The organism is Nocardia sp. NPDC003693 (genome assembly GCF_053981095.1).
Genome location: NZ_JBSFNO010000057.1, coordinates 1 through 46,206, shown reverse-complemented (window position 1 = coordinate 46,206; position 46,206 = coordinate 1). Strand labels below are relative to the sequence as shown.

Here is a 46,206-nt window from a genome sequence, read left to right as displayed (position 1 = left end):
GGATGGTCGATCGAACCCATCGGCGTGGACTTGGTGACCTTGCCGCGAGACCCGCGGGTCGATCCACGGGTGGCCGGCCAGCACGTACTTCGGATGCGCGGTCAGGCCGAATTCGGTGCCGCCGGGGCCGTTTCATAGTGCCGTGGTCGTTAGGGCGTGTAGCCCATCGGCATCAGGACCGACTTCTGTTCGCAGTAGGCGTCCAGGCCCTCGGGGCCGTTCTCGCGGCCGATCCCAGAGGTCTTGTAGCCGCCGAAGGGGGAGCAGGGGTCGAAGGCGTACCAGTTGATGCCGTAGGTGCCGGTGCGGACCTGGGCGGCGACCTCGAGGCCGTGGTCGATGTCGGTGGTCCACACCGAGCCGGCGAGGCCGTAGTCGGAGTCGTTCGCGATGGCGATCGCCTCCTGCTCGGTGTCGTAGGGCAGCACCGACAGCACGGGGCCGAAGATCTCCTGCTGCGCGATCGTCATGGTGTTCTCGACGTCCGCGAAGATCGTCGGCTCGACGTACCAGCCGGGGAGGTCGGCGGGGCGGCCGCCGCCGGAGACCAGGCGGGCGCCCTCGTCCTTGCCCTTGGCGATGAAGCCCTCCACGCGGCCGCGCTGCGCCTCGGAGATCAGCGGGCCGAGCTGGGCCGCGGGATCGGTGGGCAGGCCCAGGGGGAACATGCGGGACGACTCGACCAGGGCGTCCAGGATCTCGTCGTAGCGGCTGCGCTGGGCGAGGATGCGAGTTTGGGCCACGCAGGCCTGGCCGCTGTTCATCAGACCCGCGAAGGCCAGCTGCGGCATCGCGCTGATGTCCATGTCGGGCAGCAGGATCGCGGCGGACTTGCCGCCGAGCTCGAGCGAACAGCGCTTGAGTTGACCGCCCGCGACACTGGCGATCTTGCGGCCGACCGCGGAGCTGCCGGTGAAGGTCACCTTGTCCACGGCGGGGTGCGAGACCAGGTACTCCGAGACCTCGGCGTCGGCGGGCAGCACCGAGAGCACGCCCTCGGGCAGCCCGGCCTCGGCGAAGATGTCGGCGAGCAGGTTCGCGGTGAGCGGGGTGAGCGGGGCGGGCTTGAGGACGACGGTGCACCCGGCGAGCAGGGCGGGCGCGAGCTTGTTCACGGCCAGGAACAGCGGCACGTTCCAGGCGATGATGGCGGCGACGACGCCGATCGGCTCGCGCGAGACCTTCGTGGTGCCGAACGCGCCGGTGCGGGACTCGGTCCAGGGGAACGCCTTGCCCAGCCCGGCGTAGTAGTCGAGGGTCGCCTTGGCGGGGAAGTTGTTGAGCGTGCTCGCCGACATGGGCGGCGCGCCGGTCTCGGCGGACAGGGCGGCGGTGAGCTCACCGGCCTTCTGGTCGAGCAGGGCCGAGACGCGCGCGAGCAGTTCGGCGCGTTCCTCGGGCGGGGTGCTGGGCCAGGGGCCGTGGTCGAAGGCGTGCCGGGCGGCGGCGACCGCGGCGTCGACGTCGGCGCGGGTGGGGTTGGGCACGCTGCCGACGGTTTCCAAGGTGGCGGGTGAGACGACCTGGACGGTCTCGGTGCCGGCGGGCGCGGTCCAGCGTCCGCCGATGAACAGGCTCGGGTACTCCATGAGAACACGTTACAGTTTTGCCCAGGGGGTTGTCCGGGGCATCGTCCGGACTACCGCCCAGCGGTCCCGGTGACCGGGACAATTCTGAAAGTCGACTTCTCGGTATTCAATTCGAGGCGACTCGTTCCGGCCGGGAACGTGGTTCGCAATTCGGTTTGCCTATGGGTGGCTTATGCTTCGCATGGCTTTCGTGCCGACGCCCATCTGGTCGGTTGCCAAAAATTAGCCCTTGCTATTTTTGAAGCTGTCTCCGTTCCTAGCTTTTCCAGGCTTTTCCAGTCCGTGACTGGCGACTGGTTCGTTACGCGAAAGGTAGGCGCACGGCATGAACGATGTGGATGTCACCCCCCTGATTCTCCCGGAGTTAGCGGACCTCGCTCCGATCTCGACGAGTACGCCGATGCAGCGGGCCGCGAATCAGTTGCAGAAGGTGCTGCCGCCGGGCTGGCAGGTCGAGGTGGTCGCGGCGCCGTCGCGGTCGGACCGGCGCGCGCAGCCGGCGCTGCGACTGATCGAGGCCGATCTCTAAGACTTCCGAAACATCGTCTCCGCAACCGCTTCCGCATCTTCGAGGCAACCTTCCAGCGACTCGAATTTCCGAAATCCTACCTGCCGGTTCGCTTTTCGCGGAACGCACTATTGCATTCCGCACGCGTAGCGAGCATGCTTTATAGCTATCTTGGATAGCTCGCTCGATACATGAATCAATACCGCGCAGGGGAGATTCGAGTCATGGCGGTGCAAGTGGTCGATCGTTCGCTGATGACCAGCGATCTCACGCCTCACCAGGCGAAAAGCGTCGGCGTAGGTGGTTGGGTGGTGTCATTCCTGCCCGGGCGCACGCTCACCACCGAGCAGGCCACCGCCGCGCTCCAGGCCGCGGAAGCGGTTGCCGCGGTGCATGCTCTGGCCGGACAGGTCGGGCTGACCGTGATGGAGACCATCGGGCTGGCAACCCAGGAGTCACCCTGGGGCGAACCCGACGGGCACGGCGGGCTACGCAGAATCTGGCGTCGCGGCCGATTGGAACGGTGAATCCCGCTCGCTCCGTGCGGTTTTCCCCCTCGATACGGTCTCGGCGCCCGCGTGCTTGGTGGCCACCACCACCAGATTGCTCACCAGCAGTTCCCGAATTACCGGGACGTGCACCAGCCACCAGGCCCATCTCGGGTGATACCGCGGGAACACCGCGAGCACTTCGACATCGTCCGGGGTGCGGTGCGCCCACCGCATACCCTCGCCCGCGCCGACGGCGAACAGGGACTTTCCGAAACGGTTCTTCGGTTCCCGCCCCTGTTTCCGCAGATATCTGCGCGCCGCGAACTCACCGCCCAGGTAATGCCACGGGCCGGTTTCGTGGCCGCCGAACGGGCCGAACCAGATGGTGTACGAAAAGATCATCAGCCCACCGGGTTTGATGACACGCAGCATTTCCTCGGCCATCGTCCACGGCTGCGGCACATGTTCGGCCACATTCGAGGAAATGCAGACATCGACGGCGTCATCGCGGAATGGCAGCGCCATCCCCGAGCCGCGCACCGCGCCCGCCACGCGCAATCCGGCCGCGTGCATTTCCGACGGGTCCGGTTCGACCGGCAGATACCGCGCGCCGGCGCGCCCGAACTCGTCCGCGAAATAACCGGGACCGCCGCCCACGTCGAGTACGACGGCGCCGCGCAGCGAATGCCCGGTCAGATCGCGGTAGAAATCGCTCACCAGCGCGGCCGTATCGACGGCGACGCCACCGTAGAACAGCGCCGGATCGGTCTGTTCGAATCGGAAACTCCCCAGCAGCCGCAGCGACCGGCGCAAGGTCGCCCGGCGAGCGAATCGCGGCCGCCGCCCACCCCACCGCAATCCGGTCTGCTCAGCACGAAGCACGGCGAGCAGTCTCGCACAACCGTCGTATGCGGCACCGCGCTACCTCCCGCTACCGGGGGACATGGGTATGCGGCGATGCTGCCGCGGCTTCCCTGCGGGCGTTGATCGGGACACGAGGAGCCGCCCCAACTGCGCAACACGGACGGCGGCGGAGCACCGCTCGGCGGCGAGTGCTTTCGCGCCGAATCGGGTCGGTGAGTTTGTCCCGGTGGTGCACACGCCCTACCTACCCGCCCGGGCGCCCGATAATCCGGAAGAATTCTCCGGCGACGCGAGATCGGCACATCAGCCTCTTTCGCGCAGTCGCGGGCGTATTCCGGGCGATCGCGAACGGGGAAATCCGCGCCCGGTAGCAGGTCAGGTGACCACTCATGGGTTGCGGAGGGCGCTCGCGCTATATGGTGGAGCCCGTTGTTCATCATCCTTTCGCCATGACTTTGGAGATCTGCCCGTGCGTGAAGTGCTGCTGCTCTGCTGGCGCGACACCGGGCATCCGCAGGGCGGAGGCAGTGAGCGCTATCTCGAGCAGGTCGGCGCGCAATTGGCCGCCCGGGGTGTCAAGGTGACCCTGCGGACGGCCGGATACCCCGGCGCGGCGCGTGCCGAGCGGGTGGACGGCATCGACATCAGTCGCGGTGGCGGGCGGTTCACGGTGTATCCGCGGGCGCTGGCGGCCATCGCGCTGGGCAGGCTCGGCATCGGGCCGCTGCGCGGCGTCCGGCCGGACGCGGTGATCGACACCCAGAACGGCATCCCCTTCTTCGCCCGGGCCGCATCGGCCGCGCCGACCGTGGTGCTGGTGCATCACGGGCATCGTGAGCAGTGGCCGGTGGCGGGCAAACTGGTCGGCCGGATCGGCTGGTGGATCGAATCGCGGCTGTCGCCGCGCGTGCACCGGGAGAACCAGTACCTGACGGTGTCGCTGCCGTCCGCGGAGGAACTGACCGCGCTGGGGGTGGAGGGCGCGCGCATCGCCGTCGTCCGCAACGGCGCCGAACCGGTGCCGGCCACGGTTCCGGCCGGTGACGACGCCACCCGGACCGCGCACCCGAGCATCGTGGTGCTGTCCCGGCTGGTGCCGCACAAGCAGATCGAGGACGCCATGGCGGCGGTCGCCGGGCTGCGGCATCGCATCCCGGACCTGCACCTGGACGTGATCGGCGGCGGCTGGTGGGCGGACAACCTGCGCACCCACGCCGACGAGCTCGGCATCGCCGACGCGGTGACCTTCCACGGGCACGTGGAGGAGGACCGCAAACACGAGCTGCTCGCCCGCGCCTGGGTGCACGTGCTGCCCTCGCGCAAGGAGGGCTGGGGTCTGGCCGTGATCGAGGCCGCCCAGCACGGCGTCCCCACCGTCGGCTACCGCAGCTCGCGCGGCCTGACCGACTCGATCGTGGACGGCGTGACCGGGATGCTGGTCGACGACGCCGCCCACCTCACCCTCGCGGTGGGCGATCTGCTCGATGATCACGAGGCGCGCACCGTCCTGGGCGAGAAGGCCCGCGCCCGCGCCCGCGAATTCTCCTGGGAGCAAACCGGAAACGGCGTCTACGAGGTCCTCTCGGCCGTGTCCCGAGGCAACCGCGTCTCCGGCCTGGTGGCAGGGTCTCCCCAGACCCAGCCCTGATCTCGCTTCGAAATCTCCACGCCCCCGCTCTGATTCACGACGGCCGGATCTGCCCGCTGGTGTTCGGCCCTGCGCTGTAGATGAGGGCGGGGACTCCATGCGCCGCCGTTCGACCGCTCGCAGATCAGTTGAGCGTCGCCGCTCGAAAGTCCTGTTCCGCAAAGAGCGGTGCGCTCGACGCCGTGTGCACCGATCCGGACGTTCCTCAGACCGGTTGCGGCGCGGCGGATCCCACGCGGCGTCGGAAGCGGACGCTACCCCACGCTGCCGTGAGCCCTGCGAGGAGCAGTGCGCCCCAGAGGAAGTGGGCCGCACCGGCGACGCGGCGCGCGCCCGTGGAAGCGTCGTGATCGGCGACCGCCCCCGGCACCCGGTACAGCTCCAGGTCCCGGTCCGAGTACACGGAATCCAGCTGGGCGAGCGTCGTTTTCGACTCGCCCATCGGCCCCGGCGTCCCCCGCTCGACCAGCACCCACCCCACTCCCAGCTCCGCCAGTCGCCCGGGTGACCCACCCGCCAGCAGCAACCGCTCGACCTCCCCGGCCCGCGCCCCCTCCCCGGAAACGGTGGCCCCCGCGACCGGCAACTCCCCGGTCTGCAGCACGTCCCGGGGCATCATCCGCGGCGCCGGGTCCAGCACCGGCGCCTTCCCCGAGTACCGGAACTTCCGGAACATCCCCCCGGGCAACACCGCGATGTCCCCGCCCCCGCCGACGGCCGCCGCGACCCGCTCCCACCCCATCGGATACCGAACCGGCCGCAGAGCGCCCCCAACACCCCAGGCCATGTCCGGCAGCGAAGCCAGGATCAACACGACGAAACCCGCCGCCACCCAACCGGTTACCCCGCGCTCCGGCCGAGTCCGGCCTTGGACGACAGGTTCAGCGGCCTCGGAGTCCACACCCGCTCTCGCCGAGATACCACCTTCGACGGAAGCTGCCCGGCCCACTGCTGCTCGTGAGCTCGCGGCTTGCGGCGGCCCGTCCGGAGAGACCGATGAACATGCAGTGGACCCCGATTCGGTTGGGCTGGCGGGCGAATTCGCCGCGCCGGCCGAAACGCGTTGTGCGCGGGCGGCGGAAATGCGGGCTGACAGTGCCTGGGTGCCCGCTGCCGCGCAGAGGGCGAAGGCGGGGGCGGCAAGGGCCACGTATTTCTGGGTGTCGCGTAGGAGGCCGGCTCCGGGGACGTGCTCGACCAGGAACTCGCCGACGGCCATGCCCCAGCCGGTCGCGCCGAGAGCGGGTAGGAGGATCGCGGCCGCGGCGACGAACAGGAGGGTGCGGCGGGTGTGGCGGACTGCCGCAGTGTTGTTCGCAGCTGTAGGGGATTCGGCGGGATCGGGCGGGGCGATCTCCTCGGGCCGATCGGCGACGGTCGACCCCGTGCTGTCCTTGCCGGCTGCCTCGGAGTTCGATGCGGTGGAACGCAATCCGGTCCGTGCGGTCGTCGTCCCGCCCGGCCACGCGTAGACGGCGCGGACGCCGGTCGCCACCAGGGTGAGCAGGATCGCCGTGCCGATCAGGGCGAAAAAGGTTGTGCGGGTGTCGGGTACGGCGGTGGCGTTCCAGATGCCGCCGAGGCCGGCGAGGCTGCCGAGGGTGCCCAGGAGGGGTTCGGCGCGGGCGGCGAAGGCGGCCACGCCCGCCGGGTCGGAGGGGGCGGAGCCCGCGCCGGAGAGGGCGGTGGCGGCCAGCCACGGCGCGCAGGACGCCAGCCAGAGTGCCGCCGTGGGAAGGAGATTGCGGCGGCCGACCAGGAGCAGGGCCAGGGCCCCGGCGAGGAGGGAACCGGTGGGGGTCAGGCCCGCGACGGCGAGCCAGCCGCCCAGGGCCGCCCAGGGGAGCCAGCCTGCAGGTGTGGCGGTGCGGCGGTTCGACCGCGCCGGTTCCGGTGCTGTGGCGGGGCCGCCCCAGGTGGCCCGTAACCGGGTGGCCACCAGGGCAATCCACGGCAGCGCGGCGTAGCCGGTGAGCAGACTCCAGTGACCCTGGAGCAGGCGTTCGGCCACGTAGGGATTCCAGATGGTGACGGTGACGGCCACGAGCTGGGGGCCGAGGGAGGCGTTCAGGAGGGTGCGGGCGAGCACGGCCGCACCCCAGCCCGCGGACCAGATCGCCGCCAGCAGAATGGCTTTCACCAGCAGGCCGCCGTCGACGACGGGGGAGAACACGGCGAGCAGCGCGTCCTGGGGGACGGCCCGGGGAGCCGCGTCGCCGAGGCCGAGGGCGGAATCGGTGAGGTAGGAGCGCGGGGTGCTCACCGCGTCGCGCAGCAGCAGGTATCCGGGACCGAGTAGCGGGCCCAGGACCAGCAGGGTGAGGGCGAGGCTGTACGCGGCCGTGATCGGGCCGGTTCGCCGGGGGTGTTCCGCGCTCACACCCGCACCCTATGCCCCGGTCGCCCCGAGGCCGGGGACGACGGGATCGTCGCCGGCCGGCTCGTGCACGGTGCGCAGGGCCAGCACGGTGATCACGAGGGTGGTGATCGCGGCGGTGGCGGCCGCGATGCCGATGAGGCTCGCCACCGAGTGCGCGCAGGTCCGCATGACCACCACGCCCACCGCGAGCCCGAGCCAGGTGATGGCCGCCGAGGCGGTGCGATCGGCGGCGATGGCCGACAGCAGCGCACCCTGCAGCACCGCGAGCAGCGCGCCCTGGAGCGCGAACAACCACAGCAGTCCCTGCACGGGCGCGTAGTCCTGGCCCGCGAACAGCGGGGCGAGGGGCGCGGCCACGGCGGCCCCGAGTACCGCGATCGTGCCGACCGCCGTGAGCACGGCCAGCGCCGAGCGCACAGCGCGCGCGGAATGCTGCGGTTGCGCCATTTTGGGGTAGAGAACCACCCCGACCGCCTGCGGCAGCCAGAAGGCGATCTTGGCGGCAATGGCGCCCAGCGCGTACCGCCCGGCATCCTCGTCGCTGAGCACCATGCGCGAGATCAGCAGATCCGCCGAGGAGAGCGCCATCAGCGCCGCCTGCACCTGGGCCGCCCGGAACACGGGCAGCACCGCGGCCAGGTCGGCGCCGCGCCGGGCGGGGCCGTCCGGACCCTCGGCGCCGCGCGCCCCGATCCGGCCGTACGCGCCGTTCGAGTCGACGATGTGCCGCGCCAGCAGCGCGGCGACCGTGGCCCCCGCCGTCGCGGCCCACAGCGTGGGCGCGATCCCGCCGCCGCTCGCGAGCACGATCAGCGCCGGCGCGGTCCGGATGACGCTGGCTCCGCCCAGCACCACGGCGAGGTCGCGGAACCGGCTCGAGCCCTGCAGGATCCCCTGCTCGCCCGACAGCAGCACCAGCACCGGCACGGTGCACAGCGCGGCCGCCGCGGCCACCCAGTCGACCTTCAGGGTGAGGCTGACGATCGGCACCAGCGGAACGGCGATGACCGCGACGATCCCGGCGCATTTGAGTGCGAGCGCCCGCGCGGTAGCGACGGAAGCCCCCCGCACGACCTCGCGGGCCACGACGTTCTGCAGTGCCAGCGCGGGCACCGCGCACAGCATCTGCACGGCGAGCAGACTCGCGAACGGGCTGTACCCGGCGACGCCGAGCCACCGGCTCGCGAGCAGCTGCAGCAGGTATCCCGCGACGTTCGCCGTCATGGCCCCGGCCGTCACCAGCGTGAGGTCCGCGACTACAGGCAGACGGCGTACAACGGACACGCCGCAATGCTCCCACCCGCCACTCCGTGCCGCCGCGCCGCACCCCCGTCGGTGAAAGTAATAGCTGACAGCTATTGATCGAGGCTCCAATCGCGTTCGGTGGCGGCCGGATTCGCGGGCATGCGGACACCCGGCCGTTGCCCTCGGCGCGCGGGTGACCCGGGTGCGTGCGCCGTACCGCGACCGTGCGTCGTTGCCCCCGCCGGCAACCCGAACGCACAGCGGCCCCGCACCGAAAGGTGCGGGGCCGCTGCGAAGCAGGTCGAAGCCTAGGGCTTCTTGTTGATATCGATCTGCTGTGTCTTGTTGATGTCGATCTGCTCGGTCGGGGCGTCGAAGTTGCCCCGGCCCGGAGCCGGTCCACCGGCGGGAGCCGGCGCGGCGCGACGCGCGGCCGGGCCGTTGTTCGAGCCGCCGAGCACACCGAGCACGATGCCCGCGATCAGGGCCAGCGCGCCGAGCACGCCGAGCACGATCGGGATGGTGCGGCCGTACAGCGACAGCTTGTCGATGTTCTCCTTGGCCACCGCGATCTGCGATTCGACGGTGTTCTCATCGAACATCAGGGTGGCTTCGAGGACGTTCACCTCGGGCTTGTCGCCGGTGCGCGAGTAGAACTGGTGCACCTGCTCGCCGCCCTTGATGACGGTGCCGGTCTGCGGCTCGACCCACAGGTCACGGGTGTTGGTGTACCAGCGGATCATGGTCACCGGGGTCTCGCCGCCCTCGACGCCCCACTTCTCGGCCGGCAGGGCCAGCTTGTTGGTGGGGGAGTTGGCGACGGTCGAGAGATCGGTTACCGGGACCGTCTGCTGAAAGTGGTACACCTTCATGCTGTTGATCTCGGTCTCTTCGATGAAGTTGATGTCGTACGTCTTCCGCACGTTGAGATCGAAGTACGGGTACGCCTTCTTCTCGGTGCCGATCGGGAAGCGGTACTGCAGGCCGGTGTGCTGGACCGGGTCCATCACGCTCTGGCCCTGCTTGTCGACGGTCACGCCGATCGAGCCGTTGGGGCCGCCGTCGACCTCGTCGACCGGCATGCCGTCCTTACGGTCGACGGTGACGCGGTCGATCGAGGCGGTCAGCAGCCCGGTGTCGCCCTGCTTGTCGGTGCGACGCAGGGTCTGACCGGCCTGGATGGTGAGACGCTCGGCGTCCGCAGGATCCTCGACGGTAAGGAAACGCTGCGAGAACAGCGGCACGTTCGTGTCCACCTTGGCCGAACCCGGTCCGGTCAGCGACTTGGCGTCGAGGACCTCGCTCTTGGTTCCGGCCAGGTTGGTCGCAATCGTGGTGATCTGCAGGTCGAGTGGCGTCTTGGCCACCTTGCTCACCGTGTAGGTGGGGATCATGATCGCGGCGACGAGCAACAAAGCACCCAGCCCCACGAGCAGGCAGGCCACCGTCCGTCTGGTCCCGGCACTCAGTGCCATGCAACTTCTCCTCGTCGTCGAACAGGTCGTTCCGATGAGTACTGCGGTCGCCGCGCAGCACTCGTGAGCCCCGACACTAACAGCTCAGGAGCGTTCAGGGTCTCGCCGAGGCAGGAAAACTCCGCGAAACGCCCATAAGTCAAACGCGGGGTGCTCACATGAAGAGGGCACAGGGCACACTGGATCGCGATGACCACGACCCTGCGCCCGCCCTCCGAACCGGTACAACCGGTCGGCTCGGATGCCGCTGTCAGCGGGGAGAGTGCCACCGATCCGGCCGCCGCGACCGCGCCCGCCGGCCCGAATTCCACGATCGCCGCGCCGCTCGACACGCGCTCGATCCGCCGGCCGAACACCTTCGTCCCCGCCCTGGAGGGCATGCGCGCGCTCGCCGCGCTCGGGGTCGTGCTCACCCACGTGGCGTTCCAGACCGGCGCGACCGCGCAGCCGTACATCGGACGCGTCTGGGAACGCTTCGACATGGCGGTCGCGATCTTCTTCGCGCTCTCGGGTTTCCTGCTGTGGCGCCCGCACGCGGCCGCCGCGCGCGGACTGGGCGAGGCGCCCGCCGCGGGCCGCTATCTCTTGCATCGCGCGGCCCGCATCCTGCCCGCCTACTGGGTCGCGGTGTGCGCGGCGCTGATTCTGCTGCCGAGCGCCGCGCACACGGCCGGACTCCGGGTGTGGCTGGCGAATCTGACCTTCCTGCAGATCTATGTGCCGTACACGCTCACCGACGGGCTCACCCAAATGTGGAGTCTCGCCGTGGAAGTCGCCTTCTACGCGGTACTGCCGCTGCTGGCCTTCGCGCTGGTGTGGTTGCGCGGCAATCGAGCTCACCTGCGGGTGCCGGTGGTGCTGGGCATCGCGATTCTGTTCCTGGGCTGGAACCTGTTGCCCGTACCCACTCCCGAGGCGATCAACGCCGACAACTGGCTGCCCGGTTACCTGCCGTGGTTCGGCGCGGGCATGCTGCTGGCCGAGCTCGCGGACGCCGAAGCGCCGCGCTGGCGGCGGTTCGCGGGCGATCTGCGGCTCATGTGGCCGCTGGCGCTGATCGCGTTCCTGCTGGCCACCACCCCGCTGGCCGGTCCGGCCGGTCTCACCCACGGGCAGCCCTGGCAGTACGCCGTGAAGATGGCGCTGGGCGCGATCATCGGCTTCGCGCTGCTGGCGCCCTTGGTATTACGGCCGGAGCGGCGGCATCGCTGGCTCACCGGCGGTCTCGCCGCGATGCTGGGCCGCTGGTCGTACGGCATCTTCATCTGGCACCTGGCGGTGCTGGCCATCGTCTTCCCGGTGTTCGGGATCATCCCGTTCCGTGGATCTTTCGCGCTGGTCTATCTGATGACCATCGCCTTCACCCTGCCCCTGGCCGCGGCCAGCTACGCGCTGATCGAGGATCCGGTGCGCCGCTGGACCCGCCGCCGCTTCGGCTGAGGTTCGGCGCCGATTCAACGGGACGGTTCCGGCGTCGACGTGCGACCGCACGGATGCCGCTGCCCCGGGGCGACGATGACCGCGCCCGGGTGCCCCGGGTGAATGCCGGCCCACGGCAACGGATTCGACAGATGATCCGGTGCGCCGTCGGCGCCCACATCATCAGGTGACAAGTAGATCGCCCAGGGTCGTGAGTGCGTCGAACGCGAATTCCCTTGGTGCGGGCGCGCCGAGTGACCGACCGGAACCCGCGTTGAGCCGGTGCGCCTCGGGCACCTGCGTCGTCATCGGGTGACGAGTGGACCGCACAGCGTAGGGGGTGGATCGAACACGAATTCCCTTGGCGTGGAAGCGCCCGCGCCGATCACGCGGGCGGCGGCAGTGGGGACTCGGTTCGGCGCGAACTCGCCGCGCGGCGGGGGAGTGCCGCCAACCCCACGGCGACGATCGCCACCACGGCGGGCAACTGGGTCCACAGGGAGTCGCCCATATAGCCGGCGGGGGAGCGCCAGGGGCCGGTGGACAGGGCGGCGGCGGAAATCGCTGTCGCCACACCGGCTATCGGGGCGAGTGCGCGGGCGGTGGGCAGCGGGCGGAAGTGGTAGGCCGCGAGTCCCAGTGCGGTGAGCACGATTCCGGTGGGTCCGGCGATCAGTCCGGTTCCCGCCAGGAGGGCGACCGCGCTCAGGGTCCGGCTGTGCCAGGTGCGCGGGGCGGGGCCGTCATCGCGGGCCGGGGTGCGTGCGCCGCGGAAAGCCAGCAGCACCAGGGGAATCAACAGCAGCAGGCCGCCGAAGATGGCGAGGCGGTACCAGCGGTCGGCGGGGAAGGAGATGGTGATCGGGCCGTCCGTGCCGGGCGGCACCAGCCACGCCTGCTGCCAGCCGTCGATGACCAGCGGCTCCAGGGTGCGGCCGTCGGCGGTCTCGGCCTGCCAGCCGACGTTGGTGCTCAGGGGCAGGACCAGGACCCGCGTTCCGGCGGGGGCGCGGACCGCGCCGGGCGCCGCTGTCGCACCGGTGCCGGCATCGGCGTCGGGTTTGGTGTTCGGTGGGGATCCGGCCCCCGGGTCGGAGTCGGCCGGATTCGCGCTGCCCGCATCACCACTGCCTGGTGCGACGCTGCCCGCATCACCGCTGCCTGGTGCGACGCCGCCCGCTTCACCGCTGTCCGGTTCGGCGCGCCGCAAGCGCAGCTCGTCCACGGTGAACAGCGGTGTCGGAGCGACGGTTACATCGACGCGCCCGGCCATGAGGTCGAGGTTGGTCCCGCCGTCCGCGGCGTCGACCGGCAGCTCCTCGTCGAAGGAGGCGCGGCGGCCGTCGTTCGCGTTGTTCAGCGCGGAGCCGCCGTCGGTCTCGGCATCCACGCCCGGGTCCCGGGCCTCCGCGTCGGCGGCGGGCTCCGGTTCTTGCGCCGCGTTAGCGCGAGCCGCCGCGACCTCGTCGGCGGTGCACACGCGCGCGGGAAGCGGCGTGCCGGAACGGAACTGGGCGGCGGTGCCGGTTACCGAGGTGTGCAGCGTGCGTCCCGCGGCGGCGAGGGTCGGCCCGTTCGCGCAGTCGATGGTGAACAGCTGATCCGGGCCCGGCGCGGCCGGGTACTCCGGTCCGAGCACGGTGATCTCGGCGATGCCGGCCGGCTGTTCCTGTGCGAAACCCAGTGCGGTGCGGTCGAGTACCGCGTCCCAGGTCTGAATGCTCACTTCGATGCGATCGGTGACCTGCGGGTACAGCTCGATGCGCGTGGTGGTTCCGGCGGCCGGATCCACTTCGCGCACCTGCGGTCCCGCACCGAGGTTCACCGAGACCGAGGTGGCGTGCGCGGGCAGGTCCCCGCGCGAGGGCGTCAGTTCCAGTCCGGTCACCAGCGCGGGCGCGGGCAGATCGATGGTGAGCGTCGGCTTCGCGCCGGCCGGGGTGCGGACGGTGGTCTCGGGCGCGATCCAGCTGGTGCGCGGGTCGCCGTCGGTGGCGGCGAGCGCGGATCCGCGCGGATCGCCGATGTCGGCCTGGCCGTGGGCGAAGGGCCGGGCCGGGTCGGTGAGCAACCGGTCCAGATCCGGTCCGGGCCGGGCGCGGACCAGGAGTTCGGGGGTGACGGCGAGCGGATCGGGCACGGTCAGGGTGCGTTCGAAGAGCCCGGGTTCCTCGGCCGCGAGCGCGAGCGCCTTGCTGCATCGGACCCGGTCCGGTGCGTCGAAACAGGCACTGCGGCCCGGGAATTCCTGGCCGAGCGCCCAGCCCTGGATGCTCGCGCCGGGCGGGGTGGCGGGCAGGACCACCCGGTGCCGGATGTCGACCCGCGCCGGGTTCTCCCGATCGGCGTAGTCGAACAGCGACAGCTCGCTGATGCCGAATTGCCCGCCGGCGCTGCCGTTCTCGGTGCTCTTCGCGGTGATCTTGATCCAGTCGGTGCGGCCCGGCGGCAGGGACACCGACACCGGCGCACCGGGTTCGGTGACGCGCGCGGCGACCGTGCCCTTGGCGGTGGCGACCTCCAGCCACTTCACCGGACTGCCGATGGCCGCCGCGCTGGTGGTCAGGCGCAGCACCGGGGAGGTGATGGGCTGCTCCAGATCCAGCCGGAGCCACTGTCCCAGCGCGTGTTCGGTGCCGTTGCTGATCCACGCGGTCGCGGGATCGTCGTCCACCACCGCGGCGGTGGAGCTGCCGGGCGCGGCCCCGCCGAGCTGCGTGGCGTCCCCGGCGGAACTGGATACCGTCACCGTGGCTCCGGACCATTCGCCGCGCACGAGTTCGGCGCCGGGCACGGCGTAGTCGGGCACCAGGTTGTGGGTGCGCCGGGGGTCGCCGGGCGCGCGCACCGCGGAGTTGTGATTGTCGACCCGGCCGAAGTCGGTCTCCCGGTCCATGGGCGTGTCGGTGATGGTGACCGCGTCCACCGGCAGTCCCGCGCGGGCGGCGTCGGCCGCGAGCAGCGCCGGGCCGGGGTTCGCGGCGGGGTCGCGGCGCAGGCGTTCCAGGGCTTCGGGCCCGCCCTGCACGACGGGCAGTCCGTCCAGCGCCGTCAGGTAGGCGCCGGGGAACGAGTCCGGTGCGCCGGTGCCCGCGCGCAGGTCGGCGGCGTCGCCGACCGGTCGCGGATCCACGCGGTAGATCTCGACGGGTGGGTACTCCGGCCGCAGGTCCTCATCGGCCACCAGGCCCTCGATGTATCCGGTCTCCACCGGATCGCCGAACTCGGCGACCCTGTGCAGTCCGGGCGAGCCCTCGATCGTCTGGTGCGCGAGCATGGGCCGGGTGGACCGCGAGGTCTCGGGGTCGAGATCGTTGCGCAGCACCAGGATTCCGATGCCCTGCGCGGCCAGGGTCGCCGCCAGTCCTGCCGACGGGCGGCCGTCCGCGAAGAGTCGCTGCACCGAGTCCATGGCGCGAATGGCGCCGGGTGGATTGAGCGGCACCGCGTCACGCACCGCCCACGGGGTGTCGGCCAGCGCCTGCAGCGGCTCGTCGCGGGTCAGACCCCAGACCTGGGAGCCGAACGGCGCGCCGGGCACGATGAGCGCGCGGGTATCGGATGCGTTGCGGGACAACCACTGCGCGGTTTGCTTCCAGTACCCGGGGACCTCCTCGTACGCGCCGCTCGGCGCGAGCTTGCCGGTCCAGGCCAGCGAGGTGGACAGCGTGAGCGCGGTCAGCACGAGCGCGCCGACGGCCACCATGCGATTGCGCTCGGGGTGGGCGAAGGCGTTGCGCCACACCGGCATCGGAACCGACGCGGGCAGCGGCACCCGGCTCAGCAGGTGGGCGAGCCCGAGTACCAGCGGCAACCGGATGAGCGGTTCGAGTTTGTGCACGTTGCGCAGCGGCGCGCCGCCGGAATCCAGGAACAGCCGCACCTGTCCGGCGAACGGCCCGCCCAGCGCGCCCGCGTACCCGGCGCAGATGCCGACCAGCCCGACGCACAGCACCAGCGTGAGCCGTCCGCGAATCGGCATGGAGCGCATGGCCAGTCCGGCGATCCCGGCGGCCGCGAGCATGCCGGTGGCGAGTACCGCGGCCGGCTGGGTGACCAGCACCGCGCCCGCGATGCGTTCGGGGGAGACGAACGGGGTCCAGCTGTCGGTGCCGCGCAGCACCTCACCGAGCGAGGCCCACTGCGTGGTGACCCCGGAGGATTCGATGTAGTCCAGGAAGGGCGGGCTCACCTTGCCCAGCAGCAGCAGCGGGACGACCCACCAGAAGGTGGCCAGTACCAGCAGGGGAATCCAGGCCCGGGTGAAGCGCCACCAGGCGCGGTTGGGGCGGTAGGAGATCCAGAACAGGGCCGCGGGCAGGAACGCGGCGGCGGTGGCGACGGCGTTGACCGATCCCATGAGCGCGAGGGCGAGGGCGCTGCCCGCGGGTGTCGCGGCGCCGCGCCATCGGGACGCCCGCGCGCGGTCGGCCGGGGCCTCCGGTCTGGATTCGGCGGTGCTGTCCGGGCGCTTCGCGCGCAGGCTCATGCCCAGGGCGGCCGGCGCCAGCAGCACCCAGGGCGCGAGCATCATCGGCAGCGTCTCGGAGGAGATGGAGCCGAGGGTGGTCAGCACCCGGGGGGAGAGCGCGAAGGCCGTGGCGGCGATGATGCGGGAGCCGCGGCTGCCGATGCCCAGGATTTCGCAGAGCCGGATGATGCCCCAGAACCCGGCGAGCAGCAGTAGCGCCCACCAGATGCGCTGGGTGACCCAGGCGGGCAGGCCGAGCACGTGCCCGAGGGAGAAGAACGCGCCGTGCGGGAAGAAGTAGCCGTACGCCTGGTTCTGCACCTGGCCCATCGGGGCCTGGCTGCTCCACAGGTGGGAGGCGCGTTCGAGAAAGCCGAGAGGATTCTGCGCGAGGTCGTATTTGGTATCTGCGACCGTGCGGCCGGGGGCCTGCAGAAAGGTCAGCAGGAACGCGGCGAGAAAGGTGCCGAGCAGCCAGCGGCGGCCCAGCGGTTCAGTATTCGGCGACCGGTCCTCGGCCGGACCGGTCGCGGCTGTTGGATCTGAGGTCGGCCGGTCAGCGGGCGCCGTACTCAACGTTGTTGAGCAGCGACGAGGACGGGTCGCCGCCGTTATCGATCTCCGGGCGCGTGTCCTGCGAGGCCGCCATCGTGATGACCAGGACCGCGGCCAGTCCGATCAGGGCGCCACCGGCAGCGCTGGCCACACCGGGAACGGCAAACTTCATCGCGGAACTCCCATACATCGACGCATGCGTAACTCGAGCAAACCTAGCAGACCGCGCCCGCTTTGCCCCGGCTCCGCCGCCCCTGATCTTGGTCGCCAACATTTCAGTTCACCGCCCCCGCCGCAGAGATGCAGGTCACATCCTGTTTCGCGGCGGTTGCGCGGACCGGTCGGCAAGAAATGCGCAGGGGTCGGCGAGAAATGCGTGGACCGACCTGTTTCAGGTGTCGACGCACGCGATCAGGAAGCGACGGGCAGCGGTTCGAGCGGCGGGCGCGCATTTCTTGCCGACCGGCGCCGGTTCACCGCGCATACGAAGCCGACCGGCTACTCCGGCACCGCGCAGTGCAGGCCGCCGAGGAAGGTGCGGAGCTTCGCGGTCGTCTCGACCAGTTCGACCTGCGGGTCCGAGGCCGCGACGATCCCGCCGCCGCCGAAGGCGCGCAGGGTCAGGCCGTCGGCGGCGAGCTCGGCCGAGCGGATCGCGACCACCCACTCCCCGTCGCCGTGCGCGTCGCACCAGCCGACCGCGCCGCCGTAGAACCCGCGGTCCTCTTCCAGATCGACGATCGTGTCCAGGGCCAGGTCGGTGGGTGTGCCGCAGACGGCGGGGGTCGGGTGCAGCAGGACGGCCAGGTCGAGTGCGGTCGGGTGGGGTTCGCGCAGCCGCCCGGTGATGTGGGTGGCCAGGTGCCAGACCTCGGGGGTGTGCAGCAGTTCGGGTTCGGCCGGGATCGTCAGCTCTGCGCAGACGGGGGTGAGCCGTTCGCGAATCCAGTCCACGACGTAGGCGTGCTCTTCGCGATTCTTGCTGCTGGCCAGCAGTTCTCGGGCCTGCGCGGCGTCCGCGTCCGGGTCGGCCAGGCGCGGCAGCGTCCCGGCGAGGGGGCGGAGCGTGACGCTGTCGCCGTGCCGCGCCACCAGGACCTCGGGGGTCGCGCCGAGCAGGGTCTCGCCGGTCCGCCCGGCGGCGGTCAGGTCGACGGCGAACACGTGCGCGCGGGGATGCCGCGTGACCAGGTGCGCGGCAACGACTTCCGGGTCCAGCGGCGCGTCCGCGGCGGCGAGCAGCGAGCGGGCGGCCACCACCTTGCGCAGCGGCGATTCCGGATCACCCAGCTGGGCAACGAGTTTGGCCACCCGCGCCAGGTGTTCGCCCGGATCGGGCAGCTCGGTCACCACGCGCACGGGCGGCAGCGGGGGCAGCGCGGCGGGCCGCCAGGGTCCGGCGGTGTGGGTGTGGCGTTCGGGCGCGACCAGCGCGGCCGGGCGGCGCGGATCGAAGGGCAGGGCGCCGGTGATCACGGATGCGGCGCCCGCGCGCAGAGCCGCTGCGGCGGCGCTCGCGTCATCGAACGCGGCGCGTACACCCGTGGCGCGAACGACGCTGTCCGGCGTCGCGAGCAGGAATCCGTGCATGATGCCTCGACCATAGCCCGCGCGCGCTGCGCCGCGGCCGCCGAGCGACGCACGTCTCAACGTGCGCCGCCGCCGCTCTCAGCGCGCCGGTTCGCGCCCGGGCGGTACCAGCAGCACCGGCCGGTGACAGTGTTTGAGCACCGCGTCGGCGACGCTGGAGTGCAGCAGCGCCCGGATCCCGGTCTGCCCCCGCGTGCCCGCGACGATGATGTCGACGTTCAGTTCGTCCGCCACCTCGACGATGGCGTTCCAGATGGTGGTGGTGCACTCGGCGGTGCGCGCCTCGGCGTTGAGCCCGGACAGTTTGGCCAGCCGCACGCCCTCGGTGTTGATCGACTTGGCGTCGGTGTAGGCGACGTCCTCGATCTCGTCGTCGGGCATCCATTCGGGCTGCATGACCCCCGACAACCCGGAGAGGCGAGCGGTCTGGCGCACCATGGGCTCCCACGCGGTGAGCACGACGGCCTTGTCGGCGGACAGGAAGCGGCCGGCGTATTCGACGGCGCGGCGCGCGTTCTCGGACCCGTCGTAGGCGATGAGCATCAGATCACAGGGCATTGCGAACCTCCTGGTGGGAAGGCATCCACTGCCGAGGTTACCCCGCTTCGCGGTCCGTACGCGGACCTCGAGCCGCCGTGCCGCGTCGCGTCAGTCCACAGTTTGCGAACGATTCACCCATTCCTGTGGCGGGATCCGCGACCCCGGTTTTCACTGACTGTGTCGGCATGCCGCCGGCAATCGACTTCGCTGGCGCCGATCAGCCGTCGCTGGAGCTGTGCCGAACGAGGGGTGGAGTGTGCGGTTGGACGAGCTGACGACGCCGCAGGAGTGGGCGCGGGTGTATCGCTCGCTGTTCGGTCTGCCGCATGTGCACGTGACGACGCCGGGGTTCGTGGTGCTGCCCCTGGTGGATACGATCGCGGCCCTGAACACCCCGGAATCGTTGGGGGCCTTGCTACTCGACGAGTTGACCACGCGCGGCGTGCCGTGCCCGGTGCTGGTGCGCGAGCGCCCGCCGCGGCGTACCTTCCTCTGTGTCTTCGACGGTTACCCCGGCGCCGAGTACCTGGAGCGCATGGAACGCGCGGGTGTCGACATCGGCCCGCATCGCAGTAACGTCATCCTGCCCACGGGATTCGGCCGTCACACCCACGAGGGCCGCTGGTGGGCGCAGGCCCCCGAACGCGATGCCTCGCTGCCGCTGCTGTCGGAGGTGCTGGACGCCGCGGGCACGGTGTTGTGATCGCCGGGCCCGTGCGGTAACTCCGGGGAACCGTGATCGGTGTCCGCCGACCCGAATCCTTCGATCCCACCCACTGATTCGCCCGCCGAACAGCGAAAAGCGGTGTCCGATCCGGAAATCCGGATCGAACACCGCCCTCGTGCGTACCGTGACACCCCGTGCGGGGCGCGGTGGCTAGCGCTCGACGATGGCGACGACGCCCTGGCCGCCGGCGGCGCAGATGGAGACCAGCGCCCGGCCGCCGCCCTTCTCGGCCAGCATCTTCGCGGTGGAGGCGATGATGCGGCCGCCGGTGGCGGCGAACGGGTGGCCCGCGGCGAGCGAGGAGCCGTTGACGTTGAGCTTGCTGCGGTCGATGGAACCCAGCGCGCCGTCCAGGCCCAGGCGCTCCTTGCAGTAGGCGTCGGACTCCCAGCCCTGCAGGGTCGCGAGCACCACGGAGGCGAAGGCCTCGTGGATCTCGTAGTAGTCGAAGTCCTGCAGCGTCAGGCCGTTTCGGGCCAGCATGCGCGGCACCGCGTAGGTCGGGGCCATCAGCAGGCCGTCGGGGCCGTGGATGTAGTCGACCGCGGCGACCTCGGAGTCCACCAGGTAGGCCAGCGGCGAGAGGTTGCGCGCGGCGGCCCACTCGTCGGTGGACAGCAGCACCGCGGACGCGCCGTCGGTGAGCGGGGTGGAGTTGCCCGCGGTCATGGTGGCGTCGCCCAGCTTCACGCCGAAGACCGGCTTGAGGGTCGACAGCTTCTCGATGGTCGAGCCCGGACGCAGGTTGTCGTCGCGGGTCAGCCCGAGGAACGGGGTGATGAGGTCGTCGAAGAAACCGCGGTCGTAGGCGGCGGCCATGTTCTTGTGCGAGAGGTAGGCCAGCTCGTCCTGCGCGTCGCGGGCGATGCCGAATTCCTTGGCGGTGATGGCGGCGTGCTCGCCCATCGACAGCCCGGTGCGCGGCTCGGCGTTGCGCGGGATCTCGATGCCGACCATGGACGGGCGCAGGCGGCCGACCAGCTTGGCGTAGTCCTTGTTGTTCTTGGCGCGGTTGGCGTCGAGCATCCACTCGCGCATGGACTCGCTCACGCCGATGGGGGCGTCCGAGGTGGTGTCGGTGCCGCCGCCGATGCCGGATTCGAAGCGGCCCAGCGCGATTCCGTCGGCGACGGTCTGGATGGACTGCAGGCCGGTGCCGCAGGCGAGCTGCAGGTCGTGCGCGGGGGTGTACGGGGAGAGGGTGGAGCCGAGCACGCTCTCGCGGATCATGCCGTGCTCGCCGACGCGCTTGAGGACCGCGCCGCCGACGACCATGCCCAGGCGCTCGCCCTGCAGCCCGAAGCGGCTGACGAGGCCGTTCAGCGCCGCGGTGAACATGTCCTGGTTGGAGGCGTGCGCGTACTTGCCGTCGGAGCGGGCGAAGGGAATCCGGTTACCGCCGAGGATCGCGACAGGCTTGGCCTGCTTGGCGGACTTGGCCGCGGGCTTCGCCGAACGGGCTTTGGTGGTCACTCGAGTCTCCAGTGTCTCGTCGGGTGGATGTCCGCACTCGCACGGTCCCGCGGGACCGGCAGCAGTCGGTTTACATTAAACTTACTCTGGAGTAAGTTAGTTTGTCGACACCGTACCCCGCAAATGTGCGCAACACCGCCCCCGGGGCCTGGACAAGAGAAGGTAGGAACTGTGGCAGCCAGCAAGAGCAAGGGCGCTCCCAACCTGTACGGATCTTTCATTCACTCCGCGCCCGGCGCGTTCCTGGCGAGCAAGCTCGGGCTGCCGCAGCCGGAGAGCCTGCGCCGCTACGTCGCGGGCCAGCCCGCCCTGCCGGGTCCGGTGCTGATCGGCGGTAAGGGCCGCGTCGCCGACGCCGCGCGCAACCTGCTCTCGGCCGACTACACCTTCGTCGACTCGGTCACCCAGGGCGTGAAGTTCGGCGCGCTCGTGTTCGACGCCACCGGGATTCGCACCATCGAAGAGCTGCAGCAGCTGTTCGAGTTCTTCCAGCCCGCGCTGCGCAGCCTGGCCGGCTCCGGCCGCGTCGTGGTCATCGGCACCACCCCCGAGCTGACCGCCTCGGTCGACGAGCAGATCGCCCAGCGCGCGCTCGAGGGCTTCAGCCGGTCCATCGCCAAGGAACTGCTCAAGGGTTCCACCGGCAACCTGGTCTACGTGCACCCGGAGGCCGCCGCGACCGCCACCGGCGTCGAGTCCACCCTGCGCTTCCTGCTCTCGGCCAAGTCCGCGTTCGTCGACGGCCAGGTCTTCCGCGTCGGCAAGGACGACGCCGTCGCTCCCGCCAGCTGGGACAAGCCGCTCGAGGGCAAGGTCGCGGTCGTGACCGGCGCCGCCCGCGGCATCGGCGCCACCATCGCCGAGGTCTTCGCCCGCGACGGCGCGACCGTCATCGTCGCCGACATCCCGGCCGCCGGTGAGGCGCTGTCCGAGACCGCCAACAAGGTCGGCGCGACCGCCTTGGCGCTGGACGTCACCGCCCCCGACGCCGCGGAGAAGCTGGCCGCCTTCGCCACCGAGCGCTTCGGCGGCATCGACATCGTCGTGCACAACGCCGGCATCACCCGCGACAAGCTGCTCGCGAACATGGACGAGGGCCGCTGGAACTCGGTCATCAACGTGAACCTGGCTGCCCCGCACCGCATCACCGAGGGCCTGGTCGCCTCCGGCGCGCTGCGTTCGGGCGGTCGCGTCATCGACGTGTCCTCCATCGCGGGCATCGCGGGCAACCGCGGCCAGACCAACTACGGCGCCTCCAAGGCCGGTGTGATCGGCATGGTCAACGCCGAGGCCCCGAAGCTGGCCGAGAAGGGCATCACCATCAACGCCGTCGCGCCCGGTTTCATCGAGACCGCGATGACCGCCGCGATCCCGCTGGCCACCCGCGAGGCCGGCCGCCTGATGAGCTCGCTGCTGCAGGGCGGTCAGACCGTCGACGTCGCCGAGACCATCGCCTACTTCGCGTCCCCGGCGTCGAACGCGGTGAGCGGCAACATCGTTCGCGTCTGCGGCCAGAGCCTGATCGGCGCGTGATGAGCCAGACCATCACGCTCGGCGAGGTGCCGAAGAACTCCAGCCTGTTCGTCAAGGCCGCGCTCGGCGCGGTCCCGGTGCCGGGCCTGTCCAACCGGCCCTCGACCCTGCCCGACCGGGTCGTGCGGCTGGAGGGCTTCCAGGTCGATCCGAATCACCTGGCTGCCTACTGCAAGGCCACCGGCCTGCGTTTCAACGATTCGCTGCCGCTGACCTACCCGTTCGTGCTGAGCTTCCCGCTCGCCATGCAGCTGGTCGTCGCCCGCGACTTCCCGTTCGTGGCGGTCGGCGCGGTGCACGCGAAGAACGTCATCGAGCGCACCCGCGAGATCTCGGTCTCCGAGCCGCTCGATTTCCGGACGCACATCGAGAACCTGCGCGAGCACCCCAAGGGCCTGATGGTCGACGCGATCACCGAGGTGAGCGTGGGCCGGGAACAGGTGTGGCGGCAGGTCACCACCTTCCTGCACCAGCAGCGCACCTCGCTGTCCGGCGGGCCCAAGCCCGAGCCGGTCCCGGACGAGGTGCCGCCGGCGCCGCTGCGCGCGCTGCGGGTCGATCAGAAGACGATCACCCGGTACGCGGGCGCGTCGGGCGACCACAACCCGATCCACACCTCGGGTCTGGGCGCGAAGGCCTTCGGTTTCCCGAAGCCGATCGCGCACGGCATGTGGTCCGCGGCCAACATCCTGTCCAACATCGAGGGCCGGATTCCCGAAAAGGCCACGTACGAGGTCAAATTCGGCAAGCCGATCTTCCTGCCGTCCACGGTCAACGTGTACGCGGACAAGGTCGAGGGCGGCTGGGATCTGGCGCTGCGGAACCCCAAGAAGGGGTTCCCGCACCTGACCGCCACCATTCGCTGATCGATCGCCGCGGCGCGGGGACGGACTCTCCGCGCCACGGCGATCGACGCGCCGGGATTCGTCCCCGCCGCGCCGATGGCACACCGAGGCCATCGGCGCAGGTGGGGAGTGGCGACATCGAGACAGATGCGCCGACGACCCGGGGTCGCGCTGTGCGGGTGGTCACCGATCGACCACGAAGCACTCGAACCACGGGTATGGTTCGGGCCGCCGACAGCGTCGGCCCCACGGGGTGGGGCGAGAGCCGCGCACCGATTCACCACCGTATGTCGCCACGCAGGGGTTTCGACATCCGGAACGGGGAGCGGTGTGCGGCTTTTACGTATGTGGACGTGCCCGTCAGCAGTCGCAGCCGCACCCGCAGCCGTCACCGCAGCAGCAACCGTCGCCACAGCAGCAGCCGTCACCGCAGCACCCGCAGCCGTCGCAGCCGCACTCGGCGCAGTCGCACCCGCCGCGATTGATCCAGGAGTCCTTGCGCCGCCCGCTGCACGGGCGGGTGTGCTCGGCGCAGCACGCGTAGCCGGTGCAGTACTGGCCGAGGATGATGCCGATGCCCTCCAGCAGGGACGGCCCGCCCGGCCCGGCGTGGTTGGTCACCGTCGCCGGGGCGATTCCGGTGATCGGCAGCAGCGCCGCCGCCTCGACCTCGAAGACGGGATGGTTCCCGGCCTCCTCGGTGGCGCGGTGCGCACCGCAGGCCCGGGTACCGCACACGTGCGCCGCGCCCGCGCCCAGCTTGCGAACGACGCCGCGCAGCGGATCGAGCAGCATCCAGCGCACCGTGCCGACGCGCTCCAGGCCGACGCTGGTCAGCGCGGACAGCAGCAGCGAATTCGATTCGCGCAGTAGGGCGTGCGCCTGTTCGGGCGTGGTCCCGGTCGCGGCCAGCGGATTGAACTTGCCCGCGGCGACATCGCGATCGAAATCCTCGATAGCATCGGCCAGGTGCGCGATCCGGCCGAAATGCCAACCGGCGGTGCGCAGGGCGTCCGCGTTCTCGGGACGGCCGGCCAGAATCGCGGTGTGCGCGAACAACTCTCCGGCGCACAGCTGGGTGGGGGCGGTCAGTCGCAGCAGCGCTCCCCGGTCGGCCGGTCCCGCGTGTACCCCGTGCGCGGCGGCGGCCTGTTCCAGCGCGGTCTGCGATTCGATGGCCGCGACCAGCGGTGCGATGTCGAGGCCGATGCCCGCCGCCGCCCGTTCGGCCTGCGCGTGCCAGCGACCCGACACCCGGGTGAGCGGGCGGGCGGTCCCGCGCGCGGTGTCACCGTCCGCGACGTGATCGCGAATCTTGGCCGCGCCCAACAGCAGTGAGGCGGTGGTCGCGAGCCGGACGCCGGGCGAATCGGCGGGCGCGACACTCGCGCGCCGCATGCCGCGCAGCGGGCAGGGGCCCGCTGCGGTGCGGGCGGTGGGCGTCGTCTGCTGCGCCTCGGTGAGCACCCCGAGCACGATGGCGTCGGTGTTGGTGGCCGCGCGGGCGAGCTGGCCGTGCCCGTCCCGCAGGCCCAGGCACAACCCGCACATCTGGGTCTGCCACGACCCGGCGTCCATGCCGTATTTCCCGGCGCCGTGCAGACAGGGTTTGAGCAGCCCGAACATGGTGTATCCCCATCCCCGGCCGGCGGTACCCCGGCCGTCCCGCGACACGATTCCGATCGAAACTGTGGCAGGTGACGGTGCCCTCGGCAACCCGATCGGGGCTAAATGTCCTTCTTCTTGCCCGCGAGGCCGCGCCAGGCCAGATCGTCGAGCAGATCGACGGCCTCGGCCATGTCGACGGTGCCGGCGGCGACGCGGTCGGCGATGGCCTCACCGGCCCCGATCACGGCCACCGACACCACTTCGAAATTGGTGCCGGGCTCGGCGTATTTCGCGCTGGATTCCAGCAGTTTCGCGGTGAGTTCGATGACCCGGTCGCGGCTGTTGGAGATTTCCGAGGCGAAAGGCTGCTGGCCCAGCGCCTGGCGGTAGAGCACCTGCCAGGACAGGCGATTCTGATCCACGTAGGAAAGGAAGGCCTCGAGTCCGGCGCGCAATTGTTCGTGCGGGCTGAGTTTCGGATTGCCCGCCACCGCGACCGCTTCGATGAAGCGCATGCTCTCGCGGTGGATGCACGCCCGGAAGAGTTCGTCCTTGGAGCCGTAGTACAGGTACAGCATGGGCTTGGAGATCTTCGCCTCGGCGGCGATCGAGTCCATGGACGTGTCGTGATAGCCCTTGCGTGAGAAGACCTCCACGGCTGCGTCGAGCATCTGTTGCTCGCGCACAGCGCGCGGTAGCCGTTTCGTTCCGCCAGCCATCCACTCTCCTAGACCGTGCTGTACACGTCTGCTTTTACACGTCGAACCCCTATCTTACTCCAAGGTAAGTTCCGCCAGTGCGAATTGCCGGTGATTCGCCGGGACGGTCAGCAGGTGGGAGCGGTGCCCTTGAACTTTGCCATGCGCAGTACCGAGGCATCCACCTGAGTTCCCGGTAGGCGGCCGGCGCTCACGGCCTGCTCCAGCCGGTCCAGCACCGAGGTGACGGCGTCGGTGGTGATCCACAGGGCGTTGTCGGCCCCCGCGACCAGCGCGGCTTCCACCGCTTCCTCGATGCTCATGCGGCTGGTGATGGCCGCCATGCCGCCGAGGTCGTCGGTGAAGATCACGCCGTCGAACGGGGCGGCGCCGTAGCCGGTGCCCTGGCGCAGCAACTGCATGACCTGCGGGCTGATGCTGGCCGGGATGTTCGGCTCGGTGAGCCCGGGCACGTCCAGATGCCCGATCATGACGGCCGCTCCGCTACCGATCAGCGTCCGGAAGGGCACCAGATCCCGGTCCTGCAGCTCGGCGAGCGGGGGTGTGCGCACCGCGCCGGTGTGCGAATCGCCCGAGCCCGCGCCGTGGCCGGGGAAGTGCTTCATGACGCTGCCGACGCCCGCGTCCTTCAGGGCGCGAATGTAGGCGTCGGCGTACGCGACGACGACATCGGGCTGATCGGAGAAGGAACGATCGCCGATGACGCTGTCCGCGGGCTGGCTGCTCACGTCGACGTCGGGTGCGAAGTTGACGGTGACGCCGTAGGACTTCAGCTTCTTCGCGCGGTCGAGGCTGAAGGTGTAGAACTCCTCCGGGCTCATCTCGTCGACGGTTTCCCGCGCCGACGGCGCTTCGCCGATCAGGTTGCGCACCCGCGAGACTCGGCCGCCCTCCTCGTCGATGGTCACCATGAGCGGGGTCCGGGAAGCGGCCTGGACCTGGTCGATCTGATGATCGGCCAGCAGCGAGGTCTCGGTCCACCCGCCGACGAAGATGCCGCCGATCTGTTCGGTGCGCACCACGTTCTCGGCGTCGGCGGCGCCGGTGACGCCGACCGTGAGCAGCTGCGCCAGCTTCTGCCGCAGCGAGAACTGCGACAGGTAGCCGGCGGCGCAGTCCCGCGGCGCGGTGCCGGGCGCGGCCGAGGTCGCGGCGGATCCGGTTGTGGTTCCGGCGGATTCGGTCGTGGAGGTGGTCGTGCTGCTGCCACCGGAGCAGGCGGTCAGCACCACGGTGGTCATTGCGAGCACGAGGACCGGAAGGGTGCGCATAACGTCCGACCGTAGCGACCCGCCGCCGCCGGTGGCTATCGCGGCACACGTGTCGCGCCGGGAACGGCGGGGACGAGGGGTGCGGAGCGGGCCCGGCGGGGTGCTCCACGGGGTTCGGGTGCGGTGCCCGGAACGCGAGGCCGGGTCCGGGGCATGCCCCGGCGTTACATGTTCAAACGGAGTTCGTGGGAAATCCCACATGTAATAGCAAATATGTGGCGATTAACACAGTGGCAATTTTACTAATCGCTGCGGGCGTGGGTAGCGTGCCCCTTTGCATAGCTAATTATCAGGTTCAGCTGCGCAAACGCATTCTCCGATCTGCTGCAGGGGGCTTCGCGAATCGCGAGTGGCGGACGGTAAACGAAGGGGTCGTGGTCCCGGTCCGGAATATTGCAGCTGAACAGCTAATTGCGAGTTTCGGGTCGGGCAGGGCGAAGAACAGAAGGACTGGATCACTATGCGTATCGGCGCAATGTTGCGCACTGCCGCGCTGGGTGTGGCGGCTACGGTCGGGCTCGGGCTCGCGACCGTCACTCCGGCGACGGCAGCCACCGTGGATCGCTATCTCGATCTGCCGCTGGTCAATCGGGACGCCGCACAGGCGCCCGGCGGGGTCAACGCCGCCCTGCCCTACGACCGGGACGAACTCGGCCGGCTGCTCGAAGAGGCTCGCGCCCAAGGTATTCCACCCTCCCGCTACGCCGCGCTCCTCTACCAGTACTGGCTGGTCGACGCGACCGGCAAGGCCGGAATCGAGCTGAGCTCCTGGGATCCGCGCGCCGGCGTCGCCGCCAACCGCGAGAACCTGATCAGGTCCTACCGCTACTACGAGGATCTCCAGCTCGCGCATCGCGAACTCCAGTGGGCGGGCATGGGCGGTCAGGTCGGGGCCGACTTCGGCGGCGGGCTCATCGATTTCGAGCTGATGGGCGGGGACCTCTACGGCCTGCCCGGCCTCGCGGACGCCGCGCACACCGTGCTCGGCGCGGTGCGGCAGACCGCCGGGGACGCCGCGGTGGAGCTGCTGCCGAGCGGACTGCGCGCGCTGGCGAACGCCGCGCCCGCCATCACGCCCGAGGACGTGCGCCACGTCATCGGGATGATCCTGGTGATGCAGAAGAACATCTTCTCCGACCTGATGCCCATGCACGACGCCTACGTCACCGGTGGCCTGCCCGCCCTGCGCGAGTTCGAGGCCGCAGGTCTGTTCGGCGCCGACATCATGGCCGCCTGGACCGACGTCGCCTCCGGTGACGCCGACCGGATCGCCGCGGGCAATCGCGCGCTGCTGCGCCGCGAACAGGGCTGGGTGGTCGCCCGGCAGTGGGACGAAGTCCGTTCGTACAAGGGCGATATCGGCGCGGCCATGACCTACGCGACCGGCGCGGCCGGGTCGCCGTCCGTGGCGGGCGTGGTGCCGCCGCGCGAGTTCCACCCGGTGCGCGTCCCGTTCACCACCGCCGACGGTCGGCCCGCGCTGCTGACACTGCCGCTGCCGGACTGGGATTGGTCGGTCTTCGAGTCCCGCTGGGACTACATCGGCAGCGAACTGCTGCCCAAATACCGCTATCAGGTCGAGAACAACTGGCCCGCACTGGAATCGGCCATGCGGACGCCGTACGAGGTGCAAATGGAATCGAAACGACCGCTGCTGAACATGCCGCAGCTGCTGTCCTCCGCCGCCGGTGAACTGCGGGTCACCGTCCTTGCCCCGGAAGCGGCGGTGAGCTAGATGTCGCGCTGGAAACTGCCCGCCGTCCTGCTGGTCGCGGCCCTGACCCTGGCCGGGGTCGCCACCGGCGCGACCACCGTGCTCGCCGAGCCGGCCGCCGAGGCGCCCGTCAACGAGGTGCCCGGCCTGGACCGGGTGTTCAACGGTTTCGTCATCGGCACCCTGAACACCGCCGAGAACGCTACGCCCGAAGAGAAATTCGAGGCGCTGCTCGCGAATGATCCCTTCTATCAGGAGCCCCCGCTCACGGGCCGCGAGCAGCCCGGCGACATCCTGAAGGCGAAGCCGGTCGACGTCATGTTCCTGGGCGTGAAGCCGCGAACCGTCGCGGCGTACAAGCTCATGTACGTGACCACCGCGCCGGACGGCGTCACCCCGGTCATCAGCACCGGAATCCTGATGATTCCCAAGGACGGCAGGCCCGACGCCGAGCGCCGGCTCATCTCCTACCAGGAGGCCAACGACAGCGTCGGCTGGTCGTGCCATCCGAGCACCCAGTGGACCGGCGGCGCGCCGCTGGACGGCTCGTCCTGGTCGGCGCTGGGCCCGCTGGCGCTCATGTTCGACAAGGGCTACGCGGTCATGATCTCCGACGTCGGCAACGACGCGGATCGCGATCCGCACGGCGTCTTCGTCGGCACCTATGCCGGGCACGCCCAATTGGACGGCGCCCGTGCGGCGCTGGCGCTACCCGAGTCGGGGCTGGACCCCGCCGCGCAGATCGCGCTGTTCGGCATCGCGGGCGGCGGTGTGGGAGCGGCCTTCTCGGCCGAGATGGCCCCGGCCTACGCGCCCGAGCTGAACATCAAGTCCACGGTCATGGAGGGCATGGTCGTGGATCCGGCCAACTTCATGCGCGTCACCAGCGGTTCCGTCGGCTCGGGCTTCGCGCTGGCCACCCTGCTCGGGCTCGAACCCTGGTACCCGGAGATGCGGGTCAACGACAAGCTCAATCCGGCCGGGCAGGCGCTGGCCAACTTCTACCGCACCCAGTGCCAGGTGCCCGCCTACTTCGGGCTCCCGTTCGTGCCGATGGAGGCGCTGTTCACCTCGGGCCTGAACCCCGCGGACGAACCGGACTTCCAGGAGGCGTTCCGGAACAACATCCTGGGGCGCAACGGAACTCCGCGTTCCAAAATCATGATCTCGTCCTGTGCGAAGGACGATTCGCCGATGTCCCTGGTGCCCGCCAAGGATGCCCGGGATCTGGCCGACACCTATCGGTCGCAGGGCGCGGACGTGACCTACGCGCCGACCGACTGCAGCATGGAGCGCTTCATCACCGACATGTACGGCTGGGGCGTGGACCTTTTCGGCATGCAGACCATCGACTGGATCGACCGCAATTTCGACTGATAAGGAGTATCGCCGTGATGGCAATCGTGGATGGCCTGGTCTATCTGCTCACCTTCGGACCGCTCGCGGTGGCGAAGATGGCGGCCCAGGCGCTGGGTCTGTGACCCGAGGGTAAGGATTCGAACGACGTGGCTCCCCGGCCGATCGGCCGGGGAGCCACTGTCGTCTGTGGAGCGGGTCGAAAAGTCTTGCCGCCCGCCGTGGTTCGTGGCGCGGGCCGCGACTTCCGCCGTGCGCCTACTGTTTCGGCAGTTCGTGATGCCCGCCGAACGCCTGCCGCATGGCCGAGAGCACCTTGTCGGCGTACAGCGACTCCCCGCGCGAGGAGAACCGCTGGAACAGCGCCGCGGCCAGCACCGGCGCGGGGACGCCCTCGTCGATGGCGGCGTCCAGGGTCCAGCGGCCCTCCCCGGAGTCCGAGACCCGGCCGCCGAAGGAGTCCAGGTTCGGATCGGCGTGCAGCGCCGCCGCGGTGAGGTCCAGCAGCCACGACGCGACCACCGATCCGCGCCGCCACACCTCGGTGACCTCCGGGACGTCGATGTCGTACCGGTAGAGCTCGGGGTGCTCCAGGGGCGTGACCTCGGCCGAGTGCTCGGTCTCGGTCGCGGTGCCGATGTCGGCCCGGTGCAGGATGTTCATACCCTCGGCGTAGGCGGCCATGGCCCCGTATTCGATGCCGTTGTGCACCATTTTCACGAAGTGCCCGGCCCCGGCCGGACCGCAGTGCAGGTAGCCCTGTTCGGCCTGGGACGGCGCCCCGGTCCGGCCCGGGGTGCGCGGCGCGGCCTCGACGCCGGGCGCGATGGATTTCAGCAGCGGATCCAGGTATGCGACCGGGTCCGGCTCCCCGCCGATCATCAGGCAGAAGCCGCGTTCGAGACCGAACACGCCGCCCGAGGTGCCGATGTCGACGTAGTGAATACCTTTGGGCCGCAGATCTTCCGCGCGCCGGATGTCCTCGTGGTAGCGGCTGTTGCCGCCGTCGATGACGATGTCCCCGGGTTCGAGCAGCTCGGCGAGTTCGGTGATCACCGCGCCGGTCGCGCCGGCCGGGATCATCACCCACACCACCCGCGGCACCTCGAGCGCGGCCACGAATTTCGCGAGGTCGGTGGTGCCGGAGAAACTCGCGCCCAATTCGGCGGTGAGCGTGTCGATCTGCGGGGTGTGACGTTCGTACCCGACGGCGGTGTGCCCGTCCCGGACGATGCGGCGCACGATGTTGCCGCCCATCCGGCCGAGCCCGATCATTCCGAGCTGCATTCCGGTCTCCTCGAGTGGTCCCGAGCCTCGTCGTTCCCAGGCTCTGCCTGTGTGCGAGCGGGCGGGGCCCGGCTCGCATCGCGAACTGTCTCGATTGTCCCAGTCGAAGTCGCCGGAAGTTTTTTCGCCACTCGCGCGGATGGGATGTAACGACCCCGGACGTGCCCCGATAGACGGGGTGGCTCCGTGCTGTTGCCAGACCCCCGACCCGGCAACCGCACGGGGCTCTTTCATATCCCGGCGACATGTTGCACAGTGTTTGCTGTGAGTCTCGGCGAGCGGCGCGTGTCGGCCCGGCCCACTATGGTGGGCGGTGTACTCGCGCCTGCGAGTCGGTATTCCACCATTTGGGAGGATGGTTCGTGACCATCGAAAGTCCCGGGCGTCATGCGAAGTCGCGACGCACCGCCGGTGATCCGGCGCCCGGACGGCAGTTCCTGAACTCTCCGGCGGCTCGTCGCGCCGGGATCGCGGCAGGTGTGCTGATGGCCGCCGGCGGCCTGGCTTTCGCCCTCGACTTCGGACTATCGTCCGGGAACGTCCCGCGCGGGGTCGAGGTCGCCGGGGTGGATATCGGCGGAATGGACCGCGAACAGGCCCAGGCCAGGCTCGAGCAGGTGCTGAACCAGCGCGCCGGTCGGCCGCTGACCGTGCGCATCGGGGATGTGCAGACCGAGGTGGTGCCCAAGAACGCCGGCCTGTCGGTGGACTGGGACGGCACCTGGGATCGCATCGGCGGGCAGCCCATGAACCCCTTCACCCGCGTGTGGTCCCTGTTCGGCACCCGCGTCGTCGAACCGGCGGCCATCGTCGACAACACCGCCATGACCGCGCAGCTGGACGCCCTGCGCGCCAACGACCGTCAGCCCGTGGAGGGCGGTGTCGTCTTCGAGGGTGCGAAACCGGTAGGCGTGCAGCCCATTCCGGGCCGGGTGCTGGACGTCACGGCCGCCCGCGAGACCCTCGCCGAGCACTGGTCCGACGGCTCGCCGCTGGAACTGCCCGCGGTGGAGACCGAGGCCACCGTGCACTCCGACGCGGTCGCGCGCACCCTGCGCGAGGTGGCCGAACCCGCGGTGCGGGCGCCGATCACCTTCACCGGCAAGGGCGGCAACGCGGTGCTCGAACCCGAGCAGATCGGCGGCGCGCTCGCCTTCGCGCCCGACGGGCAGGGCGGGCTGGCGCTCTCGTACAACAACGAGGCCCTGATCGCCGCGCTCGGCCCGCAGTTGAAGGACACCGAGGTGGAGCCCAAGGACGCCACCTTCACCCTCGCGGGCGGCCGCGCCACGGTGGTGCCCGCCGTGGTCGGCGACACCATCAACTGGGACAGGACGTTCGACAATCTCGCCGCCCTGCTGGTCGCCTCCGGTGACCGCAGCCGGACCGTGGTCTACGAGCAGGTCAAGCCGAAGCTGACCACCGAGGACGCGAACAAACTCGGCGTGAAGGAGGTCGTCGCCACCTTCACCACCAGTGGTTTCAGCGGCCCCTCGGGCGTGAACATCAAGGTCACCGCCACCAAGGTGAACGGCGCGGTGGTCAAGCCGGGAGAAACGTTCTCGCTCAACGACTTCACCGGCCCGCGCGGCGTCGCCGAGGGCTACGTCGAATCCGGCATCATCGACAAGGGCCGCCCGAGCACCGCGGTCGGCGGCGGCATCAGCCAGTTCGCCACCACCCTCTACAACGCCGCGTACTTCGCCGGCCTCGAGGACGCGGGCCACACCGAGCACAGCTACTACATCTCGCGCTACCCGGCCGCGCGCGAGGCGACGGTCTTCGACGGCGCCATCGATCTGAAGTTCCGCAACCAGACCCCGTACGGCGTCTTCATCGAAACCTCCACCACCGCTTCCGAAGTCACGGTCCGCATGTGGAGCACCAAGACGGTCGAGGTCGAGTCCGTCACCGGCGAGCGCACCAAACCCACCGAACCCAACACGGTGACCCTGCCCAAGGGCAAGGACTGCATCGCCTCCGAGGGCGCGCCCGGTTTCACCACCTCCGACACCCGGATCATCCGGGACGCGGTGAGCCGCAAGGAGATCTCGCGCCACACCCGCACGGTGAAGTACGACCCGATCCCGGTCGTCAAGTGCGAGTAGGGGTTCGGTTCTCCGGATAGGTTTTCTCGCCGATGGCGACCGCGGCCAGCGCCATGGCCGCGGTCGCCATCGCCAGTTCCAGGTAGAGCCGAATCCGCAGGCCGGGAAGGTAGTCCAGCAGTTCGCCCTGCACCAGCACCCACAGCCCGAACATGATGGCGGCTCCCGCGGCCTGGACGAGTACCCAGGGCGCGTCGGCGGATTGCGACACCGCCAGGTAGATGATGCTGCCGAGCAGGTACAGGCTCAGGGCCAGATACGGCAGGCCGACGAACACCACGTAGACCAGCGAGCCGGTCGGGTCGACAGCCTCGGCCGGTTCTCCGGCGTAGGCGGGCGACGGTTCGTACCCGCCCGGTGCCGCGTCGATATCGGGCGGCGACGCGAACCCCAGGTAGAGGATCACCCAGCCCACACCGAGGATCAACGCTCCCGCCAATCGCCGGCGATACCCCGGTCCCCGCCGTCTCCCCATACGCAACACGCACCCCAAACTATCCCGGTGTCGTGGATGAACCTGGGGACAACTGTGGAGAACCCGTGTGAAAGCCCGCCCGCGGAGCTGTCCCCAGCGCTCCCGGGACCGGCTGTGGAAAACCGCGCGACCCCGCCCGCGGCGCTCCCGCCCGCCGCGCCGGACAACGACACGCGGTGCGTGATTCGGCAGGTCAGGAGGGGATTGGTGTAGGGGTCCGAGGCCTCCGGAAACCCTTCGCGAACCGTCGCGGACGCGGGTTCCCGGGTGCGGCGATGCGCATATGACAAAAGTTATCCACAGGCGGTGGATAGATCTTGGGATAGACCTCTGGTTGAGCCACAACACCTAGTGGTCGATCACCCGTCCGAACCACATGCTGTGGATAGCCGTGCTGGGACCGGCACCCTTGCGGAGCCACCGCTGTGCCCCTTGGAACAGCAGTGCGCCCCGGGACCGTGTGGGTCCCGGGGCGCACCGAGTCTTACCGGCGGATCCCCGCCGAGGCGGGAATTCCGACTCCTAGAAGGCGGCTTCGTCCAGCTCCATGATGTCGTTGTCGAGGTTCGACAGCACGGTGCGGGTCGAGGTCAGCTCGGGCAGGATGTTGCGCGCGAAGAACTGCGCGGTCGCGACCTTGCCGGTGTAGAACGCCTCGGTGGAGCCGTTGTCGAGGGCCTTGATGGCGACCTCGGCCTGCTGCAGCAGCTGCCAGCCGATGAGCAGGTCGCCGACCGACATCAGGAAGCGGACCGAGCCCAGGCCGACCTTGTAGAGCTCCTTGGGGTCTTCCTGCGCGCCCATCAGGTGCCCGGTCAGGGTGGCGGCCATGGCCTGCACATCCTCGAGGGCGGTGGCGAGCAGCTTGCGCTCCTGCTTCAGGCGGCCGTTGCCACCCTCGCGCTCGATGAACGCCTGCACCTGGCCGGCCACGTGGGCCAGGGCCACGCCGCGGTCGCGGGCGATCTTGCGGAAGAAGAAGTCCTGCGCCTGGATGGCGGTGGTGCCCTCGTACAGCGAGTCGATCTTGGCGTCGCGGATGTACTGCTCGATCGGGTAGTCCTGCAGGAAGCCGGAGCCACCGAAGGTCTGCAGCGATTCGGTCAGGTACTGGTACGCGCGCTCGGAGCCGACACCCTTGACGATCGGCAGCAGCAGGTCGTTGACGCGGAACGCGGTGTCGGCGTCGGCGCCCGAGACCAGCTGGGCCACATCGGCGTTCTGGTGCGCGGCGGTGTAGAGGTAGATCGCGCGCAGGCCCTCGGCGTACGCCTTCTGGGTGGCCAGCGAACGACGCACGTCCGGGTGGTGGGTGATGGTCACGCGGGGCGCGGCCTTGTCGGTCATCTGGGTCAGGTCGGCGCCCTGGACGCGAATCTTCGCGTACTCGAGCGCGTTCAGGTAACCGGTCGACAGGGTGGCGATGGCCTTGGTGCCGACCATCATGCGAGCGTTCTCGATGACGTCGAACATCTGCGCGATGCCGTTGTGGACCTCGCCGACCAGCCAGCCCTTGGCGGGCACGCCGTGGCCGCCGAAGGTGACCTCACAGGTGGCCGAGACCTTGATGCCCATCTTGTGCTCGACGTTGGTCACGAAGACGCCGTTGCGCTCGCCCTTGGTCTCGGTCTCGAAGTCGAAGTGCCACTTCGGAACGTAGAACAGGGACAGGCCCTTGGTGCCCGGTCCGGCGCCCTCGGGGCGGGCCAGCACCAGGTGCATGATGTTCTCGAACAGGTCGTCGGAGTCGCCCGAGGTGATGAAGCGCTTGACGCCCTCGATGTGCCAGGAGCCGTCTTCCTGCTTGATCGCCTTGGTGCGGCCGGCGCCGACGTCGGAGCCCGCGTCGGGCTCGGTCAGCACCATGGTGGCGCCCCAGTTGCGCTCGGCGATCTTCTGAGCCCAGACCTTCTGCTCATCGGTGCCGTTGTTGTAGAAGACCTGCGCGAATCCCGCACCGGCGGCGTACATCTGGGCCGGCGGGTTGGCGCCGAGGATCATCTCGCCCAGGGCCCAGCCGACGACGGAGGGGGCGCCGAGGCCACCGAGCTCCTCGCGCACGGGCACCTTGGACCATTCGCCGTCCTCGAGCGCCTTGTAGGACTTCTTGAAGGACTCGGGGAGCGTGACGGTGTGGGTCTCGGGATCGAAGGTCGGCGGGTTGCGGTCACCGTCGACGAACGAGTCGGCCAGCGGGCCTTCGGCCAGACGCTTGACCTCCGCGAGCATTTCCTTCACGGTGTCGGCGTCCAGGTCACCGTAGGCGCCGCTGTCGAGCAGAGTGCCCAGGCCGAGTACCTCGAAGAGGTTGAACTCGAGGTCGCGGGTGTTGGCTTTGTAGTGACCCATGGTCGTACTCACTCTCCATTGAGATGGGTGCGGTTCGGTGGTTGCCGTTCCCGCCCATTAGGCCCATCGGGTAGACACCGTAAAGAAGCGCTACTGACGGGTAACTTGTGTGCCATGTTACCGACCGGTAGGGCGGCGGCCAAGGTGATCGGGGCCGAATGTGACCAGAAGCACCCAGTTTGCTGGTCAATAGCGAACATGTTGGGCGCGTACCGATCCCGTTGTCGCAGCTAGCGACGTTGCTCACCGGGCGGGACCGGGGGCTATGAGCTTTCCCCGAGCTTTCCGGCGCACACGCGGTGTGCCGTGGCGGCGGGTGCGCGGCGGCTGGATACGGTGCGCACATGCGCATCGAGACGACGGCCGGACCGGCCGAGGTGGAGATCGAGCGGAAGGGCCGGGCCGCACCGGCGTTCCTGTTGGTGCTCACCCATGGATCCGGGGGTGGCGTCGATGCGAAAGATATTCTCGCCGTTCGTGATTCAGCGGTGTCCCGCGGCGGGGTGGTGGCCTCGGTGACGCAACCGTACCGGGTGGCGGGCCGGCGGGCGCCGGGTAAGGCCGACGTTCAGGACGCCGCCTGGCTGGAGATCGTCGCGGCGCTGCGCAAGAAATTCCGCGGCGTCCCGCTGATCCAGGGCGGGCGCAGCAACGGCGCGCGGGTGGCCTGCCGCACCGCGCGCGAGGCCGGGGCGCGGGGCGTACTGGCGCTGTCGTTCCCGCTGCATCCGCCCGGGAAGCCGGAGAAGTCCCGGCGGGACGAACTGCTCGCGCCGGGGGATATTCCGGTGCTGGTCGTCAACGGCGCGCGCGACCCGTTCGGGATACCGGACGCGGCGGACGCGGCGGAGGTCCACGTCATCGCCGGGCAGGCGCATTCCTATCGCGCCGGCTTCGAGGAGATCGTCGCGACCGTCGAGCCGTGGCTGGAGCGCTGGATCCGCTAGCGGTCCGCGGGCGAGGGACCGCGCCGACTCGGTGACGGCGCTACTCGGTGACCGCGCCCGAGCTCAGCGCGGCGGGGTGGCCGGTTCGTCCGGCCCGTCGATCCCGAGTCCCTCGAGTTCGGCGTCGTCCAGGATCGGCGGCGGGCCGGGCCGGGTCGCGACCACGAGCGAGTCGATGGCGTCCCGGTGCTCGGTGGCGCGCCGCACCCGCTCGGCCACCCGGATGTCCAGGTCGTCGCTCGCCGGGCCGAGGTCGGCGACGATATCGTCCGGGGTGAACAGCAGCGCCGGATCCTGTTCGCCGCCATACCCTTCGGTGAGATTGGCGGGGTCGTTCCCCAGCACCACCAGCATGCCCTCGGGCACCAGCAGATCGGCCGCGCGCAGCAGCAGGGCCCGGCGCCGGTCGGCGGGCAGGTGCAGGTGCGCGATCAGGATCAATTCGTACGGGCCGGTGATCCCGGCACGGTCGAGATCGTTCACGTCGGCCCAGTGCCACCGAATCCGGCTGCGCACCGAGCGCGAGAGGCGGGAGGCCACCGTGCGGCCCTTGTCGACCCCGGCCTGGGAGTAGTCGATCGCGTCGACCGCCCAGCCGTGGGTGGCGAGCCAGAGCGCGTTGCGACCCTCGCCGCAGCCGAGGTCGAGCGCGCGGGGCAGCTCCGGCCGCGGCTCACCGACCGCGTGCGGGCCGTCCGGAAACCGGCGTTCGAGCCCGAAGACCTGCTCCACGACGGTGTCGTCGGGCGGTGCGCCCCACACCAATTCGGTGCGGCTGTAGAACTCGTCCCACGCGGCGGCATCCATGGGTCCGAGTCTATGGGCGCGACAGCGCCGCCGAACGGTGGTGGCCGACACCCTGACGGCCGCGAACGCGAAACGGCCGCGAACACCGGCGGTGTTCGCGGCCGAATGTCTCGGCGCAGCGGCCTCAGAGCTGGGTGCGCATCAGGATCACGTTGTACTGGCTGTGCACGGTCGTGAGGAAGTACAGGTCGCGCCCGGTCTGGTACGGGAAGATCGAGGGCGCGTACGCGGTCGGGAGCTCACGGGTGTCGATGAGCACCTCGGGTCCGCTCCACGGGCCCTCCGGGCTGGGGGACCGGTACATGACCACCGAGTTCCACGGGTCCGTGGTGAGCATGATGTATTGCCCGAGGTAGTCGTTCCACATGACCGACATCTCCGACACGCCGCCGCCGATGATCGGGGTGGCGCCGTCCACGTCGCCGCGCTTCCACTCGTCGCCCACCCAGTACTCGTAGGCGCCGAGGTCGCCGATGGCGGCTTCGGGCACGCGAGCGATGTAGGCCGGGTTGTTGCGGCCCGAGGCGGTGCCGTACTCGTAGACGAAGCCGCCCGCCTTGACGAACGAGTTCATCTGGAAGTTGCCGTTGCCGCCCTCGTCGGGCCGGCGGGTGTCGGGCAGTTCCACCCAGTTCTCGCCGTTGTCGCCGGAGACCGCGAGGCCGGAGAAGTTGGTGGTCCACTCGCCGACGTCGTCCCAGGTCTTCACCGACATCAGGCTCATGTACTGGGTGCCGCCGACGGAGATGGCCGCGGTGGGGATGCGGCTGATCTCGAGGAACGGAATCTTGGGGCTGGGGATCAGATCCCGCGCCTGTCCGAAGACGTCGCGCACGACGCTGTCGAAGTAGATGCCGTTGGACGGGTCCTGGGTGTGCGAACGCACCAGGATGTTGGAACGCCACGCCCAGGTGCTGCCGACCAGCAGGTTCGGGAAGCCGAGCCCGGCGGTGTCACCGAAGGTGGTGAGCATTTCGCCGTGGCCGTTGTCCCACATGATGCCCAGGTCGGTGCCGAGCACGTTGTAGGCCTGGGTGTTGTTCGGGCTGGCCATGCCGGTCACCTGGAAGACGGCCTTGGAGCGGCCGGGTAGCTGCGGCAGCCCGTGGGTGCCGTTGAGCACCGGAATGGGGTTGATGGCGTTCGGGTTCGCCGCTGCCGGAGATGTCACGGTGAGGAGCAAGGCCGTGGCGCCTGCTAAAGCGGACAACAGCAGGGGGGCGGTCTTGGTCAATTGCGTGGGCCCTCCGGTTCTCGCCGAATAATGCGCGACCACACGGTATGTGACGGGTCGCACAAAACGCTCGACTCGCTGGCAAAGTGTGAAAATGCTAACAGCGGAACGGGTCTCCGTCAGATCGAGACCGGGTATTTGCCGGGGGTTGACTCGGATCGTTATTTCGTACCACGGCCGAGGGCCTGACGGACGATCAAAGGCAGCTGTGTCGCGCGTTCGATAGCGAGAGTTCGTCGAATCGTTGCCTCCCAGCTGCGCTCGAACAGTCGCTTGGCGCTCGCGACGGTGTGCGCCGGCCGGGTGGCGATGCGGTCGGCGAGTCGCTCGGCGGCGGCGATCGGGTCGTCGTGCACCTCGGTCACCAGGCCGATCCGCGCGGCGTACGTGGCGTCCACCGGATCGGCGGTCATGGTGAGCAGCAGGGCCTGGTCGTAGCCGATCAGCCGGGACAGCGTGGCCGCTCCGGTCATGTCGGGGATGAGCCCGTGCTTGGCCTCCATGACCGCGAATTCGGCGTCCGGCGTGACGAATCGGAAGTCCGCGGCCAGCGCGATCTGCAGGCCGCCGCCGTAGCAGCGCCCGTGCACGGCGGCGATGACCGGCTGCGGCAGCCGGCGCCAGGCCCAGCACGCCTCCTGAAAGGTATTGGTGCCGCGCCACGGCAGCGGCACGAAACCGCGCACGATTGCCAGCGGATCGCCCATTGCCTTGGCGATATCGAGTCCGGAGGAGAAACTCGGCCCGTTGCCGGTCAGAATGACGGCGCGGATGTCCTTGCGGCGCTCGATGACTCCGGCGACTCGCACCAGCTCGCCCAGCATGTCCAGGGTCAGGCCGTTGTGTTTGTCGGGGCGGTCCAGGCTCACGTAGGCGCGATCGCCCGCGAAACGCAGGGCGACATTGTTCGTGGAAACGCTGTCGCCGGAAACGGCGGAAACGTGCTCGGTCGAAACGTTGTTGCTCACGGCTGGTCCTTCGTTCGGTTCCATCGGTCCAGCAGGAGCTGGGCGCAGCGGTCCGGGTCGTCGTAGAACGGTGTGTGCCCGCTGCCGGGCAGCGTGACGTGCCGGGCGCCGGGCAGCAGGGCCCGGGCGCGGCGGGCCTGGGTGGCGTACGTGAGAAGTATGTCGCGATTGCCCCAGGCGATGGTCACCGGGAGATGATCGACCGCGCTGGGATCGGGCAGCCGGAAGCCGGTGAACGAGGCCAGGGCGGCGTCGAATCCGTCCGCGCCGAGCAGTCCTTCGACGGTCTCGATCGCCACGCGCGGTTCCAGGGCCCAGGCTTTGCCGAACACCAGACTGGTCAGTGCGGTGCGCCCGGCGGTGTTCCCGAGGATGGCCGGGGCGATCGGGCGCAGCACGGTGCTCAGGTTCTTGGCCCGGCCCAGCGCCTGCTGGCACCACACCCGCCCGGCGGTATCCCAGAATCCGATGGGGGAGTAGGCGGTGACCGAGCGGGCCACGCCGCGCGCGGCCAGATCGAGGGCGATGCCGCCACCCATGGAGTTGCCCGCCAGGTGTGGCTTGTCGATGCCCTGCGCGGCGAGGAAGTCCACCAGCGCGTCGGCGAGGGTGGAGACGGTGGTGTGCGCGAGCGGTGCGCTGGCGCCGAAGCCGGGCAGGTCCACCGCGATGACCTCGTACTCCGCGGCCAGGGCGGCGATGACGGGTTCCCAGACCTGCCAGCGGCTTCCGACGCCGTGCACGAGCACCAGGGGCTCGCCGCTGCCGGTGCGGTAATGGTTCAGCTCGGTCATCTCGACTCCCCTGGGGTGTGGCGGTGGGTCGACCCTAACAGTCGTTGGCAAGCGGCCAATTGTGGATTTCGGCCGGTATCGCGTGCCGCTCGGAACCGGCGCCGAGCACCGGTTTCGGTCAGCGCTGCACAACGCACCGGTTGTGTGAGATCGTTCCTGCGGCACTCAGCCCCACCGTTCATGAGAATCGAGGAACCCGTGCGCATTTCCCTGATCGCCGCCGCGCTCGTCGCCCTTCCGCTGCTGGCCGCCTGCGGCAGCGACGACGAGAAGGCTCCGGCAGTCACCGCGGCGGAGGTGTCGAAGGCGCTGCAGGACGGCGGCCTCAAGGACACCAAGCTGGCCGACTGCGCGGCGAAGATCTATGTGGACGAGGGTATTTCGCAGGACGGGCTGCGCCTGATGATCAAGAACGACGCCAAGGCGGCCTCGGCGACCGATCCGGAATCGATGGGCATGAGCACCGCCGACGCCGAGAAGGCGCGCTCGGCGACCAATAAGATCGTGGGCGAGTGCCTGAAGTAGGGCGCTGACCCGGGGGCAGGCTCGGCGGTGGGGGAGGGCAGAAGTACTGCCCCGCCTGGGTTTTAAGCGGTTCCCTGTCGGATCGCAAGGGGACGGGGGCAGTCTCGGGTGACGGCGTGGTCCGTCAGCGGAGACACCCCCGTCGCCGTCCGCACAGATCTAGGAACTTGTGATGAGGAAATCCGTACTCGCGGTGGCGCTGCTCGCGCTGCCGCTGCTGGCCGCCTGCGGCACCGACGAGTCGTCCACCGCCCCTACCACTCTCGCGCCGGTGAGCTCGTCCGCTCCGGTCACCACGTCCCCCGGCGCCACCACGCCCAAGACCACCGTGTCGGCTCCCAAGTCGACGACCGAGTCCGATGCCACGACCCCGGGCTCCGTGCCGTCGGGCGCGCTGGCGGTCCCGGTGATCTCCCAGTCCCTGCAGGACAAGGGCGGCCTGGACGCGAAGACCGCCGACTGCGTGGCCAAAATCTATGTGGAAGAAGATCTTTCGCAGAACGCCCTGACCAAGATCGCGCAGAGCGGCAACGCCGCCAACCCGACCGAACTCGGCCTGAGCGTCGACGACCTGCGCAAGGCCGCCGCCGCCGCGACCCGCGTGGTCAAGGAATGCTCCTGATCGTGTGAACGTGTGCCTCGGTGGGGCGGGGCACGCGGGCGCGGCGTCTCGCGGTCAGGACTGCGTGATGCGGTCAGCGGCGAGTCTCGCGGCCGGTAAGCGACGGAAACGAAGGTCGGGACGCTATGTCATCGGCTGCCGAGTATGTCGTCGGGACCCCCGATAGTCAGGCCAGAATGGTCGCTTTTGTGTGAAATATGAGGGTGTATACCGGGTTTCGGCAGCAGCTCGCCGGTTCCGCGCGCGGCGGCCTGGCCGAGGCGCACGAAGACCACGCGCGGATCGTCGGCGATCGCCAGCCCGGCCCGGACGATGAGGCCCGGGTCGGCGAGCATCGCGAGGAGTATGTGCTCGACGGCGATGTTCGGGGCGCTGCCCGCGACGGCGATGTCCTCGGCTTTGGTCATCAGGGCCGCGAGGTCCGGCGAGCACGCGAACGTGGAGACGGGCTGATCGGCGTTCGTCTCGGCCATGACCCTCAGCCTTCCGTCGTGGTCGTGGTCGTCGGCGGCGTCCGCGGATAGGTGTGCGCGGGGTCGATCGTGAGCACGTCGGCGACCTCGGTCAGGGCAGTCGGCACGATGGCGGACTCGAGGTGGTCCAGGCTCGGGGTGATGACCGCGTCGACGCCGAGGCGGTCCAGCATCACCCGGATGCGATGGATGCGGTCGTCGGTCCTGTCGCTGAACGCCGCGATCTTGCGCAGGTCGTATCCCGCCATCGCTGCGGCGTAACGGATTTCGGTCTCGTGGCGACGCTGCCGGGCGCCGGCCAGGTCGCTGCGCAGGTAGCCGATCGCCGATCGCATCCTCACCACCTCCCGGCGGAGGCGAGGCGCTCGGCCTCGGCGGCGAGCCGCGCGCGGATGTCGTCCACCGTGACGGCCGCTCGGTGGCGGCCCGTCCCGGCGGAGTGCGCGGCGGCGCTCGACCCGGTCGAATGCAGTGCGGCGAGGATCGTCGCCCCGGCGACTACCGCGATGGAAAGAAGGAGTTCCATGTCTGGTCCTTGCGTCCCGTGTGAATGCCCTGGTGGTGGTGCTGCTGCCACTCAGAGTGGCGGAACGCAAGCACGCTGAGGGACAGCGAAGGGACAGAAGACACAGCTGCGCAGCCGGTCTACCCTCAAGAGATGGGCGAGCACATGGGGCATCGCATCGCTGCTGAACGCAAAATCGCCGGCCTGAGCCAGGCCGCGCTCGCGCGGCGCGCCGACTACAGCCTGAGTCTGGTCAAGGCGGTCGAGCAGGGCAGGGAACCCGCATCCTCCGGCTTCACCAGCGCGATAGCGAAAGCGCTGCGCATCAGACCCGAGCAGCTGACAGGTGCACCGTACGACGACGGGAAACCGTTGTCCGACGCGGTGAATGGGCTGTCGATCCTGCTGGCCGAAGGCCGGTTCGCCCGCGCCGTCGAGCCCGGGACGCTCGCAGCCATCGAGGCGGACCTGGACGCGGCCCGGCAGCTCTACCGCAGCGACCGCACTCGCCGGACAATCGAAGTTTTGCCCGACATCATCAGACGCCTGCACGGCGCGGTGCGTGAACTGTCCGGCGATGAGCAGGCGCGCGCCTATTCGCTGCTCACCTCGGCATACGTCCTGGCCGAGTGGTCGGCTCGGCGCATCGGGCACATGATGCTTGTTCTGCCGGCTCTCGATCTAGCGGATGTCTACGCGCCTCTCGCCGATGACCCGAACGAGGGCGCGTTCTCCGGACTCGCCCGCGCGCGGGTGCTGACCCACTTCGGTGAGTCCGAGGTCGCGGAAACGCTGGTCAACTCCGCGATCGAGTCGGCGGCCGACGACCAGCCGGGTCTGGTGCTCGCGGGCTATTCGCATCTGGCAGGCGCAATCAACGACGCGCGAAAGCTCAACTACCGCAGCGCCATTGATCATATCGCCGCCGCGCGCGACATCGCTGAACACACCGGCGAGACCGACCTGTACAACCTGTCGTTCGGCCCCCTGAACGTCGCGATTCACGAGCACGAGATCGAACTCGAAGCGGGAGATCCGAACCGCGCCGCGATCGAGGGCGCGAAGCTGACCTACTCGGCAGATGCGCCACCAACCCGGATCGGCCACCACTGGCAGGACAACGCCCGGGCATGGCTTTTGAGTGGGAAGCCGGACAGGGCGCTCGCCGCGCTCAACAAAGCCCGGGCCGCCGCGCCACAACAGACCCGGCTACATCCCTCGGTGCGCGAGACGGTGCACGGGATCGCCTCGGCGCAGCGCAGGCAAAACGAGAGTCTGCTGGGATTCGCCTCCTGGCTGGGTGCAACGCTGTAGTAGTTCGGTACCTCGGTTGCGCCCGGACGCTTCGTGCCGGGACGAGGTGCCTAGCGCGCCTGCAGCTTTCGGCCGTCGCCGGTGTGAGCCACCGGCAAAGAGAAAGCCCCGGCCGGACTGTCGTCCGGCCGGGGCTTTCGTACTGGAGCCGATGACGGGAATCGAACCCGCGCCATCTGCTTGGGAAGCAGAAGTTCTACCATTGAACTACATCGGCGTGCGTCCGAGACTCTATCAGACGCGGGGACGCGGAACGCAACTCTTTACACGTCGGAGCTGGTCCGGGGGGTGGCGGCGCGGACCGGGGAGGGTGCCGAGGGGGTGGTCGGCACCTCTGGATCGCGGGGTCGGGAGCCGCTCGTGTCGGGAGCGACGCGCCGGGGCGGGTGAGTTGTTTCGCCGAAGTAGGGGGTTCGGCTTCGTCGCCAGTCCTACACTGGCTCGCAGGGTTGAAAGCCCGTCCACCACAGGGACTTTGGGTGCGCTGGGGGTTAGCCGGAGCGTGTCCCGGTCTCCTGTTCGGGGGTCGAGGAGGACACATGACCGCCGTGCCGTCGCAGGATGTCCCGCAGCTGAAGGCCGCGCGGCCCTATCCGCCCCGGAGAGGGGCCAAGGGGTCCTTCCTGTGGAAGGCGGTGACCACCACCGATCCCAAGGTTCTCGGGATCATGTACCTGTTCACCGCGATGACGTTCTTCCTGATCGGCGGCGTCCTGGCGCTGCTCATGCGCAGCGAGCTGGCGCGGCCGGGGATGCAGTTCCTCTCGGCCGAGCAGTTCAATCAGCTGTTCACCATGCACGGCACGATCATGCTGCTGTTCTACGCCACCCCGATCGTCTTCGGGTTCGCCAACGCGGTGCTGCCGCTGCAGATCGGCGCGCCGGACGTGGCGTTCCCGCGCCTGAACGCGTTCAGCTACTGGCTGTACCTGTTCGGCGCGACCATGGCCACGGCCGGTTTCATCACCCCCGGCGGGGCCGCGGACTTCGGCTGGACCGGATACACCCCGCTCAGCGACTTCACCCACTCCCCGGGCGTGGGGGCCGACCTGTGGATCATGGGCCTGGCCGTCTCCGGCGTCGGCACCATCCTCGGCGGCGTCAACATGATCACCACCGTGGTCTGCCTGCGCTGTCCCGGCATGACCATGTTCCGCATGCCGATCTTCACCTGGAACATCCTGGTGACGAGTGTGCTTGTGCTGCTTGCCTTCCCGATCCTGACCGCCGCGCTCCTGGCACTCGCGGTCGACCGGCACCTGGGCGGGCACATCTACGACGCCGCGAACGGCGGGGTGCTGCTGTGGCAACACCTGTTCTGGTTCTTCGGCCATCCCGAGGTGTACATCGTCGCGCTGCCGTTCTTCGGCATCGTGACCGAGATCTTCCCGGTCTTCAGCCGCAAACCGCTGTTCGGCTACTCGACCCTGGTGTACGCGACGCTCTCGATCGCCGCCCTGTCGGTCGCGGTGTGGGCGCATCACATGTACGCCACCGGCGCGGTGCTGCTCCCGTTCTTCTCGCTCATGACGTTCCTGATCGCGGTGCCTACCGGGGTGAAGTTCTTCAACTGGATCGGCACCATGTGGCGCGGGCAGCTCACGTTCGAGACGCCCATGCTGTGGTCCATCGGCTTCCTGGTGACCTTCCTGTTCGGCGGCCTGTCGGGCGTGGTGCTCGCGTCGCCGCCGCTGGACTTCCACGTGTCCGACACCTATTTCGTGGTCGCGCACTTCCACTACGTGCTGTTCGGCACGATCGTGTTCGCGACGTTCGC

The 46,206-nt window shown here is 69.7% G+C and carries 39 protein-coding genes and 1 tRNA gene; 15 read left to right on the top strand and 25 right to left on the bottom strand.

Features of this window, described 5'->3' with window-relative positions; genetic code table 11:
• Nucleotides 1–149 precede the first annotated feature (149 nt).
• Nucleotides 150–1,589 carry an aldehyde dehydrogenase gene (locus tag ACWDOP_RS36430; RefSeq protein ID WP_456348714.1) on the bottom strand — a complete coding sequence of 480 codons (1,440 nt, stop codon included), beginning with the start codon at nt 1,587–1,589 and terminating at the stop codon, nt 150–152.
• A 325-nt stretch (nt 1,590–1,914) separates the two neighbouring features.
• Between ACWDOP_RS36430 and ACWDOP_RS36425 the strand changes: the two genes are divergently transcribed.
• Nucleotides 1,915–2,118 carry a hypothetical protein gene (locus ACWDOP_RS36425; RefSeq protein ID WP_454204413.1) on the top strand — a complete coding sequence of 68 codons (204 nt, stop codon included), beginning with the start codon at nt 1,915–1,917 and terminating at the stop codon, nt 2,116–2,118.
• 203 nt (nt 2,119–2,321) lie between these two features.
• Entirely contained in the window at nt 2,322–2,624 is a 303-nt protein-coding gene (locus ACWDOP_RS36420; RefSeq protein WP_454204414.1) for a hypothetical protein, read from the top strand.
• Here ACWDOP_RS36420 and ACWDOP_RS36415 read toward each other — a convergent pair.
• Nucleotides 2,586–3,470, bottom strand: a complete 885-nt coding sequence (locus ACWDOP_RS36415) for a methyltransferase domain-containing protein (protein WP_456348713.1) — start codon at nt 3,468–3,470, stop codon at nt 2,586–2,588. The two genes, ACWDOP_RS36420 and ACWDOP_RS36415, sit on opposite strands and share 39 nt — an antisense overlap.
• A 451-nt stretch (nt 3,471–3,921) precedes the next feature.
• Here ACWDOP_RS36415 and ACWDOP_RS36410 point away from each other — a divergent pair, with 451 nt between their 5' ends.
• On the top strand, nt 3,922–5,100 hold the full coding sequence (locus ACWDOP_RS36410) for a glycosyltransferase family 4 protein (RefSeq protein WP_456348712.1): 1,179 nt from the start codon (nt 3,922–3,924) through the stop codon (nt 5,098–5,100).
• A gap of 205 nt (nt 5,101–5,305) precedes the next feature.
• Here ACWDOP_RS36410 and ACWDOP_RS36405 read toward each other — a convergent pair whose 3' ends face one another.
• The 3 genes from ACWDOP_RS36405 to ACWDOP_RS36395 all read right to left on the bottom strand — a co-directional run bounded on the left by ACWDOP_RS36405 (nt 5,306) and on the right by ACWDOP_RS36395 (nt 10,200).
• Nucleotides 5,306–7,480 (bottom strand): hypothetical protein, encoded by a 2,175-nt coding sequence (locus tag ACWDOP_RS36405; protein WP_456348711.1) that lies wholly within the window; start codon nt 7,478–7,480, stop codon nt 5,306–5,308.
• 9 nt (nt 7,481–7,489) lie between these two features.
• Nucleotides 7,490–8,704, bottom strand: coding sequence for a polysaccharide biosynthesis protein (locus tag ACWDOP_RS36400; RefSeq protein ID WP_456348715.1), 1,215 nt, complete (start codon nt 8,702–8,704; stop codon nt 7,490–7,492).
• A gap of 329 nt (nt 8,705–9,033) precedes the next feature.
• Nucleotides 9,034–10,200 carry a DUF3068 domain-containing protein gene (locus ACWDOP_RS36395; RefSeq protein ID WP_456348710.1) on the bottom strand — a complete coding sequence of 389 codons (1,167 nt, stop codon included), beginning with the start codon at nt 10,198–10,200 and terminating at the stop codon, nt 9,034–9,036.
• A 189-nt stretch (nt 10,201–10,389) separates the two neighbouring features.
• On the opposite strand from ACWDOP_RS36395, the gene ACWDOP_RS36390 reads away from it, so the two are divergent.
• Nucleotides 10,390–11,640: an acyltransferase family protein gene (locus ACWDOP_RS36390; protein WP_456348709.1), complete on the top strand. Its 1,251-nt coding sequence runs from the start codon at nt 10,390–10,392 to the stop codon at nt 11,638–11,640.
• Between the two features lie 162 nt (nt 11,641–11,802).
• Here ACWDOP_RS36390 and ACWDOP_RS36385 read toward each other — a convergent pair whose 3' ends face one another.
• The 5 genes from ACWDOP_RS36385 to ACWDOP_RS36365 all read right to left on the bottom strand — a co-directional run bounded on the left by ACWDOP_RS36385 (nt 11,803) and on the right by ACWDOP_RS36365 (nt 18,793).
• Nucleotides 11,803–11,928 carry a hypothetical protein gene (locus ACWDOP_RS36385; RefSeq protein WP_456348708.1) on the bottom strand — a complete coding sequence of 42 codons (126 nt, stop codon included), beginning with the start codon at nt 11,926–11,928 and terminating at the stop codon, nt 11,803–11,805.
• Nucleotides 11,929–12,004: 76 nt separating this feature from the next.
• Nucleotides 12,005–16,666 (bottom strand): alpha-(1->3)-arabinofuranosyltransferase domain-containing protein, encoded by a 4,662-nt coding sequence (locus tag ACWDOP_RS36380; RefSeq protein ID WP_456348707.1) that lies wholly within the window; start codon nt 16,664–16,666, stop codon nt 12,005–12,007.
• Nucleotides 16,647–16,817, bottom strand: a complete 171-nt coding sequence (locus ACWDOP_RS36375; RefSeq protein ID WP_454204421.1) for a DUF2613 domain-containing protein — start codon at nt 16,815–16,817, stop codon at nt 16,647–16,649. The genes ACWDOP_RS36380 and ACWDOP_RS36375 overlap by 20 nt, the downstream gene beginning before the upstream one ends.
• Before the next feature lie 326 nt (nt 16,818–17,143).
• On the bottom strand, nt 17,144–18,235 hold the full coding sequence (locus ACWDOP_RS36370) for an isochorismate synthase (RefSeq protein ID WP_456348706.1): 1,092 nt from the start codon (nt 18,233–18,235) through the stop codon (nt 17,144–17,146).
• Nucleotides 18,236–18,313: 78 nt separating this feature from the next.
• Complete coding sequence (locus ACWDOP_RS36365; protein WP_454204423.1) at nt 18,314–18,793, bottom strand: universal stress protein; 480 nt, start codon at nt 18,791–18,793, stop codon at nt 18,314–18,316.
• 238 nt (nt 18,794–19,031) lie between these two features.
• On the opposite strand from ACWDOP_RS36365, the gene ACWDOP_RS36360 reads away from it, so the two are divergent.
• Nucleotides 19,032–19,478: a hypothetical protein gene (locus ACWDOP_RS36360; protein WP_456348705.1), complete on the top strand. Its 447-nt coding sequence runs from the start codon at nt 19,032–19,034 to the stop codon at nt 19,476–19,478.
• 174 nt (nt 19,479–19,652) lie between these two features.
• Here the strand turns inward: ACWDOP_RS36360 and ACWDOP_RS36355 are convergent, their stop codons facing one another.
• Nucleotides 19,653–20,975 (bottom strand): acetyl-CoA C-acetyltransferase, encoded by a 1,323-nt coding sequence (locus tag ACWDOP_RS36355; RefSeq protein WP_454204425.1) that lies wholly within the window; start codon nt 20,973–20,975, stop codon nt 19,653–19,655.
• Between the two features lie 171 nt (nt 20,976–21,146).
• On the opposite strand from ACWDOP_RS36355, the gene ACWDOP_RS36350 reads away from it, so the two are divergent.
• On the top strand, nt 21,147–22,508 hold the full coding sequence (locus ACWDOP_RS36350; protein ID WP_456348704.1) for a 3-oxoacyl-ACP reductase: 1,362 nt from the start codon (nt 21,147–21,149) through the stop codon (nt 22,506–22,508).
• A complete protein-coding gene (locus tag ACWDOP_RS36345; RefSeq protein WP_456348703.1) occupies nt 22,508–23,374 on the top strand; it encodes a MaoC family dehydratase in 867 nt (288 codons plus the stop codon). The genes ACWDOP_RS36350 and ACWDOP_RS36345 overlap by 1 nt, the downstream gene beginning before the upstream one ends.
• A 339-nt stretch (nt 23,375–23,713) precedes the next feature.
• Here ACWDOP_RS36345 and ACWDOP_RS36340 read toward each other — a convergent pair whose 3' ends face one another.
• The 3 genes from ACWDOP_RS36340 to ACWDOP_RS36330 all read right to left on the bottom strand — a co-directional run bounded on the left by ACWDOP_RS36340 (nt 23,714) and on the right by ACWDOP_RS36330 (nt 26,951).
• Nucleotides 23,714–24,979 (bottom strand): DUF5685 family protein, encoded by a 1,266-nt coding sequence (locus ACWDOP_RS36340; RefSeq protein ID WP_456348702.1) that lies wholly within the window; start codon nt 24,977–24,979, stop codon nt 23,714–23,716.
• 101 nt (nt 24,980–25,080) lie between these two features.
• Nucleotides 25,081–25,680, bottom strand: coding sequence for a TetR/AcrR family transcriptional regulator (locus ACWDOP_RS36335; RefSeq protein ID WP_454204429.1), 600 nt, complete (start codon nt 25,678–25,680; stop codon nt 25,081–25,083).
• Between the two features lie 107 nt (nt 25,681–25,787).
• Nucleotides 25,788–26,951: a glycoside hydrolase family 3 N-terminal domain-containing protein gene (locus ACWDOP_RS36330; protein ID WP_456348701.1), complete on the bottom strand. Its 1,164-nt coding sequence runs from the start codon at nt 26,949–26,951 to the stop codon at nt 25,788–25,790.
• 460 nt (nt 26,952–27,411) lie between these two features.
• On the opposite strand from ACWDOP_RS36330, the gene ACWDOP_RS36325 reads away from it, so the two are divergent.
• Both ACWDOP_RS36325 and ACWDOP_RS36320 read left to right on the top strand, forming a co-directional pair.
• Complete coding sequence (locus ACWDOP_RS36325) at nt 27,412–28,686, top strand: hypothetical protein (protein WP_456348700.1); 1,275 nt, start codon at nt 27,412–27,414, stop codon at nt 28,684–28,686.
• Nucleotides 28,687–30,042 (top strand): lipase family protein, encoded by a 1,356-nt coding sequence (locus ACWDOP_RS36320; protein ID WP_456348699.1) that lies wholly within the window; start codon nt 28,687–28,689, stop codon nt 30,040–30,042.
• Between the two features lie 237 nt (nt 30,043–30,279).
• Here the strand turns inward: ACWDOP_RS36320 and gnd are convergent, their stop codons facing one another.
• Nucleotides 30,280–31,308, bottom strand: coding sequence for a phosphogluconate dehydrogenase (NAD(+)-dependent, decarboxylating) (gnd, locus tag ACWDOP_RS36315; RefSeq protein WP_456348698.1), 1,029 nt, complete (start codon nt 31,306–31,308; stop codon nt 30,280–30,282).
• A gap of 362 nt (nt 31,309–31,670) precedes the next feature.
• Between gnd and ACWDOP_RS36310 the strand changes: the two genes are divergently transcribed.
• Nucleotides 31,671–33,416, top strand: coding sequence for a VanW family protein (locus ACWDOP_RS36310; RefSeq protein ID WP_456348697.1), 1,746 nt, complete (start codon nt 31,671–31,673; stop codon nt 33,414–33,416).
• Here ACWDOP_RS36310 and ACWDOP_RS36305 read toward each other — a convergent pair.
• Together ACWDOP_RS36305 and ACWDOP_RS36300 are read right to left on the bottom strand one after the other, a co-directional pair.
• Nucleotides 33,403–33,855 carry a hypothetical protein gene (locus ACWDOP_RS36305; protein ID WP_456348696.1) on the bottom strand — a complete coding sequence of 151 codons (453 nt, stop codon included), beginning with the start codon at nt 33,853–33,855 and terminating at the stop codon, nt 33,403–33,405. The genes ACWDOP_RS36310 and ACWDOP_RS36305 overlap by 14 nt on opposite strands.
• Before the next feature lie 558 nt (nt 33,856–34,413).
• Complete coding sequence (locus ACWDOP_RS36300; RefSeq protein ID WP_454204436.1) at nt 34,414–36,240, bottom strand: acyl-CoA dehydrogenase; 1,827 nt, start codon at nt 36,238–36,240, stop codon at nt 34,414–34,416.
• A 344-nt stretch (nt 36,241–36,584) separates the two neighbouring features.
• On the opposite strand from ACWDOP_RS36300, the gene ACWDOP_RS36295 reads away from it, so the two are divergent.
• Nucleotides 36,585–37,187, top strand: a complete 603-nt coding sequence (locus ACWDOP_RS36295; RefSeq protein WP_456348695.1) for an alpha/beta hydrolase family protein — start codon at nt 36,585–36,587, stop codon at nt 37,185–37,187.
• A gap of 63 nt (nt 37,188–37,250) precedes the next feature.
• Here the strand turns inward: ACWDOP_RS36295 and ACWDOP_RS36290 are convergent, their stop codons facing one another.
• The 4 genes from ACWDOP_RS36290 to ACWDOP_RS36275 all read right to left on the bottom strand — a co-directional run bounded on the left by ACWDOP_RS36290 (nt 37,251) and on the right by ACWDOP_RS36275 (nt 40,990).
• Nucleotides 37,251–37,994, bottom strand: coding sequence for a methyltransferase domain-containing protein (locus ACWDOP_RS36290; RefSeq protein WP_456348694.1), 744 nt, complete (start codon nt 37,992–37,994; stop codon nt 37,251–37,253).
• Nucleotides 37,995–38,118: 124 nt separating this feature from the next.
• Complete coding sequence (locus tag ACWDOP_RS36285) at nt 38,119–39,228, bottom strand: DUF4185 domain-containing protein (protein WP_456348693.1); 1,110 nt, start codon at nt 39,226–39,228, stop codon at nt 38,119–38,121.
• Between the two features lie 161 nt (nt 39,229–39,389).
• On the bottom strand, nt 39,390–40,196 hold the full coding sequence (locus tag ACWDOP_RS36280; protein ID WP_456348692.1) for a crotonase/enoyl-CoA hydratase family protein: 807 nt from the start codon (nt 40,194–40,196) through the stop codon (nt 39,390–39,392).
• Nucleotides 40,193–40,990, bottom strand: a complete 798-nt coding sequence (locus ACWDOP_RS36275) for an alpha/beta fold hydrolase (RefSeq protein WP_456348691.1) — start codon at nt 40,988–40,990, stop codon at nt 40,193–40,195. Before ACWDOP_RS36275 ends, ACWDOP_RS36280 begins: the two co-directional genes overlap by 4 nt.
• A 198-nt stretch (nt 40,991–41,188) precedes the next feature.
• Between ACWDOP_RS36275 and ACWDOP_RS36270 the strand changes: the two genes are divergently transcribed.
• Both ACWDOP_RS36270 and ACWDOP_RS36265 read left to right on the top strand, forming a co-directional pair.
• Nucleotides 41,189–41,515: a hypothetical protein gene (locus ACWDOP_RS36270; protein WP_454204442.1), complete on the top strand. Its 327-nt coding sequence runs from the start codon at nt 41,189–41,191 to the stop codon at nt 41,513–41,515.
• 172 nt (nt 41,516–41,687) lie between these two features.
• Nucleotides 41,688–42,137, top strand: coding sequence for a hypothetical protein (locus tag ACWDOP_RS36265; RefSeq protein ID WP_454204443.1), 450 nt, complete (start codon nt 41,688–41,690; stop codon nt 42,135–42,137).
• A 128-nt stretch (nt 42,138–42,265) separates the two neighbouring features.
• Here ACWDOP_RS36265 and ACWDOP_RS36260 read toward each other — a convergent pair whose 3' ends face one another.
• From ACWDOP_RS36260 to ACWDOP_RS36250, 3 genes are read right to left on the bottom strand one after another with little or no spacing between them, the layout of a single operon-like run.
• The gene (locus ACWDOP_RS36260; RefSeq protein WP_456348690.1) at nt 42,266–42,610 is read right to left on the bottom strand and encodes a hypothetical protein; all 345 of its coding nucleotides are present in this window, start codon (nt 42,608–42,610) and stop codon (nt 42,266–42,268) included.
• A gap of 5 nt (nt 42,611–42,615) precedes the next feature.
• A complete protein-coding gene (locus ACWDOP_RS36255; protein WP_456348689.1) occupies nt 42,616–42,945 on the bottom strand; it encodes a hypothetical protein in 330 nt (109 codons plus the stop codon).
• 2 nt (nt 42,946–42,947) lie between these two features.
• Nucleotides 42,948–43,136, bottom strand: coding sequence for a hypothetical protein (locus ACWDOP_RS36250; RefSeq protein WP_456348688.1), 189 nt, complete (start codon nt 43,134–43,136; stop codon nt 42,948–42,950).
• A 132-nt stretch (nt 43,137–43,268) separates the two neighbouring features.
• Here ACWDOP_RS36250 and ACWDOP_RS36245 point away from each other — a divergent pair, with 132 nt between their 5' ends.
• Nucleotides 43,269–44,429 (top strand): helix-turn-helix transcriptional regulator, encoded by a 1,161-nt coding sequence (locus ACWDOP_RS36245; RefSeq protein ID WP_456348687.1) that lies wholly within the window; start codon nt 43,269–43,271, stop codon nt 44,427–44,429.
• A 143-nt stretch (nt 44,430–44,572) separates the two neighbouring features.
• Here the strand turns inward: ACWDOP_RS36245 and ACWDOP_RS36240 are convergent.
• A tRNA-Gly gene (locus ACWDOP_RS36240) sits at nt 44,573–44,646 on the bottom strand.
• A 322-nt stretch (nt 44,647–44,968) separates the two neighbouring features.
• Between ACWDOP_RS36240 and ACWDOP_RS36235 the strand changes: the two genes are divergently transcribed.
• Nucleotides 44,969–46,206: cbb3-type cytochrome c oxidase subunit I (locus ACWDOP_RS36235; RefSeq protein WP_456348686.1), on the top strand; the 1,238-nt coding region annotated here is incomplete at its 3' end.

Coding starts and splice junctions, on each gene's coding strand:
- ACWDOP_RS36430 (WP_456348714.1), bottom strand. CDS start 1,589: ATGGAGTACCCGAGCCTGTTCATCGGCGGACGCTGGACCGCGCCCGCC.
- ACWDOP_RS36425 (WP_454204413.1), top strand. CDS start 1,915: ATGAACGATGTGGATGTCACCCCCCTGATTCTCCCGGAGTTAGCGGAC.
- ACWDOP_RS36420 (WP_454204414.1), top strand. CDS start 2,322: ATGGCGGTGCAAGTGGTCGATCGTTCGCTGATGACCAGCGATCTCACG.
- ACWDOP_RS36400 (WP_456348715.1), bottom strand. CDS start 8,704: ATGACGGCGAACGTCGCGGGATACCTGCTGCAGCTGCTCGCGAGCCGG.
- ACWDOP_RS36395 (WP_456348710.1), bottom strand. CDS start 10,200: ATGGCACTGAGTGCCGGGACCAGACGGACGGTGGCCTGCCTGCTCGTG.
- ACWDOP_RS36390 (WP_456348709.1), top strand. CDS start 10,390: ATGACCACGACCCTGCGCCCGCCCTCCGAACCGGTACAACCGGTCGGC.
- ACWDOP_RS36385 (WP_456348708.1), bottom strand. CDS start 11,928: ATGACGACGCAGGTGCCCGAGGCGCACCGGCTCAACGCGGGTTCCGGT.
- ACWDOP_RS36375 (WP_454204421.1), bottom strand. CDS start 16,817: ATGAAGTTTGCCGTTCCCGGTGTGGCCAGCGCTGCCGGTGGCGCCCTG.
- ACWDOP_RS36370 (WP_456348706.1), bottom strand. CDS start 18,235: ATGCACGGATTCCTGCTCGCGACGCCGGACAGCGTCGTTCGCGCCACG.
- ACWDOP_RS36365 (WP_454204423.1), bottom strand. CDS start 18,793: ATGCCCTGTGATCTGATGCTCATCGCCTACGACGGGTCCGAGAACGCG.
- ACWDOP_RS36345 (WP_456348703.1), top strand. CDS start 22,508: ATGAGCCAGACCATCACGCTCGGCGAGGTGCCGAAGAACTCCAGCCTG.
- ACWDOP_RS36340 (WP_456348702.1), bottom strand. CDS start 24,979: ATGTTCGGGCTGCTCAAACCCTGTCTGCACGGCGCCGGGAAATACGGC.
- ACWDOP_RS36335 (WP_454204429.1), bottom strand. CDS start 25,680: ATGGCTGGCGGAACGAAACGGCTACCGCGCGCTGTGCGCGAGCAACAG.
- ACWDOP_RS36330 (WP_456348701.1), bottom strand. CDS start 26,951: ATGCGCACCCTTCCGGTCCTCGTGCTCGCAATGACCACCGTGGTGCTG.
- ACWDOP_RS36325 (WP_456348700.1), top strand. CDS start 27,412: ATGCGTATCGGCGCAATGTTGCGCACTGCCGCGCTGGGTGTGGCGGCT.
- ACWDOP_RS36320 (WP_456348699.1), top strand. CDS start 28,687: ATGTCGCGCTGGAAACTGCCCGCCGTCCTGCTGGTCGCGGCCCTGACC.
- gnd (WP_456348698.1), bottom strand. CDS start 31,308: ATGCAGCTCGGAATGATCGGGCTCGGCCGGATGGGCGGCAACATCGTG.
- ACWDOP_RS36300 (WP_454204436.1), bottom strand. CDS start 36,240: ATGGGTCACTACAAAGCCAACACCCGCGACCTCGAGTTCAACCTCTTC.
- ACWDOP_RS36295 (WP_456348695.1), top strand. CDS start 36,585: ATGCGCATCGAGACGACGGCCGGACCGGCCGAGGTGGAGATCGAGCGG.
- ACWDOP_RS36290 (WP_456348694.1), bottom strand. CDS start 37,994: ATGGATGCCGCCGCGTGGGACGAGTTCTACAGCCGCACCGAATTGGTG.
- ACWDOP_RS36275 (WP_456348691.1), bottom strand. CDS start 40,990: ATGACCGAGCTGAACCATTACCGCACCGGCAGCGGCGAGCCCCTGGTG.
- ACWDOP_RS36265 (WP_454204443.1), top strand. CDS start 41,688: ATGAGGAAATCCGTACTCGCGGTGGCGCTGCTCGCGCTGCCGCTGCTG.
- ACWDOP_RS36260 (WP_456348690.1), bottom strand. CDS start 42,610: ATGGCCGAGACGAACGCCGATCAGCCCGTCTCCACGTTCGCGTGCTCG.
- ACWDOP_RS36255 (WP_456348689.1), bottom strand. CDS start 42,945: ATGCGATCGGCGATCGGCTACCTGCGCAGCGACCTGGCCGGCGCCCGG.
- ACWDOP_RS36250 (WP_456348688.1), bottom strand. CDS start 43,136: ATGGAACTCCTTCTTTCCATCGCGGTAGTCGCCGGGGCGACGATCCTC.
- ACWDOP_RS36245 (WP_456348687.1), top strand. CDS start 43,269: ATGGGCGAGCACATGGGGCATCGCATCGCTGCTGAACGCAAAATCGCC.